This is a genomic window from Streptomyces sp. CB02056, from assembly GCF_001905545.1.
In the GTDB taxonomy this organism is placed as follows: Bacteria; Actinomycetota; Actinomycetes; order Streptomycetales; family Streptomycetaceae; genus Kitasatospora.
Genome location: NZ_LIPD01000007.1, coordinates 1 through 56,445 on the forward strand (window position 1 = coordinate 1; position 56,445 = coordinate 56,445).

A 56,445-nucleotide genomic window follows, 5' to 3' on the forward strand; every position below is an offset into this window, starting at 1 on the left:
CAACATCACACAGGCCCTAGCAGGACCAGCGGTGGGAGCGGAGGTGGACGCCGGTGCCGCCGTTCTGCGAGAAGTTGCCCCTCGCGCCCGCCGCCGTGCACACCACCCGCTGGCCCGTGTAGTTCGCGCCGGGGTAGAACGCCACCGGCCTGCCGGAGCCGCCGTGGTTGTACACCGAGTGGACCTTGGTGGTGGCGGACCAGCTGCAGCGGTCACCGGACTGCCAGTCCGGGTCGTCGTAGGGCCAGGCGCAGACGCTGCCCGTCCCGTCGGGGCCGCTGTAGACGCAGACCCGCCCCTCCACGCACGACCACGGGTCGAGGGCGGCGTGGGCGGGCTGCGGGACGGCGAGCAGAGCGGCCGCGGCTGCGGCGAGGGAGGCGATGAGGCCGAGGTGCCTACGGGTGCGTTCCATGACGGTCTGTCCTTCCGGTGGGGGTTGTACGGTGTGCGCCAGGCCGGGCGGGGCCCGGACTCCGGGCGGGCTCGGGCTCCGGGCGAGGCTCAGGCCCCGGGCGGGCTTACGTAGCCGGAGACGTGCTGGTGGTTGGTGATCACCGTCGACGGGTCGAGGTGGGTACGGAGGGCGACCTTGTCGCCGAGGTTGCCGTCGACGGTGTCGAGGGTTCCGTTCGCGTGGACGGCGGCGACCACGCCGACGTGGCCGGGAGTGCCGCCGTCCGGCTCCCCGTAGATCACCAGGTCGCCCGGCTTCGGGGTGTACGTGCCCCGCTGGTGGAACAGCCCCTTCTGCTTGCCCCACTTGCCGATGCCACGCGCGGCCAGGTCGTCGACCGTCCCGTCGATCCCGGCCCGGTGCCACGTCCACTCGGCGAACGCCGCGCACCACGGGGTCTTCGCGCAGGAGCCGGAGCCCCGGTGGTAGGCGAAGTACCTGTCGCAGGAGCCGGTCTTCTCCGGCGAGGTGCCCGCGGGGGTGATCTCCCCGCGGGCCACCGAGACGATCCGGTCCCGGACGGTGGCGGCCGCCGAGGCCGGCGCCGTGGCGGCGCCGAGCGGCAGCAGGGTGAGGGCGGTCAGCGTAACGGCGGCGGCGGTGCGCCGGGACAGCTTCATGAGAGCTCCTCCATTGGGGTGAACGGACCCTGACCGCCGCCCGGTCGGTTCGCCTACAGTCGGCGGGCATGCCGGGGCATGCCAGGGCCGAGAGGTGGTGGCGCGGCGGGAGTCGGCGAGTCGGTGCGGTGTCGCGGGATCCATCCTGCGGACCGGCGCCGGACGTCACCAGGTCCTCCGGCCGGGGCGGCGTCCCAGCGCTCTCCCGCTTCCCGTCCCACTGCTCCGACCTGCGGAAACGACGGACGCTGGGACAGCGATGGGACAACACCGCATGCATGACCAACCGCCGGACGAGACCCCGGGGCACCCGGCAGGGGGAACGGACCGCCCCCGGACCCTGCTCGTCCGCGCGCTGAACGACGGACTCACGGAGTGCGGCCTGTCTCTGGACCGGGTGGTGGCCCGACTGCGGGCCCGGCTCGACGCCTCCACCGTCCGGGGGCTGAGCACCTCGTCGATCAGCCGCTACCTCGACCCCGACCGCACCGAACTGCCCGACCCCGCCGTCCTCGCCGAACTCGCCCGGATCTTCCGCACCGACCCGGCGGAACTGGACCGCTGGCAGCACTGGCACCGGCAGGCGAAGCAGGCGGCGGACCACGAGCTGCGCGACCGCCGCGCGGCGTGCCGCGCCGCCACCACGCCCACGCCCACGCCCACGCCCACGCCCACGCCCACGCCCACGCCCACGGCCGTACCGGTTCCGGCGCGCCCCGAGCCCACCGGCGAACCGTCAGTCACCGGGCGGGCGGCGCGTTGGCGCCGGCCGCACCGGTGGGGTGCGGCACTCGGGGTCCTGGCCCTCGCGGCCGTGCTCGGCGCGGCGGTCTGGGCGAGGGGGTCCGACGACGCGACCGCCGACACCGCATCGGTGGTCGCACCGTCCGGCAGCGCGGCGGGACGGGAGCCGACGGCGACCCCCGCCGACCTGGCCGAGGGATTCGCCCACGAGGTGGAGGTCGGCGCGCTCGGCGGGGACAGCCGCTGCTCGGCCCCGAAGCCCGGGCCGTCCGGCACCCGGCTTCGCGCCTGTGCGATGGTGCAGCCCCGTCAGGTCCTGTTCGCGGTCCGGATCGACAATCCGACCGACACACCGGTCGAGGTGACCACGAAGGTGGCCGGCTCCTGGTCGGGCATCCAGCACTCCTGCGACCCCGGACGCTCCGTCGTGCACACCACCATCGCACCGGGCGCCACCTTCACCAGCGACCCCGAGGAGTGCGTGACCCCCCGCCGCGGCACACCGCTCGCCTACCAGGCGGAGGTCTTCGCCGCCGCCGGAGACGGCCGGCAGTGGACCGGCCACCTGTTCTCACCGCGCGCCAACGTCTACCCGGACCGCGAAACCCTCTGGCGCTGCGTCGGCGACGTCCCGTGCTGAGCCCCTCGCCCGTGCCACCGTTCGAGGAGTTCGCCGACGTGGTGGTCACGTCTGCGAACGCGCTGGTAGCCCTCCCTTCTATCCGGACGGCTGCGAGCAGGCCGACATGGCCGTCGCCCAACCGGCAGCGGCTCCGACGGACGTGGGCGCCGAAACCCGTGCTGGGTAGTGTTCGAATGCAAAGGATCAAGCGATTCCGCCGGGCCGTACCACGGCCGGCGGACAAGAGGAGGCGACGTGATCGCGGGTACCGGCCGGAGGATCGTCCTGATCCGTCATGCGCAAGCCGGGCGGGAGTCGACGGTCGACAAGGAACGGCGTCTCGACGGGCAGGGGCGGGAAGAGGCCTCCCGGGCCGGACGATGGCTCGCGGGTTCCGGCGTCACGCCCGATCTCGCGCGGGTGTCCGGCGCCCGCCGGACCAGGGAGACCTGGGACCGTGTGGGCGCCACGCTGCCGCGGTTCCCCGAGACGGTGATGGCGTCCGGCCGACGCCGGAGCAGGACACCATCGCTCGCCACGACGGGTTCCCGCGTCACGGCCGTGACGCTCTCCGGCCCGGCGGGCACGCCGAGCCGCTCGCCGACGGCGGCCAGGATCACCTGTCGCAGCGGCGAGGGCGCACCGCATCAGCTCCCGCCTTCCCGGTTCGGGGAGACAGGTGCTGGGCGGGGCGGCCGGGGCCGTCGAGGTTCCGTGTGATGGTCAGCGGACGGTGACCTGGATGCTCTTGGAGATGTCGCACCGGTCCCCCTTGTACTTCGGTACGCCGGCATCGCAACTCCCCTCCCCGAACAACCACGTCAGTGTGGTGGTTCCGGGCGACAATGCGCTGAAGGTCAGGTCGAACTCGGAGCCGCAGCCCGCCATCGGCGGGTCCGTGGGGCAGGGGCTGATGACGAAGTCCTTGCCGGGCCGCAGCACGCTGCCGTCGCCCGCCGAGTAGAGGTACCACTTCTTCTGCAGGGCGCCCCCGGTCGTTCTGACGCCGAGCCGCTGTCCGACCGTCAGGGTCACCGTGCTGGTCGGATACGGAGAGGTGGCGTTCGACGCCTTCTCGGGGAGGGGCACCTCCACCTCCGGTCGGGGGGTGGAGGCGACCGTGGTGCCGGCCGGGCCGGAGTCGGACCACCAGCCGGCGAGGTGGGAGACGAGCAGCAGGGCGCCGACCAGGAGCGCCGCCACGCTGGTGATGACGGTTCGGCGCATCAGCTGCCCTCTTCCCGGACCCGGCGCCGCATGGTGATCAGGAGCGCGACCTCGGCCAGCCAGCGGGCGAACAGGACCTCGCGCCCGAGGTCGGCCCCGCCGGCCGCGGCCGCACGCAGCCAGCCGCGGACCAGCTCGCCCGGTTCCCGGCCGATCACCGGCTCGGGCAGGTCGAGCGCACCGGCGAAGCCGCCGGCGCGGACGTACTGGGCCAGGACGCCCAGCGGGTGCGGGCCCATGTGCAGGGCCTCGGCCTGGTAGGAGGCGGCGATCGCCGCCTCGCCGAAGAACACCCGGCGCGGGACTCCGTCGATCAGCAGGCCGCGGGTGATGGCGGCCTCGACGTCGTAGCCGGTCATCAGTTCGGTGTCCGGGAGGATGTCGGTCATTTCGGCAGCTCCGCTCCGTAGGGCCGGTTGATGTTCGTCGTGCCGGTGAGGCCGCCGTCGTTCAGGTGGTTGTGGATGAACTGGTCCTCGGTCACCCACACCGACTGGCCCCAGGGGTTGTAGACCTGCAGCCGGTCGCCGTCCCGGGCCACGATCACCATCTGGTGGTAGTTGCCGTTCTCGCCCTTCGCGGCGCTGGCCTCGTCGAAGGCGCAGAACGGCACCGGCGTGCCCTCGTCCAGGGCCTTCTCGATCCGGGTGACGGCCGCGCGCCGGTCATCGTCTGTGTCCAGGTTGACGTACTCGTAGGTCGAGCCCGTGCCCTTCCCGAGGTTCTGGTTGGCGAGGAAGGTGTTGCCCTTCGGGCCGATCCCGCCGTTGTTCTGCGGGTAGATCTTCTGGCCGCCGTCGGCCAGCTGGCCCTGCTGGTACTGGCCGATGAAGAGCTGCTGGAGGCGCTGCTTGAAGTACTCGGGCGAGTCGGCCCCCGGGACGTCGGTCATGTTGCCGGTGGTGAGCTGGAGCATCGTCACCGGGTCGAGCTTGAGGCTCGCGACCACCGTGGAGGCGGCGACGCAGTCGTTGACGTCGCGCTGGCTGTAGACGTCGTAGCCGTCGAGGATCTCGGCGCCCTTGTAGGTCAGCCCGGTCGCGTGGGTGGTGGACTCCCCCTGCAGGGCGTCCGAACCGAGCGCCGGAACCAGGTGCTCGGACAGCCAGCGCGGGTCGTCGCCGTGGGGGTGGATCAGCGCGTCGAACTGCTGGACGTCGGCCACCGAGTGGCCGGCCGCCAGGGCCTTCCAGAGGTAGGCGGCCTCCTCCGGTGACTTCGCGCCGGACAGCAGCTTCTGGAACGCGAGCTGGTCGGCGCCGTTCATCACGGACATGAACTGCTCGGCGCGGTCGAGCTGGCCGGCCGTCAGGATGTAGTCGCCGTCCGCCTCACCTCCGGGGCCCTTCTCGTTCGCCAGCACCAGCGCCGCGAGAGGATCGATCGGCCCCTGTCCGGCGCGCTCGGTCCGGGCCTTGGCGGCGAGCTGGTTGAGCATGCTCGCGGCGCGAGTGCCGCTGCTCTCCGCCCGCTGGGCGGCCAAGATCCTCGTTCCCACCGCGGTGTTGGCCGGTTCGATGGCGGCGACGGCCTTGCTCATGTCGAAGGCGTCGTGGGCGAGTGACTTCTGCACGTTCTCCAGGGCGGTCACGCCCTGCGCGTCGGTGCTCTGGGCGCCTTCCAGGTTGTCCGCCCAGGCGTTCAGCGCGGTGGCGGCCTGCTCCAAGGACTTCTGGGAGACGGTCAGTTCGTTCGCCAGCGCCCGGATCGACTGGGCGGCGTTCTCGGCGACCGAGCCGGTCCAGGCGTTCGGCAGCCGGTTGTCGGCGGCGTCCCCGAGGTCGGTGGACGCCTTGGCATAGGCCTTGGCGGTTTCCGCGTACGCCTTGGCCCGCTCGCGTATCACGCCCGGGTTCCCGGCCGGCCCGGCCACGGCCAGGGCCTTGCCGATCGCGCCGAGAATCGCGGCGCCGATGAAGAAGCCGGAACCGGGGTGCGTGATGGACTGCTGTGCCTTCTGCAGGTCCGCGACCTTGCTCATCGGGTCTGCGCCGGGGTCAGCGATGCGGCGGCCGTCGTTTCCGCGGCGCGGTAGTTGGCGCTGGTGGCCGACATCTTCTGGACCAGTTGCCCCACGGCGCGCTGGGTGACGTGCAGTTCCTGGCTCCAGTTGGTGTCGAAGCCCGCCCACGCCCGGTCCACACCGAACTCACCGAAGTCGGCGGACTGGTAGGGCTTCTGAGCGGTGTAGGCCTGGTTGGCCGAGGCCAGGTCGGTTGCGACGTTGTTGAGTCCCGTGGTCACGTGGTCCAGCGCGTCGGGTTGGACGGTGTACCCCACCGAGTCGGACATCGGCTGCTCTCCCCCAAGAAGCTCCATGGCCCGCCGTAATCGAACGAGCACGGTCGACGAGCATAGACGCTGCGGGAGAAGCGTCGGACCCCGGAGGAGGTGGACATCTTCGGGATCTGGGACGAACAGGTCCTCGCAGGCGAAGTCATGACCTCGGCGTTGCAGTTCACGGACGCGCGACTCGAGCGCGACGTCGCCCTGAGTCGCAAGCTCGGCGCGGATGTGCACCTGCTCGCAGCAGTCGACACGGTGCCGGACGCGACCCGGGCAACAGCGGAACGTCTCTGCAAGCAGGCTGGTCCGGAGCTGCACGTCTACGACCGCAGCCGGCGCCGGCCGGCTCCTCTCCCCAAGTTGGCACCGGCAACTGCCGCCGACGGTCCGCGGTGGGCCCTCTCCGCCGCCCAAGAGCTGCGGGCCTTCATCACCACCGGCAAGCCGATAACCTCGGGCCAGGCTGCGAAGGTGCTGAAGACGGCTTCGGGGGGCACCAGCCCGGTCGGTGGTCAGATCGCAGCGCTCGCCGAGGCGGTCAACCACCATGGGGCCGCACTGACTCAGCCGCTCGAACACCTGCGACGCGAGGCCCGGTGCTGCTGGACCCACTCAACACGCAGCAGTAGAACCCGGGCAGTGCGCGGGGCCGAAGGACTGCCCGGCCCCGCGTCGTGCGCAGCGCCATCAGGATGGTGCATCCGATGGAGTGCCGCTCATTACGCCAGGTAGGTCCCGCCGATCAGGCCGTCGCCGCCGCTGCCGTTCGCCGCCGCAACCGTCCTCCTTCCGGCAGCCGCCACCGCGGCCGTCACCGACGATCCGGTGCCGGCACCCGTCTCCGCACCGAACCCGGACTTCACCGTCCACTGCTTCACCGGCATCGGCATCGTCCAGCAGACCGAGAGCTGGCTGTTCCGGCCCGCCCCCAGCACCGCGGGCCGCACCGTCCGGGAAGCCGGACCCCGCCGGACCCCCTTCCCGTGCCTTATTGCACAATAATTGCAGTTGCATATCGAGGAGCAATAAGGAGTGGGTGCGATGCCGACCTCGCCAGTGGTGCTGGGGATCGAGTCCTCGTGCGACGAGACCGGTGCCGGTCTCGTCCGGGACGGGGTCCTGCTCGGGCAGGCGGTCGCGTCGAGCATGGACGAGCACGCCCGGTACGGCGGGGTCGTGCCGGAGATCGCCGCCCGCGCCCACGTCCACGCGATGGCGCCCGTGGTCCGCGAGGCCCTCGACCGGGCCGGGCTCACCCTCGCCGACGTCGGCGCCGTCGCGGTCACCGCCGGGCCGGGCCTCTCCGGTCCGCTCCAGGTCGGGGTCGCGGCGGCCAAGAGCTACGCCTTCTCGCTCGGCGTGCCCCTCTACGGCGTCCACCACCTCGCCGGGCACGTCGCGGCGGCCGCCCTGGAGGGCGAGCCGCTGCCGAACCCGTGCGTCGTCCTGATCGTCTCCGGCGGGCACACCTCCCTGCTGCTGGTGCGCGACCTCGCCCGCGACCCGATCGTCCACCTCGGCGACACCCTGGACGACGCCGCCGGCGAGTGCTTCGACAAGGTCGCCCGGATCCTCGGCCTGCCCTACCCCGGCGGGCCCGCCATCGACCGCGCCGCCCGCGAGGGCGACCCGAACGCGGTGCGCCTGCCCCGCCCGCTCAGCGGGCCCAACGATCCCCCGTACGCCTTCTCCTTCTCCGGCCTCAAGACCGCCGCCGCCCGCTGGGTCGAGGCCCAACGGGCCGCCGGCGGCGAGCCGCACGTCCCGGACGCGGCCGCGGCTCTCCAGGAGGCCATCGCGGACACCCTCACCCGCAAGGCCGTCCGGGCCTGCACCGACCACGGGATCGGCACCCTCGTCGTGGTCGGCGGCGTCGCCGCCAACTCCCGCATCCGCGCGCTGACCGAACAGCGCTGCGCCGCCGCCGGGATCACCCTGCGGGTGCCGCCACTGCGGCTGTGCACCGACAACGGCGCGATGATCGCGGCCATCGGCGACCTCCTGGTCCGCTCGGGCGCGGCCCCGTCCCCGATGAACCTCTCGATCGACCCCTCCGCACCCCTGGAGTACGCGGCACTCTCCCCCCTCGCGGCGGTCCGGGCCGCGTGACGACCCGCGACGCTTCAGGGGTCCGGGCCGCGTGAGGACCCGCAGGGCCCGGCGGCCCCGCCGCACACCCCTCGGCGCCTCCTGGCCACCCGGTTCCCGGCCCGTCCGGCGACGGCGACGTGGGGAGCGCCACCGTCCGCACCCCGAGCCGCCCGGGCGAGACGCGAGCAGCGGAGGCCCGCACCGCCGACGGGAGCGTCGCCGTGGGGAGCGCCCTCAACCGGCCTACGGCACGGTGCTGCTCGCCCACCTGAAGACCGCAGCGGTATTCCAGCCCGTCGGCCCCGACGACGGCCGAGCCCTCCGCGAGGGCCCCGCACACGGACGTCTTCGGGTGCGGGAATCCGCCCACGATGTCCTGGGTGTCCCGGGCCTGCGGCGGAAGCATGCTCCTGGCCGTCTCCTCCAGCGCGGAGTCCGGGGCGACCAGCCGGCGGTTCCCGCTCAGCAGCGCCGTGGCCTCCTCGGCCTGCGGTCCGTCGAACTTCATGACGCTGCCGGTACTGGTGTTGAAGAGGGCGTAGCCCTCGGTCAACGGCACTCGCAGGGTGTACCGGGAGGTGGCGAGAGGGGCGGTCATGCCGTCTACTCGGTTTCCAGGATGGCCACGCAGGTCGAGCGGCTGCCGCACAGCCGCGCTGGGCTGAGGGTTCTCCCGCTGGAGGTCTCCTCCGCGATGTCGCTGAGCTGCGAGTCGACGATCGTGGCCGTGACGGTCTCGTACGTCTGCCCCGGGGGCACGTGGACCTGTGGGTCGGTGTCCTCCGAGGCGATGAGGCGGACCTTGGCGCGTGGTGCACGGTCCTTCGGCATGCTGCTCCCCTTCCCGGGCGCGGGCCGGTCACCGTCGCCGGCCGTCTGTGGACGGAGGCGGTTCCCGCTCCGGTGCCGGCCTACCCGCCCGCGCCCGCTGCCGGAGTGATGACGGCGCGGGAGCGATCGCCCGGCTGCCGGTTCATCGCGGAGCGCCGGTGCCCGGCAGTTCGCGCCGGGTGCGCAGCGGCGAGAAGAAGATCGGTATCCAGACCGTGGCGAGTCCGGCGGCCCCGGCCCACAACGCGGTTCGGACGGAGGCGAGTTCGCCCAGCAGGCCGGCCAGGGCCGCGCCGATCGCGAGTGAGCCCGTCAACAGGACGCGCATGGTGGCGTTCATCCGGCCGAGCAGGTGGTCGGGGGTGACGCTCTGCCGGAAGCTGACCTGGATCACGTTGTCGACACCGATCTTGTACGTGGTGATCAGCCAGGCTCCGGTGGCGAGCCAGAGGGCCGGTCCTCGGGCGGCCAGGGCCAGCAGGGCGCCGAACGGTGCGACGGCCAGGCCCACCGACCACAGCAGCCGCCCGGCGCCGAACCGGCGGGCCGACCAGCGGGCCGACATCGAACCGATGAGCACGCCGAGACCGCCGACGGCGAAGAACAGGCCGATGACACTGCCGGAGAGGCCGAGCTCCCGGGCGAACAACACCGGCACCATGGTCTGGCACAGCTGGACGGACAGGTTCGTCAGTGCTCCGGCGAGCGCGACGGCCCGCAGGATCGGGTCACCGAGCACGAAGCGCAGTCCCTCGCGTATCTCGCGGCCGAGCCCCGTGTCGGGCCGGTGCTGCGGACGCGGCTCCGGCCGGCGGATGCGCAGCAGGAGGAGCGCCGACCACAGGTAGCCGACCGCGTCGACCACGATCGCCGCCGGGGCGGAGAGCAGGGCCGTGAGGAATCCGCCCGCGCTGCGCCCGCCGATCTGGGCGAGGGCGTCCACCGTCACCAGGTGGGCGTTGGCCTGGGTGAGCCGGTGGCGCCCGACCAGGTCGGGCAGTTGGGTCAGCGTGGCCACGTCGAAGAAGACCGTGGCCACGCCCGTCAACAGCACCACCAGGTAGAGCTGTTGGATCGTCAGGCAGTCGAGCGCCCAGGCGGCCGGCACCGACCCGAGGAGGGCGGCCCGGGCCAGGTCGGCGGCGATCATCACCGGCCGCTTGCGGATCCGGTCCACCCAGGCCCCGGTCGGCAGGCCGATCAGCAGGAAGGCGAGGGTGCTCAGCGTCGCCAGCAGGCCGACCTGTCCGGGCGAGCTGTGCAGGGCCAGGACGGCGGTCAGCGGTATCGCGAGGGCACTCACCGCGGTGCCGAGCTTGCTCACCGCGGCGGCGCCGACGAGCAGGCGAAAGCCCGGGTCCCGCAGGACCGAAGGAAACGGATCGGGGGTGGGCGCGGCCGTGTCCGGCCGCTGGGGAAGATCGGTGCTGGTCATGAGCCGAGGTTCCCGCCGCACCGGCCGGCGGGCGAGGAATTTAGGCTGTACTGAATCCCGGGCCACCGGCCGCTGGGTCCTCCGCCGTCGAGGGGGCATCGTGCTGGATCTGGCGTTCTCCGTCCGCGACTTGGCCCGCACCAGGTTCACCCTGTCGCCGCTGTGGGAAGTGGTGGCCAGCGTCAGAGTGCTGAAGCATCCGGCCGAGCACCCGCTGCACCGCCCGTGGAGCGGCGAGGCCGGACGCCGGCTGGCCGCCTCGGGGCTGGACTGGCGTCTGCTCGCCGATCTGGTCCCGGATCCGCCCGGGTCGATCCCGATCTTCCTCGCGCCGCCGCCGGCGGGCCCGGCCGCCGATCTGGAAAGCGAGTTGGCCGTCCTGCGTGCCACGCCCGCCGAGCAGGTCCGGTCGGGCCTCGGCGCTCCGCGCGCGCCGCGTTCCGAGCGCGTCGACCGGCTGCGCGGCGATCCGCGCCGCGGCCTCGCCGAACTCGCCGACCTCATCGCGTCGTACTGGGAGATCGCGCTTGCGCCGTACTGGCCCCGCATGCGCTCGCTGCTGGAGGGGGACGTGCTGCACCGTGCCAGGCTGTTCGCCGAGCACGGGGCGGACCGACTGCTGGGCGACCTGGGATCCGTCGTGACCTGGGACGACGACACCCTGCGCGTCGGGCACCACTACGTCCACGGCAGCCGGCGGCTCGGCGGGCGCGGCCTCCTCCTCGTGCCGTCGGTGTTCGTCTGGCCCCGCGTCTTCTCCGTCGTCAGCCCGAACTGGCAGCCCACCCTGCGCTATCCGCCGCGCGGGGTGGCCGCGCTCTGGGAACGGCAGGTCACCGTCCCGCAGGCCCTGGCAGCGGTCGTCGGCCGCTCCAGGGCCCGGCTGCTGGCCGACCTCGACACGCCCGCCTCGACGACCGAGCTGGCCCGCCGCACCGGGATCACGCCCGGCGGGGTCTCCCAGCACCTGACCGCCCTGCGCGCCGCCGGCCTGGTCGACGCCCACCGCAGCGGCCGGTACGTCCTGTACGTGCGCACCGAGGCGGCGGAGGTCCTGCTCGCCGCGGCGGACGGACGGCGTGACGGTGCGCAAGCGCCGCCTTCGCCCCGGAGTTCCCCTCGTTGAGGACCGGCAGGAGCGTCCGGTGCGCGGGACGACCCACCAGGGTCTCGGCCGTCACGGGTCGGACGCCGTTGCCCGCCCAGGACCTTGTCGAGAGCCCACAACCCATCAGCCGGAGACCGCCGCCATGGCGCCATGGCGGAAGGATGGGGCCGCTGCGCGGCGGCCCCACCGCCACTCCCGTCACACTCCGCAGGCTCGTCCGACGCTCGACGAACCGCTACCGCCGGGACGGCCGCCCCACCACCCGACGCCTCAAGTCGGCAGCAGTGGGTGGGTGGTGGCGAGGAGGAGCAGGCCGAGGGAGGCCATGGAGAAGGGGACGATGCGCCGGGGGCTGATCAGGAGGAAGGCACCGTGGACGAGGACGGCGAGGGTCAGTGCGGCGGGGGCCGGGAGGAGGCCGAGGGCGGCGAGGCCGAGGGTGACTTCGGTGGTGGCGGTCGCGAGGGCGGCGGCGCGACAGAGGCGGCGCAGGGACGGCCGGGTGAGCATGGCGCTGAGTGCGCCGAGGCTGGGCCAGGCGGGGAAGTCGCGGTTTCCGGCGGCGGCTTGGACGGCGTTGTAGGCGAGGTTGTCGATCAGGACGCCGCCGGTGAGCACGTTCAGGGCGAGGCGGCGTCGGACGGCGAGTTCGGCGGGCGCGGTCCAGCCGCGGCCCGGGCAGTAGGCGCGGCCCCCGGGGTAGCGGCGGGCGATGGTGCGGCAGTCGGCGAGGGTGAGGGAGGCCTGCCGGGTGACGGCGAGGAGCAGGAACAGTTCAGCGGCCGTCCGGGTGGTGGTCACGGTGCCTCGCGCAGGGCTTCGGCCAGGGCGCGCAGTTGCTGTCCGGTGGGCAGCCGGGCCAGGCGCAGTTTGCGGGTGGCGGGGTCGTAGCGGAGTTGCCAGCCGCCGTCGGATCCGATGATCAGTCCGCCTGCTGCCCCGAGGCCGCGTGACCGGCCTGGTCCGAGCGCGAACCGAGAACGGCCGTCGGCCGGACGGGTGGTGGGCAGGGGGTGGACGAAGCACGGGAGCAGGGCAGTAGGGTGCGGCGCTGACGGGTTGACGGAGTGTCGGCAGTGACACGGAGAGGCGTGAGGAACTCGGCGTGACGTACGGAGATCAGGGCTCGTTCCCACGGAGCCCCTACCCGCGGGATCCCCGCCAGTGGCCGCGACCGGCCGGAGTCCCGCTGTGGCAGCGGTTCCGGGGCGAGGAGTGGCCCACCCTGCGGGAGTTGCTGGCGCCCGCGCGGCGGGTGGCCAGGTGGTGGGCCCTGGTGCCGCTGCTGTTCTGCCTGTGGCCGTTCCTGGTCTTCCTGACGCTCTATCCGATGGCCAGGTCGGCGCGGCGGCTGGCACGACGGGTGTTCATCGTGCCCGGGCCCCGGGGGATCACCGACGAGGTGGTGCTGCGGGTGCAGCGGATACGGGGGTGGCTGGCGCTCGGGGCGGCGCTCGTGGTGCTGCTCGTGTACGGGACGGCGGACGACTGGGACCAGCTCGACGACCAGTTCGAGACCCGGCTGACGGTCACCCCGTTGCTGGTGCTGGTGACCGCGCCCGTGGTGGTCGGGGTGCTGTTCCGGCTCGCCGGGCCGGCCGCGCGCCCGGCCATGCGGGCCCAGGTGCGGCCGGCGGTCCTGATGGCTTCGCAGTACCTGGGCGCGTGCGCGGCGGTGCCGGTGCTGCTGTGGCTCGCCGGTCAGGCGCAGGGGTCGGTCCAGGGGCTGTTCCTCGGGCCGCTGTTCAACCTGCTGGTCCTGGCGTTGCCGATCTGGGTGCTGATGTTCGTGGCCTTCGCCTCGCCGACGGTGGTTCGCACGGCCTTCACCATGGACCGGGTGCACCCGGTGTTCCCGCCCGTCCTGACCGGCGTCCTGGTCTGGGAACTCGCCCTGATCGGGCTGGTGTTCGGCGGCCTGCCGCCCGGCCCGCCGGCCGTCCGGCTGGCCGCCGTGGTCGGCGGGCCCGCGACGGTGACCGCGGTGGCGTGGTGGGAGGTGCACCGGCTCCGGACCCGCTTCGGGGTCTCCCTGCGCGGGCGGGCGACGGCCGGGAGCGGGCGGTAGCCCGGCCGGCGGCGGTCTCGGGACCCGCGGCGGTAGCGGGCCGGGCACGCCCCGGAGATCGGGCGGACAATCGGAGGCATGGGCGGAGCGGACCGGTTCGACACCCTCGGTGACATGTACGAGGAGATGTTCCTCCTGCCCTGGCGCCGACACCTGGAGTCGTTCAGCGTGTTCGCCGCACTGGGCACGGTCACCGGCCGCAGCGTCCTGGACATCGGGTGCGGTACGGGCCTGTACAGCCGGGAGCTCAAGCGACGCGGCGCGGCGCGGGTGGTCGGGTACGACGTCTCCGGCGGCATGCTCGACGTCGCGCGGCGGGCCGAACGCGCCGAGCCGCTGGGCATCGAGTACACCGAGCGCCGCGACCTCGTCGAGGACGGCGCCTTCGACGCGTGCCTGGCCGTGTACGTCCTGCCGTACGCGGAGGACTACGGAGCACTGCTCTCCCTGTGCGCCTTGGCATCACGGACCCTGCGCCCGGGCGGCCGGTTCGTCACCCTGCCGGTGAACCCGGACTTCCACGGCGAGCGCACCTACTACGAGCGCTACGGCCTGCGCCTGGTGGAGACCGAGTCGCGCCACGACGCCTCGCGGGTGACGCTGGAACTGTGCTTCGGCCGCTACGACGAACGGATCACCGCACGGTACTGGAGCCGGGCCACCCTGGAACGGGCCCTGCGCGAGACGGGCTTCGCCTCGATCTCCTGGCCCGCCTTCCGGGTCTCAGGGGAAGGAACCGCCCGCCACGGCGAGGACTTCTGGCGGCCGTACCTCGCCTGCCCCCACGCGGCGATCATCAGCTGCACCAGGACCTGATCCCGGAGAACCCGACCCCCGGAGCCCGATCCCAGAGACACCACCATGGCGACCACACCACGGGACCACCGCCGCCCCGGCCCGATCGAGGCAGGATTCCCCCCGTCCCCCGCGGCGGTCGACCCCGCGCGGTGGGACCGGCTGATCGGCCCGGACAACTTCTACAACAGCAGCGCCTGGGTGCGCGCGCTCGAACTCGCCCACGGCGACACCGGCGCGCTCACCGCCGCCTCCGGCGGCCGGCTGCTGGGCGCCCTGTCCGTCTGGCCCGGCGAGAACGACGAACCCGGGCTGTTCCACCTGCCCACGCTGTTCCCGGACCTGGCGGCCGCCCGGTCCGCGCGATGGCTGTGGCTGGGAGCCCGGCGCTCGACCTACAACGAACTGGTCCGCACCCGCGGCGAGGACCGCGACCGCGCCCTGGAAGTCCTGCTGGAAGGGGCGCTGCGGCTGGCCCGCGACCGCGGCCTCGACGGCGTGGTCCTGCCCTACCTGGCCGCCGGCGACGCCCGGGAGCTCACCCGGATCCACCCCCGGGCCGTCGCCCTGCTGCACGACGCGGACGCCAACGTCGCCGTCCCGGCCGGCGGCTACGCCGAGCAGTCGGCGCGGATGAGCCAGCCCGACCGTACCCACCGCCGGGCCGAACGCCGCGCCTGCGAGCGCGGCGGCACGACCGTGGAATGGCGGCCCCTGGCCCACGGGGACGTCGCCCGGCAGGCCGCGGCCCTGGTGACGCAGACCCGTGCCCGGCACGGTGGAACCAGCGACCCCGCCTGGATGCTCCGCTCCTTCGCCGCCCAGGCCACGACGGGCGTGCTGGACCGGGCCGTCGGCTGCTTCGCCGTCCGCGACGGCCGCCCCGTCGCCGTGAACGTCTGCTACACCCACCACGACCGGCTCTACGGCCGCTACTTCGGCTTCGACTACCGCGCCGCCCAGCCCCGGAGCGAGTACTTCGTGCTCTGCTACCAGGCCCCCGTCGACTACGCGGCCGCCGGCGGCTTCCACCGCTACCGCCTGGCCGTCTCCGCCTGGCAGATCAAGATCCGGCAGGGCGCCGTGCTCTCCCCGCTCGCCGCCGTCGTCCTGCCCCTGCACGGGCGGTTCTGCGACCGGCGGACGGCGGCCCGGCACAACGCCCACACCGCCCGGCTCTGGACCGGCCGGTGCGCCGCCCGCCCCTGGGCCCTGGCACCCGAGTGGAACGACTGGGCCCAGGACGGCCCCGACGCTCCCGCCTCCGGCTGACCGCCGCCGACATCGGAAGGAGACCCGCCGTGCTGCACCTGGTCTACCTGATCCAGCCCACGCCGGACGCGGAGACGGACCCGCACGCCTTCTGGGAGTGGGTCCGCGCCCGCGAGTCCTGGTACTACGACGGACTCGACACCGTCCTGCGCACCCGGTGGGCGGTACGCACCGTCGGCGCCCACGTCCACACCATCGAACACACCGTCAGCTTCGCCGACGAAGCCGGCTGGGGCCGCTACCGCCGCCAGGTCGCCGACCGCGGCCGCGACCCGGACTGGGAACACCGCCGCACCGAACAGACCCGCTGGTGGACCCTGCTGGACGCCACCCTGCTCAGCGACCCCCCGGTCCCCCTCGGCTTCGACCGCACCCCCGCACCGGGACGCACCCCGTGACCGGCACCGACGAACTCCTGCGCCGCAGCGGGCACCTGCTCACCCACGCCCGGTTCATGACCCTGGCCACCACCGACGGCACCGAACCGTGGGCCTCCACCGTCAACTTCGTGCCGCTGCGCGCTCCCGGCGCCCCCTTGCGACTGCTCTACTACTCGCTGCGCACCGCCCTGCACTCCCGCAACATCGGCTGCCACCCCCGCGTCGCGGGCTCGCTCTACCTGACCGGCCTGCCCGGACTCGGCCTGGACGGGGCCCAGTTCACCGGCACCTGCCGCGCAACCGACGACCAGGGCGTGGCGGAACACCACCGGCTCTACTACGAGTTGAACTTCCCCGACCCCGCCGTGCGGAGCGAATGGCTCCTGCCCGCATCCGACTTCCGGGGTTCGGGCCCCCGCCGCTTCTACACTGTCGAGGTCGACCGCTGGTGGCTGTTGGACATCGACCGCTGGCTCGTCGACAAGCACGACCAGCGCGTCGAGGTCCCCCTCCACGCCCTCACCGGGCCGGGCTGAGCCACCTGGCGCACCGCCGCCCTCCCGCCGTCACCCGCGACGGTGGCTTCCCCGCGTTGCGGGGGCGTCCCCCGGAGCGCCCCTTCTACCGTTCGCCGCATGCCGCCACACGCCGCCCGCGCGGCCAGGGAATCGAGGACCACATGACGTCGGCCGTGAAGAGCAAGAAGTTCAACACCCTGTTCGACTGGTTCGACCTGAACGGGGACGGACAGCTGTCCCAGGAGGACCTGCGCGGCACCGCCGACGTGTTCGCCCGGACCGCGACCAGGGACGACCAGGCCACCATCCGGGCGCTGCACGACGCCTTCGCGCGCTGGTGGGACCTCCTGCTGGAGCACGGGGACACCGACGGCGACGGACAGGTCTCGCGCCAGGAGTTCCTCGCCGTCATGAAGGCCGACGTGACCACGCCCGCGCACTTCGAGGGCACGGTGCTGGCGATCGCGGACGCCCTGCTGAACGCCTACGACACCAACGGCGACGGCGTCCTCAGCAAGGAGGAGTACGTCCACATGTACGAGCAGCTGGGCGTGCCCCGCGTGCACTCCGAGCAGGCGTTCCCACGGCTGGACCGGGACGGGAACGGGGTGATCAGCCTCGACGAGTTCCGCGAGGCGATCATCGAGTTCTACCTCAGCGACGACCCCGCCGCGCCGGGCAACTTCCTCCTCGGACCGATCGGCTGACGGCTGGATCGGCTGGATCGGTTTCACCGGATCCGGTCCCGCGCCGCTACCCGTGGCACAGGGTCTCCGGGCCCAGGACGCGGCGCCGCCGCAGGGGGTAGCCGCCAGCCGAAGCCCGACCCTCCGTAGCGGGGCGGGGAGCCTGCCGCACAGCAGGATCCCCGCCCCGTTCTCACGCAAGGAAGGGGAAAGTCGACGTTAAGGCACGGGAGATGACGATCAGTCGGACGCTGCGATCCGGGGGAAGGCGGTCCTCCGGGCCTGACGGGCACCCGACTCCGGGACACCGCGCGGCGCCCGCGGTAGTCGGTCGTGCAGAACGTGGGTGGCCGACCGCCGTGAGAACCGAGCTTCCTCCGGCTGCGGACCCGGTCCGCGGGGACCGGTGAGGATTCGGGTCCCCGTGCCGTCGCGCTGCCATCGGCGGAAGAGCCCGTAGACCGTCCCCCACTCGCCGTACCGGGCGGGCACGTCCCGCCACGGCGCACCCGTACCGCCCCCACCGTATGCCGTCGATCAGCTGCCGCTTGACCAGACCGGAGGCCGTCCTGGCTTCTTGCTTGCCGGCAACATCGCCGCCAGCCTCGCCCACTGCGCGTTCGTCAGATCTCCCCGCCCCATCCGAAGATCATCTCAGGCCGTGATCTACTTCCGATCGTCCTGCTGATCGATGAGGAGCCAAGGCTATGACCGACCACTGCTGCGAGGCGATGACGGGCCAGGTGAACTGGCACTGCGACCAGCACGACGACCCCTTCGCCTGCCCGGACGCGCTGATTCGCTTCAGCACCAAGTTCCAGGACTACGGGTTGATCATCCACGACGGTGGTGCATCGATCATCAGGATCGACTTTTGCCCGTGGTGTGGACAGCGCCTCCCCGAGTCCCAGCGGGATCGCTGGTTCGACGAACTGGAGCGTCGCGGGATCGATCCATGGGAAGACCAGCTCCCGGCCGAGTTCCAGGACGCGAGCTGGCTCGCTTCGCTTCGTCAGGAGTGAAGCGGCTGTTGGTCCACTTCTGAGACACGCCCTGGTCGGAGGAGCCAGGCCTTGCGGGTGCGGGCGGGCGCCACCACCGGCCCGCGCAGCATCGTGCCGCCGGGCTCGACGCTGGGCGCCGGCACCACGGTCGGGCCCGCCGCGCCGGTGAATGCGCGGCGGGAGGATCCCGGACGGGACGCGCCCACTGGGCGACCCGATCGCCGCCTGACCGACGGCCGCGGCCGCGTCGGAGGCGGAGTACGTCAGGGTGCGGCAGTCGTCACGGACGGCACACCACACCGGGTGTCGGCCGCCGTACGCGTTCCTCTTGTACGGCGGCCGACGGCGTCCCGGAGCGGTCGCGGGTGGCTGGACCTCGGGTGGGGGCGTCGGGTGGGGGCGTCGGGCGGGGCTGTCAGGGTGCCGGGGTCTCCGTGCCCTCGACGTCGGCGAGCAGTTTGCGCAGGAGCCCGTCCAGGGTGGCCCGTTCCTCGCCCGAGAGGGCGGAGAGCAGCGCGGTCTCGTTGGCCGCGTGGTCGGTGAAGGCGGCGTCCACGAGGGCGCGTCCGGCCGCGGTGAGGGCGATGCGGACGCTGCGCCGGTCCGCCGGGTCGGTGCGGCGTTCCACCAGGCCCGCCGATTCCAGCCGGTCGATCCGGCTGGTCATGCCGGCCCGCGACATCAGCAGCAGCGCGGCAAGTTCGGAGGGCATCAGTTCGTACGGCGCGCCGGAGCGGCGCAGGGTGGCGAGAACGTCGAACTCGCCGCGCTGGAGGCCGTGTTGCTTGAACACCTCTTCGACGACCCGGCCGGCGAGCAGCGCGAAACGACCGAGGCGGCCGACGGTGCCGACCGCCGCCAGGTCGAGGTCCGGGCGCTCCCGGCTCCACTGGTCGAGCATGACGTCCACGTGATCCATGGGGGAATGTTATTCGATGGGAGATAGTTAGACGTAGTACTATCAGCTGAGGAACTATCGGAGTGCTCACCGTGGGGAGAGACCAATGACGTTGATCGGACCGGAAGCCGTGGTCGTGCGGGGCGACGAAGCCGAGACCGTCTCGATGCTCGGCGGCACGGGGCGGCTGCTGGCGGACTCCAGCGCCACCGGCGGCGCCCTGAGCACCCTGCGCGTCACGCTGGGGCGCGGCAAGGACGGCGCCACCCCGCACTACCACGGGGGCTCCTCGGAGCTGTTCTTCGTCGTCGACGGCTCGGCCCAGGTGCTGGTCGGGAACGACGTCGTCACCGCCCGCAGCGGCGACCTCGTGGTGGTACCGCCCCACCTGCCGCACGCCTTCGCGGCCGCGCCGGACTCCGGGGCGGACCTGCTGATCGTGATCACCCCCGGCGTGGAGCGCTTCGACTACTTCCGCCTGCTGGAGCGGATCCGCGCGGGCGAGGCGACGGTCGAGGAACTGCTCGCCAAGCAGGACCTCTTCGACAACCACTTCCTGGAGTCGCCGAGTTGGCGCGACGTCCGGGAGGAAGCCGCCCGGTCCGAGCCGTAGACCGCCCGGCAACGAGCCCGGCCCGACACCAGGAGAGGAAACCCGTGACCGACACCCGCACCATCACCAACCCGCCCGGCCTGCACGACCCCACGCCGTTCGGCTACAGCCACGCCGCCTCCGCACCCGGCGAACCGGTGTTCATCGGCGGCCAGTACGCCTCCGACGCCCACGGCCAGGTCGTACCCGGCGACTTCACCGCCCAGGTGGAACTCGCCCTCGCCAACCTGCGCACCGCACTCGCCGGAGTCGGCCTCGGCTTCGAGCACGTGGTCCGACTCGGCTCGTACATCGTCGACCACGACCCGCAGAAGCTCGCCGTCCTCGGCAAAGCCCTCGCCGGCGCCTGGGGCGACCGCCTGCCCGCACAGACACTCAGCGGAGTCGCCTCGCTCGCCCTGCCCGGGATGCTCTTCGAGATCGACGCGATCGCCGTCCGACCGACGACGGAGGCAACGGGCTGACCCACCCACCCGCAGGGGTCCCACCCGCCAGTGGGACCCCTCGCCGTACCGCCCGCCGTACCATCGCGTTCGAGCCGACACGGACCGCCCACACGGCCCGGGCCGCCGCCGGTGGAACCGTCCTGCGCGCAGGTCGCGGAGCCGGCGACGGACCGAGGTGGCCCGGATGGGACTGCCGGTCGCCCGCCCCTGTCGCACAATGCCGAAAGCTTGTCGGGAAAAGACGATACGGCCGCCCCGCGAACCACGACAGTGGACCCATGACCACACACCGCACCGACGTCCTCGTCATCGGCGCCGGAGTCGCCGGCATCGGCGTCGCCTGCCGCCTGCGCCGGGAGCTCCCCGGCCGTGACTTCGCGATCCTGGAACGCCGCCCCGGCATCGGCGGCACCTGGGACCTGTTCCGCTACCCGGGCGTCCGCTCGGACTCCGACATGTTCTCCTTCGGCTACCGGTTCCGCCCCTGGAACGGGACCAGGGTGCTCGCCGACGGCGAGTCGATCCGCGACTACGTGACCGCCACCGCCCGCGAGTACGGCGTCGACAAGGCGATCCACCACGGACTGCGGGTGCTGGCCGCCGACTGGTCGAGCGAGCACCAGCGGTGGACGGTGACCGCGCTGCGGGAGGCGACCGGCGAGCGGGAGACCTGGGTCTGCTCCTTCCTCGTCACCTGCACCGGCTACTACGACTACGACCGGGGCCACCTGCCCGAGTTCCCCGGCGCCGAGCGGTTCGAGGGCGTGCGGATCCACCCGCAGCACTGGCCGCGGGACTTCGACCACACCGGGAAGCGGGTCGTCGTGATCGGCAGCGGCGCGACCGCCGTCACGCTCGTCCCGGCGCTGGCCGACCGGGCGGCCCATGTGACGATGCTCCAGCGCTCGCCCTCGTACGTCTTCTCGGTGCCCTCGGTCGACCGGATCACCGCCTGGCAGCAGCGGTTCCTGCCCGGTCCGCTGGTCGCCAGGATGACCCGCCGACGCAACATCGGCCTGCAGCGCGCCCTCTTCCGGACCGCCCGGCGCTTCCCCCGCGCGACGCGCAGGATGCTGCTGGCCGGGGTGCGCCGGGCGGTCGGCCCGCGCATCGACATGACCCACTTCAGCCCGGCCTACGACCCGTGGGACGAGCGGCTGTGCGCCGTCCCCGACGGCGACCTCTTCCGGGTGCTCCGGGAGGGCCGCGCCGACGTCGTGACCGACACCGTCGAGACCTTCACCCCCACCGGCATCAGGCTCGCCTCCGGCCGGGAACTCGCCGCGGACGTCGTCGTCACCGCCACCGGCCTGAACCTCCAGGCCTTCGGCGGCGCCACGATCAGCGTCGACGGCGAACCGCGCGACCTGCACGACGTCTGCACCTACAAGAGCGTCATGCTCGAGGGCATCCCCAACCTGACCTGGGTCTTCGGCTACACCAACGCCTCGTGGACCCTGAAGGTCGACCTCGCCGCCGCCTACCTGGTGCGCCTGCTCAGGCACCTGGACGCCACCGGCCGCACCGTCGCCGTGCCCGTCGACCACGCGGCCAACGCGACCGCCGAGGGCGTGGTCGACGAGCTGACCTCGGGCTACATCCGGCGGGCGAAGGACGTCATGCCGCGCCAGGGGCGCGAGTTCCCCTGGCGGATGGTGATGGACTACCACCACGACCGGAAGGTCCTGCTGTCCGACCCGATCGAGGACGGCGTCCTCGCCTTCGGCGGGCCCGGGAGTGCGCGTCTTACCGGTCCGTGACGCCGCCCCGTGTCGACCGGCCGCGGGCCCGGTCGGACGCTAGCGTCGGCGGCATGAGAATCCTGGTCACCGGCGGTGCCGGCTTCATCGGCGCGTCCGTGGTGCGCGCCCTGGTCGCGGCCGGGCATCACGTGCGCGTCCTGGACGCCCTGCTGCCCGCGGTCCATCCGACCGGGAACCCGCCCGCGCTGCCCGCGGGTGTCGACTTCCGGCGCGGGGACGTCCGGGACGCGGCGACCGTCGAGGAGGCGCTCGCCGGGGTGGACGCGGTCTGCCACCAGGCGGCGATGGTCGGCCTGGGACTGGACCTCCAGGACGCACCGCACTACGTCGGCTGCAACGACCTCGGCACGGCGGTGGTCCTGGCCGCGATGGCGCGGACCGGCGTCCGACGGCTGGTCCTGGCCGGATCCATGGTGGTCTACGGGGAAGGGCGCTACCACTGCGCGGAGCACGGCGAGGTGGCACCGGGGCCGCGGCGGCCCGCCGACCTGGACGCCGGACGGTTCGAGCCGCCGTGCCCGGTCTGCGGCGCTCCCCTGCGGCCGGGCCTGGTCGCGGAGAGCGCACCCGCCGACCCGCGCAGCGTCTACGCGGTGACCAAGCTCGCGCAGGAACACCTCTCCGCCGCCTGGGCACGCGCCTGCGGCGGAACAGTGCTGACGCTGCGTTACCACAACGTGTACGGCCCCGGGATGCCGCGCGACACCCCGTACGCGGGGGTGGCGTCGCTGTTCCGCTCCGCCCTCGCCCGCGGCGAGGCGCCCCGGGTCTTCGAGGACGGCCGCCAGCGCCGGGACTTCGTCCACGTCGAGGACGTCGCCGCCGCCAACCTCGCGGCGCTGGCGGCCGTGGGCGACCGGCCGCCGGGCAGCGTCCGGGCGTACAACGTGGGCAGCGGCGAGGTGCGCACCATCGGTGAGATGGCGGCCGCGCTGGCCGCGGCCCACGGCGGTCCGGCGCCGACGGTGACCGGCGAGTACCGGCTCGGCGACGTACGGCACGTCACCGCCGACTCGAACCGGCTGCGCGCCGAACTGGACTGGCTGCCGCGCGTCCCGTTCGACCGGGGCATGGCGGAGTTCGCCGCCGCACCGCTGCGGGTCTGAGGTCAGCTCCGGGCGGACGGCAGGGCGATCTCGAAGCAGCAGCCGCCCGCCACGTTGTGGACGCGGGCCCGCCCGGCGTGGGCCTCGACGATGCCGCGGACGATGGCGAGGCCCAGGCCGGCACCGCTGCCGCCGGCCTCGGGCCGGTCGGACCACCCGCCGGGATCGGCCGGCCTGGGCGTGCGGGCCGCGGTGCCACGCCAGCCGGTCTCGAAGACCCGGGTCAGGTCCTGGGCGGGGATGCCCCCGCAGCCGTCGGTGACCGAGAGCAGCACCTCGTCCGCCTCCCGCCGCGCGGAGACCGTGACCACGCCGTCCTGAGGGGTCGAGCGGATCGCGTTGACCAGCAGGTTGCCCAGGACCCGGGTGATCTCGCGGCTGTCGACCTCGACCGGTTCGGGCTCCACCTGCCGGCCTTCGAGCCGGACGCCGCGCTGCCGGGCCAGCGCGTGGGCACCGGCCAGCGCGTCGTCGACCAGGTCGTAGACGGAGACCCGGGAGAGCGAGAGGGCGAGCGTTCCGGCCTGGATGCGGGAGAGTTCGAAGAGGTCGTCCACCATCCCGGTGAGCCGCTCGACCTCGGTGCGGATCCGCCGGAGGTAGCGGTCCGGCTCCTCGGCGACGCCGTCCTCCAGAGCCTCGGCCATGGCGCGCAGCCCGGCCAGCGGGGTGCGCAGGTCGTGGGAGATCCAGGCGACCAGCTCCCGCCGGGACTGTTCGAGGGCCTGTTCACGGCCCCGGGATTCGGCGAGCCGGGCGCTGGTGGCGGACAGTTCCTCGCTCAGCTGGGCCAGTTCGCGGCCCAGCGGGTGGACGGGCGCGGTGAAGCCGGTGTCGCTGCCGACGGTCCGGGCGGCCGCCGTCAGGGCCCGGCTGCCGGCGACCACCTGTCGGCCCAGCAGAGCGGCGGTGCCCAGGGACACGACGGCGGCCATGGCGAGCACCGTTATCACGACGCCGAGGTCGTGGGCGGAGAGGAACATGGCCTGCGCGACGGCGAAGGTGCCGGAGACGACCGCGAGCACGGTGACGACGGCGACGCAGAACAGCGAGAGCGCCATCGAGCGCCTGCGCAGCAGCCGGACGGCCGGCCAGCCGAGCAGGCCCGCTCCGCCGGCACCGAGCGCGGCGAACAGGGCGATCAGCAGCAGGTCCTTCACTCGCGGTCCTCCCCGGCACCGGGCACCGGGTCGTAGCGGTAGCCGACGCCCCACACCGTGCTGATCATCCGCGGGGCGGCGGGATCGTCCTCGATCTTCTCGCGCAGGCGCCGCACGTGGACGGTGACGGTGGAGAGGTCACCGAAGTCCCAGCCCCAGACGCGGGCCATCAGCTCCTGGCGGGAGAACACCGTCCCGGGGAACCGCAGGAGGAAGGCCAGCAGGTCGAACTCCCGTGCCGTCAGGGACAGTTCCCTCCCGGAACGGTGAGCGCGACGGGCCGGCCCGTCGAGGGTGATGTCCCCGGAGCGGACGGGCCCGGCCGGGGCGCCCGTCGCGGGTGCCGCCACGCGCGAGCGCCGCAGCACCGACTGGACCCGCAGGACGAGTTCGCGTGGACTGAACGGCTTGGTGACGTAGTCGTCGGCGCCCAGCTCCAGGCCGAGGACGCGGTCGGCCTCGTCACTCCTGGCGGTGAGCAGCACGACCGGCAGCTCCCCGCCGGCGGCCTGGCCGCGCAGCCGCCGCAGCACCTCCAGGCCGTCGATGCCCGGGAGCATCAGGTCCAGGACCACGAGGTCCGGCTGGTGGGCCCGGGCGAGGGCGAGCCCCCGCGGACCGTCGGCGGCGTGGTCGACGCGGTGGCCGGCCCGGGTGAGGTAGCCGGCGACGACCTCGGCCACGGTCGGGTCGTCGTCGATCACCAGGATGCGGCCGGCGGCCGACGGCCCGGCGATGGCGGAGGGCACGTTGGCGGAGGGCTCGTTCACCCCGCCGAGAATAGGCGCCGGACGCCGGTGCCGACGCCGCCGCCGTCCCCCCGTTCGACCTCCGTAAGATCCTGGGCCCCGTCCGCACACCCGTCCGCACACCGGTCCGCACCGGTGCGGCCCCCGACGGCTCACCGGTGGGCCGTCGGCGCGACGTTCGGCTTCCGTAAGGCTGCGGCACCACCGTCCCGGGCCGACACGCCCTTAGCGTGGCCGACGTGACCTCCGCTACCCCTCGTTCGTCCGGTGTCGATGTCGTCCTGCCCTGCCTCGACGAGGCCGAGGCGCTGCCCTGGGTGCTCGGGCGCATCCCGCCCGGCTGGCGGGCCATCGTCGTGGACAACGGCTCGCGGGACGGCTCGGCCGAACTCGCCCGATCGCTCGGAGCGACCGTGGTCGAGGAGTCCCGGCGCGGGTTCGGCGCCGCCTGCCACGCCGGGCTCCTCGCCGCCACCGCCGAGCTGGTCTGCTTCCTGGACTGTGACGGCTCGCTCGACCCCGCCCAACTGCCCCGGGTCACCGCTCCGGTGGCCGACGGCACGGCGGACCTCGTCCTCGGCCGCCGCCGGCCGGTGAGCACGGGCGCCTGGCCCGTGCACGCACGGCTCGCCAACACCGTGCTGGCCCGCCGGCTGCGGGCCCGCACCGGCGCCCCGCTGCACGACCTGGGCCCGATGCGGGCCGCCCGACGGGAACGCCTGCTGGCGCTCGGCCTGGGCGACCGCCGCTCCGGATACCCGCTGGAGATGGTGCTCGCCGCCTCGGCCGCCGGCATGCGGATCACCGAGACCTCCGTCGACTACCTGCCGCGCGCGGGCCGTTCGAAGGTCACCGGCACGGTGCGCGGCACCCGGCAGGCGATCCGGGACATGCGGGCCGTGCTCGCCGCCCCGCCGCCCACCCTGCTGGTCATCGCCAAGTCGCCCGTACCCGGCCGGGTGAAGACCCGGCTCACCCCGGCCTGCACGCCCCAGCAGGCGGCGGCGCTGGCCGAGGCCGCGCTCTCCGACACCCTGCACACCCTGGCCACCGTGCCGGCCGGACGGCGCCTGCTGGTCCTGGACGGCGAACCGGGCCGCTGGCTGCCGCCCGGGTGGCAGGTGCTTCCGCAGAGCGGCGGCGGACTGGACGCCCGGCTGGCGGCGGCCTTCGGCCACGCGGCCCGGCTGGCCCCGCACGCGCCCGCGCTGCTGGTCGGCATGGACACCCCGCAGCTCAGCGCGGCCACCCTGGCCGAGCCGCTCTCCCCGGCGGGCCGGGCCGGGGCCGACGCCTGGTACGGGCCCGCGACCGACGGCGGCTTCTGGGCCCTCGGCCTGGCCCGGCCGACCGAGGACCTCGCCCGCCGGCTCCTCCTCGGGGTACCGATGTCGACCCCGGACACGGGGCAGGTGCTCCTCGACCGGCTCGGGGCGGCCGGCCTGACGGTGCGCTCCCTGCCCGAAGCCACCGACGTGGACACCGTCGAGGACGCCCTGCTGGTCGCCTCCCAGGCGCCGCGGAGCCGGTTCGCCGCCCGCCTGCGCTCGTTCCGCACCGTCCCCGAGGTGGCGGGTTGACCGGCACCTCGACGGCATGGATCGACGACCCGTTCGCCGACGCCGTCCGCACCGGACGCGGTCCGCTGTGGCTGCGCGGCGACGACGGACGCCGGATCCCGCTCGACATCGAACGCTGGTGCGCACCGGCCGCCGGCGGCGACCACAGCCTCTTGATGCGCTGCTTCCACCTGTCCGCGCCCGTCGTGGACCTCGGCTGCGGACCCGGCCGACTGGTCGCCGCGCTCCTCGCCGTGGGCGTCCCGGCCCTCGGCGTCGACGTCACCCCGGCGGCCGTCGCCCGTACCCTGGGCCTCGGCGGCGCGGCCCTCTGCCGGTCGGTGTTCGACCGGCTGCCCGCCGAGGGCCGCTGGGGTGCGGCCCTGCTCGCGGACGGCAACCTCGGCATCGGCGGGAACCCGGAGGCCCTGCTGCGGCGTGCGGCCGAACTCATCGCGCCGGACGGGCTGTTGCTGGTGGAGGTCGAGCCGCGCGAGGTCGACGAACGCGTCACCGTCCGGGTCGAGGGCCCGGACGGCCGGCTCGGCCCGCCCTTCGCCTGGGCACGCCTCGGCGCCAGGGCCGCCGCACGACGGGCCTACGGCGCCGGGCTCGTCGAAGCGGAACGCTGGACCTCCCACGGCCGACGCTTCCTCACCCTGCGCCGCCGCACCGCGCCCGCCCGCTGAGAGTGCCCGCCATCACCACCCGTCGGCCGACCTCTCTCGCCCTACGCCCTTCGACCGGTTCACCCGCACTCACGATCCGACCCGCGCCGCTCCGTCAGACCCCGTCAGACCCCGTCAGACTCCGTCAGTTCCCGGCCCCCGCCACGGCGGCGACCCGCCCCGTACGGAGCTGGCGCAGCAGCGGGACCAGGAGGACGACGCACAGGGCCGTGCCGTAGGCGAACTGCTGCGCCGCCGGGCCCTGCACCAGGTAGAGCGCCTGCCCGGCGGCCGGGACGGCCAGCCACTCCCAGCGGCCGTCGAGCGCCACCAGCGCGACCACCAGCAGCCCGTACCAGGGGTAGGAGGGCGCGACCAGCAGCAGCGCCGTGCCCGTCACCAGGAGCGCGCCGGCCCACGGCTCACTCCGGTCGCCCCGGCGGAGGACCCGGACCGCCACGGCCGCCAGGACGAGCGCCGCCGCCCACGGTGCGAGGCGGTCGGACAGCACCAGCCTGAGCAGCCCGAACCGGTCGATGTGGCCCTGCTCGTAGCCCTCCTCCTTCAGGTAGCCCGGCAGGTAGCCCAGGACCGAGGTGCCCGAGGCCACGACGTACGGGAGGTAGGACAGGGCGAAGGCGCCGAGCGCGGATCCGACCAGCAGGACGTCCTTCCGGGAAGGGCGCCGGGCCGACAGGCCCGCCAGCGCGCCGGGGAGGACGAGGGCCGGCAGCAGCTTGGTCGCGACCGCGCCGCCCAGGAGGAGCCCCCCTCGCACGGCTCTCCCGCGCGCCGCGCAGCCGAGTCCGGCGACCGTCAGCAGGGCTCCGAGCGTGTCCACGTGCGCGTCGTTGACCGCCCACACGGCCACGCCGGGGAACCACCCCCACAACGCGGCTCGCCACCGCTCCCGCCCCACCCTCAGCAGCAGGGCGGTCGTCGCCACCGCCAGCACCGCACCGCCGGCCTGCACCCCGCGGACCCCGCCGCCGAACGGGTGCAGGACGACGAACCAGACCTGTGCCACCGGCGGATAGATGGTGTGCACGGCCGGCCGGTTGATCCGGGTGCAGTCCCCGGCCGTGGTGCGCCGCTCGTCCCAGCCCGTGCAGCCGTCACCGACCGGGAAGAGCCCCGGGTCACGCAACCGGGCCAGCGCCGGATCGTCCGGGGTGTGGGCGTAGGGCGAGATCCCGGCCGCCTGGACCCGGCCGTCCCAGACGTAGCGGTAGGCGTCGTCACTGGTGCGGGGTGGGGCCAGCAGCCCGACGGCGGCGACGGCCACGGCGCCGGCCAGGACCAGCGGCGCGACCAGCCGACCGGGCACCCTGCGCAGCAGCACCACCGCGACCGCGAAGAGGGCCGTGTCGAGGAGGTACCAGACGGCGAGCGGCACGAAGCCGCCGTCGGTGACGGTCAGTGCCAGAGCGCTGACCAGGGCCGCGAGCGCGAGCGCGCAGGACGGAACGGTACGGTCGATCATCCTGCCCAACCTCCCGGTGATGAAGTCTCGCGGCCCCGGCGTTCCCTCGCCGGGGTGGGGCGTCAGACGCCGGGGACCCCCGGAAGACCGGTCGTGAGACCGTCCAGGGCGTGCGGGCAGGGGCACTCGCGCACCAGCGGCAGCCGTTCCACCGCCTTGAACAGCACGGTGCGCAGCCGGTCGACGTTGCGGGCGAACTCCTTCAGCACCTCGCCGTGGGTGACGCCCGCGCCGCTCTCCACCCCGGCGTCGAGATCCGTGACCAGGGCCAGCGAGGCGTAGCAGAGCCCGAGTTCACGGGCGAGGACGGCCTCCGGATGTCCCGTCATGCCGACCACCGACCAGCCGTTGGCGGTGAACCAGCGGGACTCGGCGCGGGTGGAGAAGCGCGGGCCCTCGATCACCACCAGGGTGCCGCCGTCGACCGGCTCCCAGGCCGCCTCCCGGGCGGCCTCCAGCGCCGCCTTCCGCCCCGCCGGGCAGTACGGGTCGGCCATGGACACGTGCACCACCTCCGGCACCGTGCCGTCCGGCAGCGGCAGGCCGTCGTAGAAGGTCTGCGGGCGCCCCGAGGTCCGGTCCACGAACTGGTCGGGCACCAGCAGCGTGCCCGGCCCGTACTCCGGGCGCAGCCCGCCCACCGCGCACGGCGCGACCACCTGCCGCACACCCAGCGTGTGCAGCGCCCACAGGTTGGCGCGGTAGTTGATCCGGTGCGGGGGAAGCCGGTGGCCGCGCCCGTGCCGGGGCAGGAACGCGACCCGGCGGCCGACCGCCTCTCCCACGAACACCGCGTCGCTCGGTTCGCCGTACGGGGTGTCCACCCGTACCTCGGTCACGTCGTCCAGCAGCTCGTAGAGCCCGGAGCCACCGATGACGCCCACCTCGGCGCTCGGCGGGACGTCCTGGTCGACCGTCATCCCGGTCCACCTCTCTTCTCGGGAACAGCCTCCCGGCCAACTCTAGGAACGGACCGGGCCGGAACCGGGGCACCATGCCTTACGGATCACGAACGTCCCCGCGCCGCCGGCCCGCGGCGGGGCTTGTGCGACCGTCCCCGCCAGGCGGTCGCGGCGAGCAGGCAGAGCGCCGAGACGGCGAAGAACGCCGCGGTCAGCAGCAGCCAGCGCCCGAGGAAGACGTCCGGGTCCAGGCCGGTGGCAGAGCGGTACCCGGGGACGCGACGCAGGACGAGCGGGTACCAGACGACCAGCAGCAGCAGCGAGAGGAACGCGGGGACGCGGACGTAGTTGACCGCCGGCATCCGGTGCGTACCGCCCGCGGGAGCCTGGCGGACACCCGTCAGGGCCTGGGCGGCCCGGTCGGTGAGCGTGTAGAGCGGCAGCAGGACCAGGTCGTGGAGCAGCGCGGCCCCGACGAACCAGATCACGACGCCGAGCGGATCGCCCTTGAGGAGGCGGATCCCGGCGTACAGGGCCAGGGCGAAGGAACACAGGAGGAGGAGCAGGTGCAGGGGGGATGCGCCGTAGCGCTCGCGGAGGCCGCTGCGGCGCTTCATCCGGTGGCTCCGAAGGTGAGGCGGGTGACCCATTTGGTGTTGTGGACACCGGGGTTGGCGGGAACGATGATCCGGGCCGGGTAGCCGTGGTCGGGCGAGAGGTCGGCTCCGTTGACGCGCAGGGCCAGCAGGGAGCGGACGTCGCGGACCTGGTTGTCGCGCAGGACGGTGGAGGAGAAGGACCCGCCGCGTTCGACGGATTCCACGAAGACGTCCGGTGGGCTGTCGGTCAGGCCGACGAGCGCGGCCAGCTCGGTCAGCCGGACGCCGGTCCAGTCCTGGTCGGGCGTGGACCATCCCTCGACGCAGGCGATGGGCAGGGCCGCGGTGGTCTGCGGCAGGCTCCTCAGCTGGTCCAGGGTGAGGACGGTTTCGCGGCCGGGGCCGCGGACGGTCAGCCGCCAGTCGGGGCCGATGTCGGCGGGGCGGATGCCGACGGCGGCGGCGGTCTTGTTGATCTGGAAGCCGTTCGGGCCGTCGCCGGGCTCCTGGCCGTGCGGGGCGAGCAGCGCGGTCCTGCGCCACCATCCGCCGATGCTCTGACCGACCGTCACCGCGAACAGCGCGAGGGAGCCCGCACCGACCAGCGCGAGGGCTCCGCGCCGGGAGAGGGTCGCGGGGGCGGGGCGCGGGGAGACCAGACCGGTGTCGTCGGGCGGCTCGGGCAGCGTGTCGGCGGCGCCCGTGCGCAGTTCGGTGCGCAGGCGCCGGCTGCGCAGCGCCCGGACCATGACCGGGACGCGGAACACCACGTGGACGACGAAGGCGCCGATGAAGACCCAGGCACCGTAGTAGTGCAGGGTGTAGAAGGAGCCGGGGAAGATGTAGTGCAGCTGGATGTTGAGGATGCCGGTGGCGAACTCGAACAGCGCGCCGCCGACCAGGAGCAGCAGCGACAGGCGCTCGACCGCCTGGGCCGGCGAGCGGAGCGGGGGCCAGGCGAAGAGCTTGGGGATGACCGACCAGAGCTTGGCCAGCAGCACCGGGACCAGCACGATGCCGAGGGTCACGTGGATCCCCTGGTTCAGCCGGTAGAGCCAGCTGGGGCTGGTCGGCCAGGAGAAGAGGTAGAAGCCGAGCCAGCCCTTGTCCGGGGTCTGGTCGTTGACCGCGGCGAGGTCGGGGTTGTAGGCGGCGTAGGACAGCAGCCCGGTCACGAACACCACCGTGATCCCGGGCAGCAGCACCAGGCCGAACACCGAGGTGAGCCAGGGGCCGCGCAAGGGGCTGCGCCAGAACTCCGGGCGGGCGGGCCCGGGCGGCGGGCCGGCGGCGAGCCCGGCACGCAGGCGGGATCCCCTGGGCTTGGGGGCTGTACGCGTCGGCGCGTGAGGGGCCGGTCGCCGTCCCTCCGCGGTGTGGTCGCGCGGCGGCGCCGGGGGCTGCTCGGGCTGCCAGGGCTGCGGGAGCGGTGGCGGAGGTCCGGCGACCGGCTTGCCCGCGGAGGGCTGCGGTGCCGGAACCGGCCCGGGCTCCCGCTCGGGGCCGGGTTGCGGGCGGTGGGGTCCGTCGGCGTCGTCGTGGGCGTTCAGGGTGGCGCTCCTTCGCGGGTGCGTGCGGAGGCGGTTTGGCCGCGCTGACACGACCGTATGCCGCAGATCACCCATGAAGCAGCAATCAACTTATTACGGAATTTCAGGTCGCCGTCGGTCATCGAGGAAGCATCCGGCGGCTCGCCTCATGGACATGACTGCACGTCAGATCATCTTCTGCCGCGGCACCCTGGCTCGGCCGTCCGAACCCCCGCGCCGGCACGGCGCAGCAACCGGTCGCGCAGCGCCGCGGTCACGGGCGGACGGCGGCCGGGTCCAGGAGAGTCAGCACGCGGACGGCGAGGTTGTCGATACTGCCGGCGTTGACGACCTCGATGGTGGGGATGTCGACGCCCAGTTCGCCCTGGAGGGCGACGACCAGTTCGGTGGCCATGAGGGAGTCCAGGCCGAGCGTGTCGAGCCCCTGGGTCCGGTCGATGCGGTCGGACGCGCGGTGGGTGATGCGGGCGACGAGGGTCGCGAGCAGGTCGGTGAGGTCGGCCGTGCCGGGAGCGGGTTCGCTGCCGGACCCGAGGGGGCGCCGAACGGCGTTCCGGACGGCGTCGGGTTCCTCGGCGGGCAGGACGGCGGTGAAGCGGGGTGCTCGTACCGTGGGCAGCAGCGTGGCGAGGCGGGCGAAGTCGAAGTGGCCGACCAGGACGACGGGTTCCCCGCCTTCCCCGTCACCCCCGCCGTCCCCGCCTTCCCCGTGGCCGCCGTGCGGGCGCGTCATGAGGTCCTCCATCGCGGCGAGGATCCGGTCGGTGCGCATGGGCGCGAGGCCCATGCGTTCCAGGACCCGGCTGACTTCCTCGTCCGCTGCCAGGCCGACCTCGCCGATCAGGCCCCAGCCGATGGACAGGCCCGGCAGACCGGCGGCTCGGCGGTCGCGGACGACGCCCTCCATGGCGAGGTTGCCTGCGGCGTAGGCGGCCTGCGCACGGTGGCCGACGGTGGCGGAGACGGAGGAGTGGACCACGAAGAAGTCCAGCGGGAGGCCGCGGCTGAGCCGGTCCAGGAGCAGGGCGCCGCGGAGTTTCGCCGCGAGGACCGATTCGACCGTCGCGTCGTCGAGTTCGGTGAGCAGCGCGTCGCGCACGTCGACGGCGGAGTGGACGATGCCGCGCAGCGGATGCCCGGTGGCCGTGATGCGGCGGACGACGTCGCCGAGGGCGTCGGGGTCGGCGACGTCGGCGGCGTACGCCGTGGCGGTGGCGCCCTGGCGGGCCAGCGCGGCGAGCAGCTCGTCGGCGCCCGGGGTGGCGGCGCCGCGGCGGGAGACCAGGGCCAGGTGGCGGGCTCCGCGGTCGGCGAGGAACCGGGCGACCTCGGCGCCGAGACCGGTGAGTCCGCCGGTGATCAGGTAGCTGGCGGCGGGGTCGCAGGCCAGGCGCCGGGGAGGTGTGGTGAGGCGCGGTGCGGGGTCGAGGGCGATGACCACCTTGCCGACGTGGTGGGAGCGCCGCAGCAGGGTGAACGCGTCCGCGACGTCCTCGGCGGGGTGGAGATGGTGCGGCAGCGGGCGGTAGACCCCCTGGTGGACGCGCCGGGCGAGGTCGCCGAAGTGGCGGGCGGAGAGTTCCGGCTGCCGGACGAACATCTGGAGGGCGTCGACGGCGTGGAACGACAGGTTGTTGCGGAAGGCCCGCAGCGCCAGTCGGCCTCCGGTGTGGATGTCGCGCTTGCCGAGTTCGACGCAGCGGCCGCCGGGCCGCAGCACGTCGAGGTTGCGGGCGAGGGCCTCACCCGCGAGGGAGTTGAGGACGACGTCGACGCCCTTCCCCTCGGTCAGCTCCATCACCTGGTCGGCGAAGGCGAGCGTGCGGGAGTCCAGGACGTGTTCGGCGCCCAGCAGTTCCAGCAGCGTGCGCTTGGCAGGGCTGCCCGCGGTGGCGATGACCCGCGCCCCGACCTGCCGCGCGTACTGCAGGGCCGCGAGGCCCACACCGCCGGCGGCGCCGTGCACCAGCAGCGTTTCGCCCGCGGTGAGGCGGGCCAGATGCTCCAGGGAGTGCTGGACGGTGAAGAAGGCGACGGGCAGCGTCGCGGCCTCGGCGAACATCATGCCGTCGGGCATCCGCCCGGTGGCCGCCTCGGGTACGAGGAGGTGCGAGGCCAGCGCCCCGGGCGCGCAGGCGAAGACCCGCTCCCCCACCCGGAGCGTGGTTCCCTCCCCGGCCGCCGCGACGACGCCCGCGGCCTCCAGACCGAGGCGGTACTCGCCCGGGACGGCGGGCTCGGCACCCGACGGCAGGGAACCGGTGGCCAGCAGCACGTCACGGAAGTTGAGCCCGGCCGCCCGGACCTCGATCACCACCTCGCCGGGGCCCGGCGGCGGTGGCTCGGGGGCGGGGACCCAGTCGAGGGCGTGGCCGAGCCCCGGCCGGCGCAGGCGCAGACGGTAGGGGCGCCGACCCGCCGGGCCGGTCGGCGCGGGCAGGTCCCGCAGGCGCGGGACGAACCGGCCAGCGGGCCGCAGGACGATCTCGTCCTCCGCTCCGGGCCTCAGCAACTCGTCGGCCAGCCGCCGCGCGTCGAGCCGGGACGACGGCCCTGGCTCGAGGACCAGCCTCCGGACCGCCGGCCTGGGCTTCTCGTTGGCAAGGGTGCGCGACACCGCCCACGGCACGCAGTCCGCCGGGAACAGCCGGGCACCTGGCGTCGGCAGCGCACCGGACGGGGGGCTGACCAGCCACAGCACGGGGTCGGCGGCGGGCGGGAGCACGGCGCAGGCCTCGGCCACGGCGCGCAGGACGGCGGTGCGGGTCACGGCGGCCGCCAGCACCTGCCGACCGGCGTCCTCCTCGCTGTCCGAGGTGTCACCGCTCGACGTGTCGCTTCCCGAGGTGTCACCGCTCGACGTGTCGCTGCCCGAGAGCAGGAGCACCAGGACGGGCCGCACGGGGTCGGCGCGGAGGCCGTCGAGCCAGTCGGCGGAGTCGGCGGTGGCCCGGACGACGGTGACGGGGCCGGTCTCGGCCGCGCGCAGTGCGGCGACGAGGGGCTCGGTGAGCGGGTCCTCGGGGTGCTCGGCCGCGATGACCCACGACGTCGCGGGACCCCGGCAAGCGGGTTGCTCCATGGCACCGGGTTGCTCCATGGCACCGGCTCCGGCCGTCGAGGTCGCGACGGTCGGGGGCACGGCGGTGACGGTGCGCGGCTCGCGTGGCTGCCCGCCCGGTACGGCGCCGCGCCGGGCGACGAGCACGGAGTAGTCGGCCTCCGATGCGCCGGCCCTCGCCGCCTCGACACCGAGCCGGGCCGAGTCAGCGAAGCCGTGGGCGGTGAACAGGTCCTGCCACTGGGCGGCGGTCAGCAGCGGCGAATCGGGGCGCAGGTCGGGTTCGTCGGCGTTCCAGAAGCTCTTCAGGGGGCCGAAGCAGGGCAGGAGGCGGTCGAGGGCGTGGGTTTCGACGGCCACCAGGTGCCCGCCCTCGTCGAGCAGGCGGGCCACCCGCCCCGTGGTCTCGCGCAGCCGGGCGGTGGCGTGCAGGACGTTGCCGGCCACCACGAGGTCGTACGAACCGGGCTGGAATCCCTGGGATTCGGGGTCGCGGTCCAGGTCGAGCGGCCGGTAGGCGAGGGTGTCGTGGCCTGCGAAGCGGGCGCGGGCGCGCGGGAGGAAGGCGTCGGACAGGTCGGTGAAGGTGTAGTGGGCGCGCTCCGGTGGCAGCGCGTCGAGGAGCGCGGCCGTCAGGCCTCCGGTGCCCGCGCCCACTTCCAGGACGCGCAGCGGGCGGGCGGCGGGCCAGTGCCGGACGAGCCGGCGGACGAGAGCGGCGGCCAGGGCGTTGCAGCGTCGGGTGACGGTGGTACCGGAGTAGTAACTCTCCACCCAGTGACGGGTGTTCTCGTCGAACAGCACCGACACGGCGTCCCGCCGGCCGAGCAGCACGTCGGGCAGCACGGTGCCGCAGTGGGAGTGCAGCACCGCTTCCGTGGCGCACTGCGGGTGTGCGCGCACCAGCTCGGCGAGGGCGCCGTGCGGATCGGGGCGCACCGCCGCCGTCCACGCTCCGTCCGCGTCGCGCCGTAGCACGCCCACGCGTTCGGCCTGGCGGAGTGAGGCGTGCAGCAGCCGGCGGTAGACCGGGAGTACCCCGGCGGCGATCAGGCTCCCGGGGGTGTACGAGGTGGCGCCGGGGGCCACGGTGCGGGCGGCGCGGAGGGTGAAGTGCGCGCTGAGCCGGTCGGCCAGCAGGGCGGCCCCGGCGTACCGGCGGGCGTCCCAGGCGGGGCCGTCCAGCGAGTGCCGGGCCGCGCGGACCAGGTCGCGGAGGGCGGGCATGCCGGCCGGGGACGGGAGGGGTCCGCTGTGGCCGGGCGAGGCGCGCAGGACGGTGGCGAGGTGTGCCGGCGCGGTGCGGGCGGCGTCGAAGCTGCGCAGCCGGCAGCCGTCCGCTTCGGCGGTGACCCGGCCCTGGTCGTCCAGCAGCCGTACGTCCCAACACACTTCGCGGGGCCCGGCGTCGCGGCGGAGTACCCGTACCCAGCCCTTGGCGGGTGCCTCCTCCCACACCCGCAGGGCCGCGACGGCCGAGGGGAGGAACAGGGCGTCGGGCGCCTCACCCCCTTGGGCGAGCAAGGGCGCGCCGGCCTGGAGGGCACTGTCGAGCAGCACGGGGTGCAGGACGTACCCCCCGCCGCCGCCCGAAGCCCCGCCGTTGTCCGGAGCCCCTCCGCCCGGAGCCCCGCCGCTGTCCGGAGCCGCGGCGGAGTCCGGAGCCTCGGCGGGTTCCGGGGCTTCCTGCAGCTCGTAGCGGGCCAGGACCTCGCCGTCCCCGACGTACAGGGCGATGAGGGCGCGGAAGGCGGGGCCGTAGACGATGCCCGCGTCGGCGGCCCGGGCCCGGGCGTCGTCCGCGCGGAGCCTCGTGGGCAGTCGGTCTCGCAGCGCGCGGAGGTCCTCCGCCGCAGGCCGCTCCCGCAGGAGGCGGCGGACCACCGCGCGGGCGTGGGTGCGCCAGGGACCGGTGCCGTCGCGGCTCGCGATGCGCACCGTGCCGTCCGCCGTGTCCAGGGAGGTCTGCAGGCGGATGTCCATGGCGGGGTTGTCGAACGGCAGGGTGAGCGCGCGTTCGACGGCGAGGTCCTCCAGTTGCACCGGGCCCTGGTGGTGGACCCGGCCGGCGCCCAGGGCGGCTTCGGCGAAGGCCGCGGCCGGGACGACGACGGCTCCGGTGACGACGTGGTCGGCGAGCCACCGGTGCCGGGTGGGGTCGATCCGCAGCTGCCACAACGGCTCGGCGTGGGCGGTGCGTTCGCCGAGCAGGGGGTGCTGGTGCCTTCCGTCGCCGCAGCCCCGTCCGAACCAGTCCGGAGCGCCGTGCCAGTGGCGCTCGCGCTGCCAGGGGCGGGTGGGCAGGCTGCGCACCCGGCCCGGCACGGGGAAGAAGACGCCGGTGTCCGTGCGGGCGCCGGCGGCCAGCAGCGTGGCGACCGTCCGCTCGATGTCCTCGGCGCCGTCCCGGTCCCGTGAGAGGGAGGGCAGGACCAGGGCGGGGGCCGTGCCGTCGGCGCCGAGGGTGCGGCGCAGGTAGTGGCCGAGGACGGGATGCGGGCCGATCTCGACGAAGGCGTCGCAGCCGCCCGCCGCCAACGCCCTGACCGCGGGCGGCAGTTGCACGGGCCGGCGGACGTTCTCCCACCAGTACCGCGCCGTCAGGTCCTCGCCCTGCCGGAGGGTGCCGGTCACCGTGGAGGCGAACGCCACCGTCGCTGGGCCCGGGCGCAGCCCGTCCAGGGCGGCGCACAGGTCCGCTTCGACCGGGTCCATCCGGGCGGTGTGGAAGGCGTGGTCGAGATCGAGCCGTTGGAAGTGGACGCCGCGCTCGGCCAGCCGACGGGCCAGCCGGACAAGGGCGGCCTCGTCTCCGGCGACCGTCACGTCCTGCGGGCTGTTGACGGCGGCCAGCTCCAGCGCGTCGCCGAAGGCCGCCAGTTCCTCCCGCGCCTGGTCAGGGGGCAGGCCCACGGCCGCCATGCGCCCGCTGCCGGCCGTGCGGGCCTGCACGCGGCTGCGGTGGGCGATCACCTGCGCGGCGGCGGCCAGGTCGAGGGCACCGCACGCGTGGGCGGCGGCGACCTCACCGACGCTGTGCCCGGCCACGGCGGCCGGGCGCACCCCGTACGCCGCCAGCGCGGCCGTGAGCCCCACCTGCACGGTGAACAGCAGCGGCTGCGCCACTTCCGTCCGTGCCAGCCGGGCGGCGTCGGTGCCGTGCGTCAGTTCCTCGCGCACGGACCAGCCGAGGAGCGGGGACAGCACCGCGTCGACCTCGCCGACGGCGTGCCGGAAGGCCGCCGTCCCGGAGGGGCTGCCGCTCGCGCCTCCTGCTGCCGGGGAGGTCAGCAACCGGCGTCCCATGCCGGCCCACTGGGCGCCGTTGCCGCTGTAGACGAAGCCGATCGCACCGCTCGCCAGGACCGGCACCGGCGGGGCGTCGGCCACGGCGCGCAGCCGGGCGGCGGCGGTCCGGGCGTCGGAGGCGATCACAGCGGCGCGGAATGCTTGTCTGCCGCGCCGGTTGAGCGTGGTGTGGGCGACGTCGTGGAACGCGTGGCCGTCCGCGGCCAAGGCGTCGAGGTGGTCGGCGAGTTCGGTGGCGGCCGCGGCGAGGGCGGCGGGGCCGCGCGCGCTGACCAGGACGGGGTGGGATCCGGCGGGCGGAGCGCCGCGAGGGGCCGCCTCGGGCGCGGGGGCGAGGACGGCGTGGGCGTTGGAGCCGCCGAACCCGAAGGAGTTCACGCCGACCAGTCCGCCCGGGCCCGGGGGCAGCGGCAGGGCGGCGGGCACGGGCAGCAGGCCCAGCCGGGCGAAGTCGACGGCCGACGTGACGGGCAGGCCGTGCAGGGACGGCGGGATGACGCGGTGCCGCAGGACGAGCACCGCCTTGAGCAGCCCCGCCAGCCCCGAAGCGGACTCCAGGTGCCCCAGGTTGGTCTTGACCGACCCGATCGGCAGCGGCCTGCCCGGCGCGCACCTGCCAGCCAGCGCCGCCGCGACGGCTTCCAGCTCCAACGGGTCGCCCACCGGGGTGCCGGTGCCGTGCGCCTCCAGGTACACCAGCTCGCGGGCGTCCGGGCCGGGCCCGCCGTACACCTGGCGCAGCAGGGCGGCCTGTGCCTGGACGCTGGGCTGGGCCAGGCCCGCGGTGCGGCCGTCGCTGTTGACGCCGGTGGCCGCGATCACGGCGTGGACGCGGTCGCCCTCGGCGATCGCCCGATCGAGCGGTTTGAGGACGAGCACCACCCCGCCCTCGGCCCGGACGAACCCGTCGGCGGCCGCGGAGAAGGCCCGGCAGCGGCCGGTGGGCGAGAGCATCGCGGCCTTGGAGAATCCGACGAACTCGTGTGGACCGATGAGGACGTTGACCCCGGCCGAGAGGGCCAGCTCCCCGCCGGACGCGAGGAACCCGCAGGCCTGGTGGAGGGCGGTCAGGCTGGACGAACAGGCGGTGTCCACGGCCAGGCTGGGACCGCGCAGGTCGAGGGCGTGCGAGAGCCTGCCCGCGGTGTTGCCGCTCGCCAGGCCGGTCATGGTGTGCCGGTCGACCGTCTCCAGCCGGCTGAGCTGGAGGTTGCCGTAGGCGTGGTTGGACACCCCGACGAAGACCCCGGCGCCGGAGCCGGCCAGCGCCGCCGGGTCGAGGCCGGCGTCGTCCAGGCCCTCGACGGCCAGCTCCAGCAGCAGCCGCTGCTGGGGATCCATCCGGGCCGCCTCGCGCGGGGAGATCGAGAAGTACTCCGCGTCGAAGCCCGCGATGTCGTCGAGCACCCCGGCCGCCGCCGTGTAACTCCGGCCCGGGCGACGCGGATCGGGATCCGTGAACTCCCGCTCGTCGAAGCGCTCGGCAGGCATCCGGGTGACCACGTCCCGGCCCTCGATCAGGGCCGACCACAGCGAACCGAGGTCGTTCAGGCCGCCCGGGAGGCGGCAGGAGACGCCGATGACCGCCACGTCCCGCACCTGGACGCCACCGCCCCCGCAGACGTTCTCCGTACTCCGCACAACCGCCTCCTTCCCGCCCTGACCAGGCCTTTCCGCCCGTTCCTGCCCAGCCCGGGCGCGGGGACACGTCGGCCTCCCGCAGTTACCACGATCGGGTGGTTCCGGCTATCGGTGTGCCCCGTCCGGGGAAGGCTGCCTCACCGGAACGGGTGCGCACGGGGAGGGAGGGTGGCGTGAGGGGCACGATGCTCGGCGACGGCCCGCTGTGGGAGCTGTCGGCCGGAGGGGGATGGACCGAAGCGGAGGTCGCCGTCCTGCTGCTTCCCGGGGTGGGCGGCGGCTTCACCGACTTCTCCCTGTGGCCGCGTCATCTCACCTCGAAAGTACGGGCGTTGACCGCCCGCTACCCCGGCCGGAAGGCCGACCCGGGCGCCGCCCAGGCCCCCGGCCTCGCCGGCCTCGCCGCCGAACTGGCCGACGCCGTGGCCCGCTACACGACGGAACCCCTGGTGATCCTCGGGCACAGCATGGGAGCCGTCATCGGCTACGAGGTCGCGTGGTGCCTCCAGCAGCGCGGCCGGCCCGCCCTCGCCCTGCACGTGTGCGCCGCGTTCTCGCCGCCGGAGTACGCCGCCTTCGACGTGGCCGGCCGGTCCCTGACCGACCACGCCCTGACCGAGCTCACCGCCACCCTCGCCATTCCACTGCCCGCCGAGGATCGCGAGGCGGACCGACGCGAAGCGCTACGGGCCGTCCGCGCCGACCTCACCCTGATCGACACCTACGCGTACGGCCCGCACCCCAGGCCGCTGGAGTACCCCGTCACCGTGTGGACGGCCCGCGACGACGCCATCGTCCCGGCCGCCTCCATCCCGCGCTGGCAGCCGATGACCCGTCACCCCCTCACCCACCACGTCCTCCCCGTCCCCCACCACTTCCTCGCCTCCCCACAGGCCGTCGAACCGATCACCCACGCCCTGCGCGAGGGTCTGCGACGCCTTCACTAGCCGGACGGTCGCGCGAGGTCACCCCCCCGGTCGTGCGAGACGTCCAGGGCCCGGGCGGCCGAGCCCTGCCGGTACCACCCGGGCGAAACACCTCCCCTCCGCCCGGTCGGCTTCGGGACCCTGTCAGCCGGTCATTTGAGTTCGACGAAGATGATGTGGGTGTCCGTCGTCCCGATGTTCTCGCCGACGTGGGTCCGGGCCGGTAGCCAGTTCGCCTCAGGTGCCCGTTTCCGTTCGACCTCGACCACGGTGTCGCCCTCGGTCATGCGGCGTCGGAAGGTGCTCAGGACGACCATGACGCTGTCGGGGTGGTAGTGGAGCCCGGTCTTGACCCCCGGGGTGTCGCGGTACTCGAGCACCCGGACGCGCGCGTTCTCGAAGACGATGCGGTAGAGGTCAGGGTCGGTGACGGTGGGGTCCTGGTCCTCGGCATCTCCTTGGCCCGTCATACGGCGGCAGCCGCCTCGCCGGCCGGTGCCGGATCGGCGCCGCGCTGTCCGGGCAGGCTGTCGGGACCCCAGGGCCCCGTGGAAGCGGGAGCTTGGGCGGTGCTCTGCGTCATGCTGGGCCTTTCGACTTGAGGGCCGTAAGCGGCCGGCGACGGCGGCGAACGGGGCGATGACGACCGGCGGCGGACCGCCACGCGCGACGACAACCCCGGGCCTCCGACACTGCCGCGATCAAGAACGAGGCGCAGCCTGACACCGCCAACCGGCCCCAACCCGCGATTGCGCCGAACGTGGACGTACTGGTCCTACAACCCCTGGTCAGCCGGATGAAACCGTTGCTCAGACGGGGCCGCACGAACCCGCACGGGTGACTGCGCTCAGCGCCTCCACCGGCTCCTACGCGACCCTGACCACGTACTTGCCCCGGACGCCGCCCGCCTCCAGCGCCCGGTGCGCCGCTGCCGTCTCCTCCAGGGGGAAGACCGTGTCCACCGCGGGGCGCAGCCTGCCCTCTGCCACGTGGCGGGCGAGGTCGTCGAAGTCCGCCCGCTTGGGGTCGCCGCTGAAGAAGCGGACCCGGCGGTGTCCGTGGACCGTGCTGGCCGCGACGTAGCCGAACGTCGCAGCGGGCCGTTTCGGGTCGAAGGCGAGGGCGACCATGCGCCCGCCGGGGGTCAGCAGGCGCCGGAAGGCCCGCAGGTCGGTCCCCACGGCGTCCAGGACCACGTCGAAGCGGCCCAACTCGGCCGAGCGCACGGTCCGATGGTCGACGGCCCGGTGCGCGCCGAGCCCGCGGACGAAGTCGAGGCTCGCCGCGCGGGCGAGGGCCGTGACCTCGGCGCCGTACGCCCGTCCGAGCTGGACGGCGGCGTTGCCGACACCGCCCGCCGCGCCCCGGACGAGGAGTCGTTCGCCGGGGCGCAGCCCGGCCTTGTCCCGCAGGGCGGTGATGACGGCGGTGGCCACAGGCAGCGCGGCGGCGTGCACCGGGTCGAGGCCGTCGGGGAGCCGGCCGACCCGCTCGGCGGGCACGGTGACGTACTCGGCGGCGCTGCCGAACCCGGAGGTGCGGCCCAGGACTCCCCAGACGCGGTCGCCGGCCGCCAACCGGGTGACTCCGGCTCCCGGTGCGGCGACCTCGCCGGTGAAGTCCAGGCCGACGCGCTTGGGGAGCTTTCGGCCGCTCAGGAGGCGGAGACGGCCGGAGCGGACGGCCAGTTCGCCGCCGTTGACGCTGAACGCGCGCACCTTCACAAGGACCTCGCCGCGGGCCGGCTCGGGACGTGGCACGCGGCCCGTGTAGAGCACGTCGGGGCCGCCGTAGCGGTCGTAGAGCACTGCCTTCATCATGCGGTCGTTCATCGTTCCGCCTTTGCCGCCGGGGGCCGTAGGGATCTGGCAGCGACCGTAGGCTCTCAAGTGGACGCAATCGTCCGTTTCGACCGGAAGCGAGAGACAGTGATGGCGGAATCCTCTCGGATCACAGCCCGGGACGGGGTGCGGGCGGACGCCCGGCGCAACCGGGAGCGCGTCCTCGTCGCCGCCCGTGCGGTCTTCGCGGAGCACGGGATCGACGCCCCGATGGCGACCGTGGCCCGTCGGGCCGGGGTCGGCGTGGCGACGCTGTACCGGCACTTCCCGACCCGGGACGCCCTGGTGCGGGGCGCGTTCGCGCGGCAGATGGAGACCTGCTCGCGGGCGCTCACCGAGGCGCTGGCCGCCCCCGACCCGTGGCAGGGCTTCCAGCAGCTGGTCGAGACGGTCTGCGCCCTGCAACGGGAGGAACGCGGCTTCCCGGCCGCGTTCGTCACGGCCTTCCCGGACAGCACGCCGGAGCACGCGCCGTCCCGGCGACGAGCCGAGCGGGACCTCACGACCCTGGTGCGCAGGGCCCAGGCCTCGGGCGCGCTGCGGGCCGATTTCCACCCCTCCGACCTCACCGTGGTCCTGCTGGCACACTGCGCCCTGGTGACCGCCCTGCCGGACGACGGTGCGGCGTCCCGCCGCCTGGTGGCCTACCTGCTCCAGTCGTTCCGCGCCGACGCGGCCAACGGACCGCTGCCTCCGCCGGCCGCGCTGACACTGCGCAACCTCCCGATGGCGACGGACAGTTCACAGCGGCAGCGGCGCCCCAGGGCCTGACACGAGACGGCACCTACCGCAGGGCACGCCAGTCCGACGACTCCGCCGACGTCCCGTCCGTCCGTCCGGTTGCGGGGCGCTCGGGGCCGGTGCCCTCACGCTGGTGTCGGGAACGACGAGCCTCAGTCCCCTCCTGCGGGGAGCGACGAGCAGCCCCGGCCCTACGGGGTCCGCCGCTCCACGCCGTCGAGCAGCAGACCGAGCCCCAGCTCGAACCCGCGGTCGTCGAGGCCCGTCGCGCCGCCGCCGCGGGCGAAGGAGCTGTCCAGGGCGTCCGCGAGCGCCGGGTACTCCGGCCGGTACTCGGCCGGTGCCCGGGTGAAGCCGGCCGCGAAGGTCTCCACCGCGGAGCCGAGTACCAGGTAGTCCACCGCCGCGGCGACCTCCGCCGCGTCCGCGGGGCCGAGGCCGGCCCGGCCGAGGAGGGCGAGCAGCCCGTTGTAGCCGCGCAGCGCGCTGGCCGCTTCGACGCGGCGGCGGGCGAGCAGGGCGATGGCGTTCGGGTGCCTGAGGAAGACCGCGCGGTAGCCGCGCGCGTACGCCGCGAGGCCGGCCCGCCAGTCGGGATCGCCCAGCGGTGTGTGGTCGATCTCGTCGTTGACCAGCCCGGAGACCGCGTCGACCAGCTCGTCCTTGCTCTGGATGTGGTTGTAGAGCGAGGCCGCCTTGACCCCGAGCCGCTCCGCCAGCGCCCGCATGGTCAGGCCGTCGGGGCCGTCCTCGTCCACCACCTGGAGCGCGGCGAGCGCGATCCGCTCGCGGGTCAGCACTGCCCTGCTCGGTCGGCCCACAGAAAAATCCCCTCTTCCGCTCCCCGTGTCCGGAGGCTATCGTGCCAGATCAACAGCGGTTGCTAACAAAGTTAGTTTTATCTGGAAGGCGCAGCCCGTGGCCGAGACCACCCCGACCGATGCCGACCGGCTGGCCACGCTCGGCTACCAGCAGGAGCTGCGGCGCAGCCTGACCGTGCTCGGAAACATCTCCATGGGCTTCGCCGTCGTCTCCCCGGTCGTGGGGCTGTACGCCGCCGTGCAGGTCGGCATGAGCGTCGCGGGCGGGGCCTGGGTCTGGGCGCTGCCGCTGTGCCTGCTCGGGCAGTGCCTGGTCGTCGCCGTCTACTCCGAGCTCGCCTCGCAGTGGCCGCTGGCCGGCGGCGCCTACCAGTGGAGCAGACGCCTGGCCAGACCGGCCGTCGCCTGGCTGAGCGGCTGGATGTGGCAGTTCGCCGTGATGTTCGGCAACACCACCGTCGCCTACCTCGCCTCGCCCTGGCTCTTCGCGCTCTTCGGCGCCGTCCCGACGCCCGCCGAACAGGTCCTCGTCTCGGCCGGCTTCATCCTCTGCTGCACCCTGGTCAACGCCTACGGCATCAACTTCCTGCGCTGGTTCGTCGGCCTGGGCATCGCCGCCGAAGCCGTCGCCTCCGTCCTGGTCGGCCTCACCCTGCTGCTGGTCTTCCGGCAGCACGGCCTCTCCCTGCTCACCGACTTCCTGAACGCGCCGAAGGGGCTGGGCATCAGCGACACCGGTGCCCTGCTCGCCGCCCTGGCCGTCGCCGGCTGGGCCTTCATGGGCTTCGACGCCTGCGTGTCGACCGCCGAGGAGACCAAGGACGCCGCCCGACAGGTCCCCAGGGCGATGTGGTGGTCGCTGCTCAGCGTCGGACTCGTCGTCATCCTCAACGCGGTCTCCGTCGAACTCGCCCACCCCGACCCCGCCGACGTCGTCGCGGTCAAGGACCTCGACCCGGTCACCACCGCCGTCACCCACGCCTTCGGCGGCTGGGCCGAGAAGCCCTTCGTCCTCGTCGTCCTGATCAGCTTCACGGCCTGCCTGATGGCCTCCCAGGGCGGCGCCGCCCGCGGCCTCTACTCCCTCGCCCGCGACGACGTCTTCCCCTTCTCCCGCCACGTCCGCAAGGTCAACCGGCACCAGGCACCGATCGGCGGCCTCGTCGCCGCCACGGCGGTCAGCTGCGCCGCGCTGGTGCTCGGCCTGAACACCTCGGCCATCGGCAGCCTGATCACCTTCGGCAGCGCCGCCATCTTCGTGCCGTTCTTCATCCTCGCCCTCGTCGCCCTCGTCGCCCGCCTGCGCGGCACCTGGAAGCCCGCCGGAGCGGTCGGCTACGGATGCCTCGGCACCCCGCTCAACGTCCTCGCGGTGCTGTGGACCGGCTTCGAACTGGTCAACATCTGCTGGCCGCGCACCATCCTCGCCCCGGCCGGAGCGCCCTGGTACCAGATCTGGGCGGCGCCGCTCGGCGTCGGCACCGTCACCCTCGCCGGCCTCGCCTACCTGCTGGCGCGCCGCCCCGACCGCCGCATGACCGACACCGACCAGGAGCACCCGCACACCGCCGAACTCGCCCCCGCCGTCCTGTAGCCGGCGTCGGCCCGGGCGGCACCGCTCGGCCGACGCGTGCGAAGCTGCATCCCACCCCCCGGGCGGGGTCACGTCCCACCAGCGGCCCAGCGCCGCACCTTCGAGGCCCGACACCTCGGACCGTTCAACCGAAAACCCTGGAGGCACCCGCATGACACGCGCATTCGACGTCGTCGAGACCGGTATCGCCGACCTGCGCGCGGCGTTGGAGAAGGGCGAGACCACCGCGGTCGGCCTGCTCGACGCCTATCTCGCCCGGATCGACGCCTACGACCGGCCCGGCACCGCCACCGCGCTCAACGCGATGGTCGTGACGAACCCCCGCGCCCGCGCCGAGGCCGAGGCCTCCGACGCCCGCCGCGCCCGCGGCGAGACCCTCGGCCCCCTCGACGGCATCCCCTACACCGCCAAGGACAGCTACCTCGCCGAGGGCCTCACCGCCGCCGCCGGCTCACCGGCCTTCGAGCACCTCGTGGCCCAGCGCGACGCCTTCGCCATCGAGCGCCTGCGCGCCGGCGGGGCCGTGCTCATCGGCCTGACCAACATGCCGCCGATGGCCAACGGCGGCATGCAGCGCGGCGTGTACGGCCGCGCGGAGAGCCCGTACAGCGCCGACTGGCTGACCAGCGCCTACGGCTCCGGCTCCTCCAACGGCTCCGGCACCGCCACGGCCGCCTCGTTCGGCGCCTTCGGCCTCGGTGAGGAGACCTGGTCCTCGGGCCGGGCCCCCGCCTCCAACAACGCGCTGTGCGCCTACACGCCCAGCCGCGGCGTGATCTCGGTACGCGGCAACTGGCCGCTCGTCCCGACCATGGACGTCGTCGTCCCCCACACCCGCACCATGGCCGACCTGCTCGAACTGCTCGACGTCATCGTCGCCGACGACCCGGACACCCGCGGCGACCTGTGGCGCGCCCAGCCCTGGATCCCGCTGCCCGCGCCGTCCCAGGTCCGTCCGGCCTCCTACCCCGCGCTGGCCCCCGCGGACGCGGCAGCGGCGCGCGCGACGCTCGCCGGGCGGCGCGTCGGCGTCCCCCGGATGTACATCAACGCCGACCCCGACGCCGGCACCAACCCCGACGGCGGCATCGGCGGCCAGACCGGGCAGCCGATCGACACCCGCGCCTCGGTGATCGCCCTGTGGCAGGCCGCCCGCCGCGACCTGGAGGCCGCCGGCGCCGAGGTCGTCGAGGTCGACTTCCCCGTGGTGACCAACTACGAGTCGGACCGCCCCGGCGCGCCGTCGCTCCTCACCCGAGGCCTGGTCAGCCGCGACTTCCTCACCCACGAGATCCTCGACCTCTCCGCCTGGGCCTGGGACGACTTCCTGCGCGCCAACGGGGACCCCTCGCTGGCGACCCTCGCCGACGTCGACGGCGCGCTCATCTGGCCCAAGCACCCCGGCGAACTGCCGGACCGCTACGCCGGCTTCGACGACGGGATCGCCGACTACCCGCGGCTGGTGCGCGACAACCCCTACGCGTCGATCACCGAGATGCCGCACCTCGAGGAAGGCCTGCGCGGCCTGGAGGAGACCCGCCGGATCGACCTGGAGACGTGGATGGACGAACTCGGCCTGCACGCCGTGGTCTTCCCCACCGTCGCCGACGTCGGCCCCGCGGACATGGACGTGAACGAGGCCTCCGCCGACCTCGGCTGGCGCAACGGCGTCTGGGTCGCCAACGGCAACCTCGCCCCCCGCCACCTCGGCATCCCGACGGTCACCGTGCCCATGGGCACCATGGCGGACACCGGCATGCCCGTCGGGCTGACCTTCGCGGGCCGCTCCTACGACGACAACAGCCTGCTCCGACTCGCCGCCGCCTTCGAGTCGACCGGGCACCGCCGCACGGAGCCGCCGCGCACCCCGCGCCTTCCGGTCGTCTGACAACCTGACGAACCGTCAAGACAGCGAGGAATTAGCGGGTTTACACCTTCCCGACCATGATTCCACAGACCGGAGAGGCCGCTTCCACCAGAAGGTGGAGGCGGCCTCTCCGGCCCTTCCGCCCCATCGGCGGGTCAGCTCGAAGCCTTGAGCCAACCGGCCGAGGCACTCGACCGGGCGCACCGCACGGGTCATCCCCTGCGCCCGGCGCCACCTGGAAGGGCCGTTCACGGCGCCGGGGTGAGCACAGGTTCATGTCCTCGCAGCGGCGCCGGGGGCAACCCCGATCGGAACACCGCCGCGCGGGGCAGCGGGCACTACCAGGCGATGAGGATGTAGCCGTCGCCGCCGCCGGCCGCGTCGGACGGGTTCCGGGCTCCGGCCCCGCCGGCGCCGGGGACGTCGTCCTCACCGGGCGGGTTCTCGCCACCGTGGCCGCCCGAGCCGCCGGCGCCGCCGTCGGTGCCGTCGCTGCCGGTACCGCCCCGCCCGGCACCGGGCGGCAGGGTGGCGCCGGGCGGCAGGGCAACCGTCGGGATACCGCCCGCACCGCCGGCGGTGCCACCCTGACCGCCGCGGGATCCATTGCCGCCGCCGCCCGGGCGGCCGCCGGGGGGAAGCGCGTTGGCGCCGTGTCCGCCGGGGGCGGCGTCGCCGCTGGCCGCGCCGACCCGGCCGGAGCCCCCGGAACCGCCCGGGGCCACGCTCACCGAGACCGTGTTCCTGCCACAGGTCTTCGGGGACGCCCTGAACGCGGCGCCGCTCCCACCCCGGCCGCCCGGACCACCCGCAGCTCCGGTCCCGCCGCCTCCGCCCGCGCCACCGAGCGAGCCGGTGGACGCCTCCCCGCCCCGGCCGCCCCGCCCCGCGCCGGCCGGCTCACCGGGGAACCCGCTGTGGCCGCCGCCGAAGAGGAGTTCGACGGAGCGGTCGCTCGCGCGGACGTAGGTGTAGCTTCCGTCCGGGCTGAAGAGGCTGGCCCCACTGCCCGGGGTGCCCGCGGCACCGGGCTTGGCGGGCCGCGCGGTGGCACCCTCCCGGCCCCCGGCACCGCCGGTACCGCCCTGGGAGTTGTTCCTCCTCGGCGGGCCGCCCTTGCCGACCGTGGCGGAGAGGACCGTTCCGGGAGTGACCGACACGGCGCAGGTCACGAACACCCCCGCGCCACCACCTCCTCCTCCCCCGCCCCCTCCGCCACCTGCTCCGCCACCCCCACCGCCGCCCGTGGCGTGGCCCAGGATGGTCCAGTTCCCGCCCCCACCACCGCCGCCCCCACCGCCGCCTCCGCCCCCGGCGGCTCCGCCCCCGCCGGAGCCGAGCGCGTAGAGGGTCACGGTGCTGACGCCCTCCGGCACGGTGAACGAGTACTTGCCGGCCTGGGAGTACGCCTGTTGGCCGTGGGGCTGATCGACCACCGCCCGGAGCCCGGCTCTGCCGACCTCGGCCTGAGCGGGGGCAGCGGTCACACCCAGGACGCAGCACAGTGCGGCGGGCACGCACAGCAGGGCCCGCCGGCGAGCGCGCCCGGAAGCGGGCCCACCACCCGAGGCCGACACCGGCGATGACACAAGGAACCCGCCGGGGCGGGAACCGAGGGGACCATGGAGTCTCATGGCTGCATCGTGTGCCAACTCCCATGGCACCGCTGTGCTTTCGATGCGAACTACCTCGTTCGGGTGGGTCGTTCCAATGGGTCGGCCAACGGGCGGAGCTCCCCACCCGCCAGCCGTGACACGGTGACGGTCGTGCTGCCTTTACCGCTGGAATGCAGGACCGGTCGACCCCAAAGGCCCCGCCGGCGTGGCGGCGGGAGCGGAGGCATGGCATATAGGACGCATGCGGACTTTTTGTAGTCGCGCGACTTCCCTGAGTCAGGGGATCGGTGTCGCCGCGGCCGCCAAGGCCGAACTGCACCGCAGTCCTGAACCGGGCAACAGCACCACTCCGCCTCTGGAACCACCGCGCCAGAGCCGGCCTCCCACCGCAGGTCTTCCACCCGCGGAACACCTCGGGAGGGCGTGACCGGCGGTCACCGTACCCCGATCATCCCGACAACCGGTCGGCCGGAAGGGCAAGTTGGCCCTCCGAGTCTCGCCGAGGCCGGACGCGGCCGGATCGCACAACCGAACTCAGCAGAAGGAGCAAGATCCGATGATGAGAAGCCTCATGGCCACGAGCACGGCCGGCGGTCTGCTGGCCGCACTGTGCGCGGCGGGCGCAGGTACCGCGCACGCGACGTCACTGGTCGACAACCTCACCTGCGAGGCGAAGGACGCCGCGCTGACATTCGCGAAGGGGGTGACCGACACCCCCGCCGCCAACAGCTACACGCTCACCGGCAACCTCATCAACTGCGAAAGCATGTCCGGGGCCTATCCGAACGTCGACCACGGCACCGTCGTCGCGGTGGGCTCCGGAACGCTCTCCTGTGGCGCCACTGATTCCTTCAACGGCAACGCGACCTTCACCTGGTACGACGCCTCCAACAGGAGCGTCGGCACCACCACAGTCTCCTTCCAGGGCGGCGGGAAGGGCACCTCGGCCTCCGGCGACATCTCCAACCACGAGACCGGTATCACCAACGCGACCAGCACCGTCGCACCCCTCAACAACTACGACAGCAGCTTCGCGCCGACCGGTTTCACCGGCTCGTGCACCGACCCCGGCGGGGTGACAGCCCTCACCGGGGACAACTTCTTCGACTTCAGTCTCATCCAGGTCTGAGCCCCGCCCGACGGGGCCGCCGCCGCACGCACGGGCCTGGCCCCCGCCGCAAAGGTGGCGTTCCGGATCAGGCAGTGCGCCCCCCACGTAGCCGCGAGGACGTCTCCCTCAGCCTCGCCTGACTCCGCCCCGCAGCGGCCTCCCGGACGGTCTGCGGGGCGGAGTCAGGCAGCACATGTGCTACCAGGTGATCAGGATGTAGCCGGGGCCACCCGCGCCACCCTGCCGACCGGTGCCGCCGCCGCTGCCGGAACCGCCCGGCTGCGAGCCGGGGTTGGGGCTCGGGGCGCCGCCGTTCCCTCCCTGGCCTCCCGTGCCGCCGGCGCTGCCGTTGCCGCCGCTTCCTCCGACACCGGTGCCGGCGGGCGGGGCGACGGAGGCCGCCGGGGCCGCGGCGCCGGTGGAACCGGTTCCGCCGGCACCGCCCGAACCGCCGCGCTCGCCCGAACCGGGGCTGCCCTCCACACCCTGGCCGCCGGTGATGCCGTCGTCGCCCGCAGCACCGGACTGGCCGGCGGTCCCGGGATTACCGGGCAGTTGCGTCAGCGTCCCCGAACAGCGCGTGATGGGGGAGGCGGACGCCGACCCGCCGCCCGCACCCCCTCGTCCGGTGGTGCCGGACACACCTCCGGCACCACCCGCGCCCCCCGACGCGCCGATCTTGCCGTTCTCCCCGCCCTGTCCCGCACCGCCGCCGGAGCCGGAGCCCCCGGCGCTCCCGTTGCCGCCGGGCTTCGCGAAGACCCGCGTGCTGAGCCCCGCGATGCCGGTGATCGGTCCGGTGGTGTCGGCGCTTCCTCCGCCGCCGCCCGCGCCGGCGGTGCCGGCCCGGCCGCTGGTCGCGATGGTGCCGGCCGCGCCTCCAAGGCCGCCCGCACCTCCACCGCCGCCCCCGGACGGCCTGCCGGGCCCGGCCACGTAGACCTCGAACCTGTCTCCCGCCGTGACGGCGGTCGTGCACTCCGTGTAACCGCCGCTGCCGCCACTGCCACCCGCGCCCCCGCCACTGCCGCCCGCACCGCCGCCCCCGCCCCCACCGCCGACCGGGTTCGCGGTCAGGGGCGGGTAGCTTCCGCCACCACCACCGCCACCGCCTCCCCCACCCCCGCCACCGCCCGCCCCGGTGCCGCCACGGCCCCAGACGCGCACGGTCATCCGGGTCACCCCAGCCGGGACCACGAAGAGGTAGACGCCCGGTGTGAAAGCCTTCTGACCGCTCTGCAGCACCGTTCGGGAGACGTCCCGCGAGGCGTCGGCCGCCCCCGCGGGGAACGGCGCGGTGAACGCATTCGCCGTGGCCGCCAGGACCACGAAGGCCGCGCGCGCGGCGGGGAGCCGCCGCGGCCCTCCCCGGCCCAGGGAAGTGAACGGTGTCCTCACAGGTCTTCTCCCTTTCCGTCGGGGCGGCTCCAGCCGGGCGGCCGAACACGACCAGCGCCGCCCGCGCCCCGTCCCACCCGCCACCGGGCCGACCAGCCCCGACGATCACGCCGACCAGCCCTGCCACGCGAGAACGAACACCCGGCCTCGGGAGGGGAACTACCCGCTCCACACCGTCACGACGGGCCCCGCGCAACCGCACGCCCCACCCACGCCTCCAGCGCCGGACAGCACTCCGGCGGACTCGCCCTCGGCTACGGAACCACCGGCCCACCACCGCGACGCCCCGCCCGGTGACCGCGACGCCGACATCGTCGGCCTCATCACCGTCTGGACAGCGGCGCTCCACCGGTTCGGCACCGGCCTCGCAGACGGGGCCGGGCCACGTCGCTCACGCACTCACTCGACCGCCCCCAGGTCCCGCGACGGCTCCGGACGAGGCCCTCTCGGTGCCGTCCGCCGCCGTAGGCGCGGTGTCCACCAGTTGAGTTCGCCGAGCAGGCGCATGGTGGCGGGGACCAGCAGCATGCGCACCACGGTGGCGTCGACGGCCACGGCCACCACGACACCGATGGCGATCTCCTTCACGGTCAGGACGGGGCTGGTCGCGAAGGCGGCGGCGACCAGCACGATCAGAGCGGCGGCGGCCGAGATCAGCCCGCCGGTGCGCCCGAGACCGGTCACCACGGCGCTCGCGTTGTCCATGCCGCCCCGGTGGAGCTCGCGGATCTGCGCGATCAGGAAGAGCTCGTAGTCGACGGAGAGCGCGAAGACGAACATCAGCATGATGGCGGACTCCAACGCTCCGACGTACCCGGCGGGTTGAAGGCCCAGCAGCCGGGCGCCGTGCCCGTCCTGGACGGTCCAGGTGACGGCCGCGAAGGCGATGCCGAGGGACATCGTCGTGGTGACGACGGCCTTGAGCGGGACCAGCAGCGACCGGAAGGCCAGGAAGAGCAGGCCGAACGTGACCACCAGCAGGTACCCGACCAGCGCCGGGAGCCTGGCCTTCAGGGTGTCCAGGACGTCGACGTTGACGGCGGCCGGTCCGCCGACCAGGACGCGGTCGCCGTCAGGCGGGTCGAGCGCCCGCACCGCGCGCACCAGTTCCTCGGCGACGGGGGCGTCCGGGGCGGCGGGGGCGGTGACGCTCATCAGCGCGCTGTGCGCGGTGGTGGCGCGAAGTCGGACGTCCTGGGCGTTCGGCAGCTCGGTGAGCCGCTGCTGCCAGCGGGCCAGTGCGTCCCTGCCCGGTTCGCCGCCGATGTCGTCCCGCAGAAGGGCAACGACCTGGAGCTGGTCGAGCCCGGCCGCCGGGAAGTCCTCGTGCAGCAGTTCCTGCGCTCTGCGGCTGGCCGCCCCGGCGGGCAGGGTCCGCAGGTCGCTCGCCGCGAGGTGCAGCCCGACGACCGGGACGCTCAGCACGGCGATCACCGCGACGGCGGCGGTGAGCCAGGCCCAGGGGTGGGTGACGGCGCTCCGGCCCAGCCGGTACCAGAATCCCGTCTCCTCGCCCTCGGCCCAGGCGCGGCCGAGACCGGCCCGCCCGAAGCCCGGCAGCCGGACGCACCCGGCCTCGACACGCGGGCCGAGCACGGCCAGCACGGCGGGCAGCATGGTGAGGCTGGCGGCGCCGGCCAGCGCGACGGTGACGGCGGCGCCGATGCCGAGGGAGCGGGTGATGGGGAACGGAAGCAGGGTCAGGCCCAGGACGGCGAGCGAGATGGCCGTCGCGGAGTAGAGCACGGTGTGCCCGGCGGTGGCCATGGTGGCGGCGACGGCCCGGTGCGGGTCGCCCCGGTGGCGCAGCTCGCGCCGGAAGCGGACGACGACGAACAGGGCGTAGTCGACCGACAGCCCGAGGGCGATCATGACGACGACGTTGCGGGTGATGTAGCTGACCGGCACCAGCGGGGAGAGGAGGCGCAGCACCGCGAAGGACATCGCGAGGCTCGTGCCGGCCACGGCCAGCGGCAGCAGGGCTGCGGTGAGGCTGCCGAAGAACAGCAGCAGCAGGAGGAACAGCAGGGGGAAGACGTAGAGTTCGGCGCGGGTGAGGTCGTCGTCGACGGTGCGGTCCAGGTCGACCTGGAGCGGCACCTCCCCGGCGTAGGCGACGGTGAACCCGTCGACGTGCAGCAGCTGGCGCAGCCGCTCGTAGGAGGCGTCCTTGGCCTGGTCGCCGGTGCCGGCCAGCCCGACGACCACGCAGGCCGCGTGCCCGTCGGCGGAGAGGAGTTCCCGCTTGCCGGTGTTCCAGTAGTGCTGGGCGCCTGCCATCACGGTCCTGGGGACGTCGCCGAGCGCGGTGCGCACGGCTTCGCCGAACTCCAGGTCGTGCACGGTGAGGGTCTCGCTGCGGAAGATCACGACCATGCTGGTGCCGCCCGCGTTGTAGTGGTGTTCGACGGCTTCGAGCGCCCGGCCGGATTCGGCCCCGGGGTTGGTGAAGCCGCCGTGGGACAGCCGCGCGGGCAGCCCCGCCCCGACGGCCGCGGCGACGGCCAGCAGCAGGGCGGTGGTCCACAGCACCGCCCAGCGGTGGCGGGCGACGAGTGCGCCGAGCCGGGCCCCGGCGCCGTCCGGCGGCGCCTGGGCGCCCCGGGCCGTGCTCGCCCGGAGGTCAGCTTCGGCGCAGGGCGAGGACGACATTGTGGCCTCCGAAGCCGAAGGAGTTGCTGAGCGCCGCGTCGATGCGTTGTCGGCGAGCGGTCCCGGTGACGCAGTCGATGTCGAACTCGGCGAGGTCGGGGGTGAGGTTGGCGATCGGCGGTACCAGCCCGTGCTCGATGGTCAGCACGGTGAGCGCCGCCTCGATCGCGCCGGCCGCGCCGAGGCTGTGGCCGAGCACGCCCTTGGGGGCGGTGACGCTGGGCCGGTGCGGCAGGGCGCGGGAGATCAGGCCGGCTTCGGCGGCGTCGTTGAGCGGGGTGGAGGTGCCGTGGGCGTTGACGTGGTCGACGTCGCCGGCGCCCAGGTCCGCGGTGCGCAGCGCGGTGCGCAGCGCCTGCTCGGCGCCGGCTGCGCCCTGGGGCGGCGCGGTCGGGTGGTGGGCGTCGTTGCTGGCGCCGTGTCCGGCGAGCACGGCGCGCGCCCGGGCGCCGCGCGCCTTCGCGTCCGCGGCGCGCTCCAGGACGAGGACGGCGGCGCCCTCGGCCAGGACGAAGCCGTCCCGGTCGGCGGCGAACGGCCGGGAGGCGCCCGGTACGTCGTGTCCGCGTGCCGACAGGGTGCCCATCCGGTGGAATCCGGTCGCCACCAGCGGGCTGAGGGCGGCTTCGGTGCCACCGGCCAGGACGATGTCACAGGACCCGGCGACCAGCAGGTCGTGGGAGACGGCCAGCGCCGTGGCGCCGGAGGCGCAGGCGGTGGCGCAGGCGAGGGTCGGGCCGCGCGCGCCGAACTCCTGGGCCACCTCGCCGACGGCCATGTTGCCGATGACCATCGGGACCAGTGTCGGCGAGACGTGGGCCGGCCCGCGCTGTTGGAATCGGCGCAGCTGGTCCTCCCAGTGCGGCGCGCCGCCGAAGCCCACCCCGAGGACGACGGCGACCCGGGCACCGTCCCACCCGCCGGTGTCCAGCCGCGCGTTCCGGACGGCCTCCCGGGCCGCGAGCAGCGCGAGCTTTCCGAACCGTCCGATCCGCCATGCCTTCTTGCGCCCGACCGCCGTGTCCAGGTCCGTGGCGGGGATGCGGCAGGAGAACGCCACCGGGGCGGCGTCGAGGTCAGGGTCCGGTGACGCGGTGGGGGTTCCGGCGCAGACCCGCCGCCAGGTCTCCTCGGTGCCGACCCCGGCCGGGGTGACGAGCCCCAGGCCGGTGACGGCGATCTCGGGGCGGTTCACGCGACGGGTTCGGTCGCGTCGCCGAGGCGGGCCTGGACGATCCGGGCGATGTCGGTGAGCGTGCTCTGCCGGTCGGCGTCCTCCTGGCTGATCAGGATGCCGAACTCGTCCTGGAGGACGAAGGCGAACTCGGCCAGCGCGAGCGAGTCGACCTCCATCTCCTCGAACGTGGCGTCGGGGCTGATGGCGTCCGCGGATACGCCGAACCGTTCGACGAGCAGGGTCTGGGCGGTGTCGCAGACGGCGTCCACGGAGAGCGTCGTGTCCATGGTGGTTCCTTTCCGGAGTGCGAGGGGGCGGGCTCAGCTGCCGGTGGTGCGGTGGTGGCGGGTCAGTTCGGCGATGCCCTGGTCGAAGGTGGTGGGCGGTTCGAAGCCGAGGTCGCGCCGGGCCGCCGTGAGGTCGAACCAGTGCGGCCGGGTGAGCTGGTGGAGCAGGAACCGGCTCAGGCCGTGGCCGGTGTGGCGGCGGACCGTCGCCGTCGTGGCGTCGGCCAGGACGGCGGCGGCCAGCGCCACGGGGTAGGGCACCGGGTGCCAGCTCGTGTGGCGTCCGGCCGCGGCGAGCAGCCCGGTCACCACCTCGCGCAGCGGCCGCGGTTCGCCCTGGGCGACGAAGTAGGCCCGCCCGGCCGCCGGGTGGCCCGGTCGCAGCCGGTCCAGCGCGAGCAGGTGGGCGTGGGCGGCGGTGGCGAGGTGGCAGGTGTCGACGAGGTTGCCGCCGCGGCCCGGCATCAGCAGCCGTCCGGTTTCGGTCGCCCGCAGGAGGGCGGGCAGGAAGTGGGGGTCACCGGGCCCCCAGATCAGGTGGGGCCGCAGCACGGTGGTGGCCAGGTCCGGGCCGTTGGCGGCGAGGACGGCCGCCTCGGCCTCGGCCTTGGTGCGGGGGTAGGCGGCCAGATGGCGCCGGGGCCGGGGCAGCGACTCGTCCCCTGCCGTGATGCCGTCAGGGGTGAAGACCGCGCTCGCGGTGGAGGTATAGACCAGCTGAGGGACGCCGAGGGCGCGACAGGCGCTCAGGACGTTCCGGGTG

50 protein-coding genes and 3 pseudogenes (1 of these 53 only partly in view) are annotated in these 56,445 nt (G+C 74.2%); 25 read left to right on the plus strand and 28 right to left on the minus strand.

Going from position 1 to position 56,445, the window contains the following annotated elements; all coding sequences use genetic code 11:
• Positions 1-16: 16 nt before the first annotated feature.
• The gene (locus AMK13_RS19100; protein WP_074003331.1) at positions 17-415 is read right to left on the minus strand and encodes a peptidase inhibitor family I36 protein; all 399 of its coding nucleotides are present in this window, start codon (positions 413-415) and stop codon (positions 17-19) included.
• Positions 416-504: 89 nt separating this feature from the next.
• Positions 505-1,077 (minus strand): CHAP domain-containing protein, encoded by a 573-nt coding sequence (locus tag AMK13_RS19105; protein WP_074003332.1) that lies wholly within the window; start codon positions 1,075-1,077, stop codon positions 505-507.
• A 274-nt stretch (positions 1,078-1,351) separates the two neighbouring features.
• On the opposite strand from AMK13_RS19105, the gene AMK13_RS44115 reads away from it, so the two are divergent.
• Positions 1,352-2,461: a helix-turn-helix domain-containing protein gene (locus AMK13_RS44115; protein WP_074003333.1), complete on the plus strand. Its 1,110-nt coding sequence runs from the start codon at positions 1,352-1,354 to the stop codon at positions 2,459-2,461.
• A gap of 705 nt (positions 2,462-3,166) precedes the next feature.
• On the opposite strand, the gene AMK13_RS19115 is transcribed toward AMK13_RS44115, so the two are convergent.
• Genes AMK13_RS19115 through AMK13_RS19130 form a run of 4 tightly spaced genes read right to left on the minus strand, consistent with a single transcriptional unit; the run spans position 3,167 to position 5,962 of the window.
• Complete coding sequence (locus tag AMK13_RS19115) at positions 3,167-3,670, minus strand: hypothetical protein (RefSeq protein ID WP_074003334.1); 504 nt, start codon at positions 3,668-3,670, stop codon at positions 3,167-3,169.
• Positions 3,670-4,059: a hypothetical protein gene (locus AMK13_RS19120; protein WP_074003335.1), complete on the minus strand. Its 390-nt coding sequence runs from the start codon at positions 4,057-4,059 to the stop codon at positions 3,670-3,672. Before AMK13_RS19120 ends, AMK13_RS19115 begins: the two co-directional genes overlap by 1 nt.
• Positions 4,056-5,651, minus strand: a complete 1,596-nt coding sequence (locus tag AMK13_RS19125) for a hypothetical protein (RefSeq protein ID WP_074003336.1) — start codon at positions 5,649-5,651, stop codon at positions 4,056-4,058. The genes AMK13_RS19120 and AMK13_RS19125 overlap by 4 nt, the downstream gene beginning before the upstream one ends.
• A complete protein-coding gene (locus tag AMK13_RS19130; protein WP_074003337.1) occupies positions 5,648-5,962 on the minus strand; it encodes a type VII secretion target in 315 nt (104 codons plus the stop codon). Before AMK13_RS19130 ends, AMK13_RS19125 begins: the two co-directional genes overlap by 4 nt.
• A gap of 99 nt (positions 5,963-6,061) precedes the next feature.
• Here AMK13_RS19130 and AMK13_RS42920 point away from each other — a divergent pair, with 99 nt between their 5' ends.
• Entirely contained in the window at positions 6,062-6,688 is a 627-nt protein-coding gene (locus AMK13_RS42920) for a hypothetical protein (protein WP_143204572.1), read from the plus strand.
• Here the strand turns inward: AMK13_RS42920 and AMK13_RS19135 are convergent.
• Positions 6,676-6,891: a hypothetical protein gene (locus tag AMK13_RS19135; protein ID WP_143204573.1), complete on the minus strand. Its 216-nt coding sequence runs from the start codon at positions 6,889-6,891 to the stop codon at positions 6,676-6,678. The two genes, AMK13_RS42920 and AMK13_RS19135, sit on opposite strands and share 13 nt — an antisense overlap.
• A 106-nt stretch (positions 6,892-6,997) precedes the next feature.
• On the opposite strand from AMK13_RS19135, the gene tsaD reads away from it, so the two are divergent.
• Together tsaD and AMK13_RS43555 are read left to right on the plus strand one after the other, a co-directional pair.
• On the plus strand, positions 6,998-8,065 hold the full coding sequence (gene tsaD / locus AMK13_RS19140; RefSeq protein ID WP_074003339.1) for a tRNA (adenosine(37)-N6)-threonylcarbamoyltransferase complex transferase subunit TsaD: 1,068 nt from the start codon (positions 6,998-7,000) through the stop codon (positions 8,063-8,065).
• Positions 8,066-8,418: 353 nt separating this feature from the next.
• Positions 8,419-8,589, plus strand: a complete 171-nt coding sequence (locus AMK13_RS43555; protein WP_158077724.1) for a hypothetical protein — start codon at positions 8,419-8,421, stop codon at positions 8,587-8,589.
• 61 nt (positions 8,590-8,650) lie between these two features.
• Here the strand turns inward: AMK13_RS43555 and AMK13_RS19145 are convergent, their stop codons facing one another.
• Together AMK13_RS19145 and AMK13_RS19150 are read right to left on the minus strand one after the other, a co-directional pair.
• Complete coding sequence (locus AMK13_RS19145) at positions 8,651-8,878, minus strand: hypothetical protein (protein WP_074003340.1); 228 nt, start codon at positions 8,876-8,878, stop codon at positions 8,651-8,653.
• Positions 8,879-9,020: 142 nt separating this feature from the next.
• On the minus strand, positions 9,021-10,313 hold the full coding sequence (locus AMK13_RS19150) for an MFS transporter (protein WP_079272291.1): 1,293 nt from the start codon (positions 10,311-10,313) through the stop codon (positions 9,021-9,023).
• Between the two features lie 100 nt (positions 10,314-10,413).
• On the opposite strand from AMK13_RS19150, the gene AMK13_RS19155 reads away from it, so the two are divergent.
• Positions 10,414-11,439: an ArsR/SmtB family transcription factor gene (locus AMK13_RS19155; protein ID WP_074003341.1), complete on the plus strand. Its 1,026-nt coding sequence runs from the start codon at positions 10,414-10,416 to the stop codon at positions 11,437-11,439.
• A gap of 167 nt (positions 11,440-11,606) precedes the next feature.
• Positions 11,607-11,696: pseudogene (locus AMK13_RS41965) on the plus strand (IS5/IS1182 family transposase); the annotation flags it as partial.
• Here AMK13_RS41965 and AMK13_RS19160 read toward each other — a convergent pair.
• Complete coding sequence (locus AMK13_RS19160; RefSeq protein ID WP_074003342.1) at positions 11,692-12,222, minus strand: hypothetical protein; 531 nt, start codon at positions 12,220-12,222, stop codon at positions 11,692-11,694. The pseudogene AMK13_RS41965 and the gene AMK13_RS19160 overlap by 5 nt on opposite strands.
• A 304-nt stretch (positions 12,223-12,526) precedes the next feature.
• Between AMK13_RS19160 and AMK13_RS19165 the strand changes: the two genes are divergently transcribed.
• The 6 genes from AMK13_RS19165 to AMK13_RS19190 all read left to right on the plus strand — a co-directional run bounded on the left by AMK13_RS19165 (position 12,527) and on the right by AMK13_RS19190 (position 17,161).
• Entirely contained in the window at positions 12,527-13,489 is a 963-nt protein-coding gene (locus AMK13_RS19165; protein WP_241852950.1) for a hypothetical protein, read from the plus strand.
• Between the two features lie 78 nt (positions 13,490-13,567).
• Positions 13,568-14,305 (plus strand): class I SAM-dependent methyltransferase, encoded by a 738-nt coding sequence (locus AMK13_RS19170; protein WP_074003343.1) that lies wholly within the window; start codon positions 13,568-13,570, stop codon positions 14,303-14,305.
• Between the two features lie 45 nt (positions 14,306-14,350).
• Positions 14,351-15,556 carry a GNAT family N-acetyltransferase gene (locus tag AMK13_RS19175; RefSeq protein ID WP_074003344.1) on the plus strand — a complete coding sequence of 402 codons (1,206 nt, stop codon included), beginning with the start codon at positions 14,351-14,353 and terminating at the stop codon, positions 15,554-15,556.
• A 29-nt stretch (positions 15,557-15,585) separates the two neighbouring features.
• On the plus strand, positions 15,586-15,954 hold the full coding sequence (locus AMK13_RS19180) for a hypothetical protein (RefSeq protein WP_074003345.1): 369 nt from the start codon (positions 15,586-15,588) through the stop codon (positions 15,952-15,954).
• Positions 15,951-16,472 carry a pyridoxamine 5'-phosphate oxidase family protein gene (locus AMK13_RS19185; RefSeq protein ID WP_198959389.1) on the plus strand — a complete coding sequence of 174 codons (522 nt, stop codon included), beginning with the start codon at positions 15,951-15,953 and terminating at the stop codon, positions 16,470-16,472. Before AMK13_RS19180 ends, AMK13_RS19185 begins: the two co-directional genes overlap by 4 nt.
• A 143-nt stretch (positions 16,473-16,615) precedes the next feature.
• Entirely contained in the window at positions 16,616-17,161 is a 546-nt protein-coding gene (locus tag AMK13_RS19190) for an EF-hand domain-containing protein (protein ID WP_074003346.1), read from the plus strand.
• A gap of 219 nt (positions 17,162-17,380) precedes the next feature.
• Here the strand turns inward: AMK13_RS19190 and AMK13_RS46430 are convergent.
• Positions 17,381-17,641 (minus strand): annotated as a pseudogene (locus tag AMK13_RS46430) (hypothetical protein); the annotation flags it as partial.
• Positions 17,642-17,847: 206 nt separating this feature from the next.
• Here AMK13_RS46430 and AMK13_RS19200 point away from each other — a divergent pair.
• Positions 17,848-18,162: a DUF6980 family protein gene (locus AMK13_RS19200; RefSeq protein ID WP_074003347.1), complete on the plus strand. Its 315-nt coding sequence runs from the start codon at positions 17,848-17,850 to the stop codon at positions 18,160-18,162.
• A 397-nt stretch (positions 18,163-18,559) separates the two neighbouring features.
• On the opposite strand, the gene AMK13_RS19205 is transcribed toward AMK13_RS19200, so the two are convergent.
• Positions 18,560-19,063, minus strand: a complete 504-nt coding sequence (locus AMK13_RS19205; protein WP_074003348.1) for a MarR family winged helix-turn-helix transcriptional regulator — start codon at positions 19,061-19,063, stop codon at positions 18,560-18,562.
• 85 nt (positions 19,064-19,148) lie between these two features.
• On the opposite strand from AMK13_RS19205, the gene AMK13_RS19210 reads away from it, so the two are divergent.
• The 4 genes from AMK13_RS19210 (at position 19,149) to AMK13_RS19225 (ending at position 22,970) form a co-directional block, all read left to right on the plus strand.
• On the plus strand, positions 19,149-19,655 hold the full coding sequence (locus AMK13_RS19210) for a cupin domain-containing protein (RefSeq protein WP_074003349.1): 507 nt from the start codon (positions 19,149-19,151) through the stop codon (positions 19,653-19,655).
• A 44-nt stretch (positions 19,656-19,699) separates the two neighbouring features.
• Positions 19,700-20,119 carry a RidA family protein gene (locus AMK13_RS19215; protein ID WP_074003350.1) on the plus strand — a complete coding sequence of 140 codons (420 nt, stop codon included), beginning with the start codon at positions 19,700-19,702 and terminating at the stop codon, positions 20,117-20,119.
• Positions 20,120-20,379: 260 nt separating this feature from the next.
• On the plus strand, positions 20,380-21,861 hold the full coding sequence (locus AMK13_RS19220) for a flavin-containing monooxygenase (RefSeq protein ID WP_074003351.1): 1,482 nt from the start codon (positions 20,380-20,382) through the stop codon (positions 21,859-21,861).
• 53 nt (positions 21,862-21,914) lie between these two features.
• Positions 21,915-22,970, plus strand: coding sequence for an NAD-dependent epimerase/dehydratase family protein (locus tag AMK13_RS19225; protein WP_074003352.1), 1,056 nt, complete (start codon positions 21,915-21,917; stop codon positions 22,968-22,970).
• A 2-nt stretch (positions 22,971-22,972) separates the two neighbouring features.
• Here AMK13_RS19225 and AMK13_RS19230 read toward each other — a convergent pair whose 3' ends face one another.
• Positions 22,973-24,130, minus strand: a complete 1,158-nt coding sequence (locus AMK13_RS19230) for a sensor histidine kinase (RefSeq protein WP_074003353.1) — start codon at positions 24,128-24,130, stop codon at positions 22,973-22,975.
• Complete coding sequence (locus AMK13_RS19235) at positions 24,127-24,900, minus strand: response regulator transcription factor (protein WP_074003354.1); 774 nt, start codon at positions 24,898-24,900, stop codon at positions 24,127-24,129. Before AMK13_RS19235 ends, AMK13_RS19230 begins: the two co-directional genes overlap by 4 nt.
• Positions 24,901-25,109: 209 nt before the next feature.
• Here AMK13_RS19235 and AMK13_RS44975 point away from each other — a divergent pair.
• From AMK13_RS44975 to AMK13_RS19250, 3 genes and pseudogenes are all read left to right on the plus strand, one after another.
• A pseudogene (locus tag AMK13_RS44975) lies at positions 25,110-25,832 on the plus strand (glycosyltransferase family 2 protein); the annotation flags it as partial.
• 168 nt (positions 25,833-26,000) lie between these two features.
• On the plus strand, positions 26,001-26,459 hold the full coding sequence (locus tag AMK13_RS44980) for a DUF2064 domain-containing protein (RefSeq protein WP_380717692.1): 459 nt from the start codon (positions 26,001-26,003) through the stop codon (positions 26,457-26,459).
• Positions 26,456-27,127, plus strand: a complete 672-nt coding sequence (locus AMK13_RS19250) for a methyltransferase domain-containing protein (protein ID WP_074003355.1) — start codon at positions 26,456-26,458, stop codon at positions 27,125-27,127. Before AMK13_RS44980 ends, AMK13_RS19250 begins: the two co-directional genes overlap by 4 nt.
• 124 nt (positions 27,128-27,251) lie before the next feature.
• Here AMK13_RS19250 and AMK13_RS19255 read toward each other — a convergent pair whose 3' ends face one another.
• The 5 genes from AMK13_RS19255 to AMK13_RS19275 all read right to left on the minus strand — a co-directional run bounded on the left by AMK13_RS19255 (position 27,252) and on the right by AMK13_RS19275 (position 39,651).
• Positions 27,252-28,589, minus strand: a complete 1,338-nt coding sequence (locus AMK13_RS19255; RefSeq protein ID WP_074003356.1) for a glycosyltransferase family 87 protein — start codon at positions 28,587-28,589, stop codon at positions 27,252-27,254.
• Positions 28,590-28,651: 62 nt separating this feature from the next.
• Positions 28,652-29,509: an S-methyl-5'-thioadenosine phosphorylase gene (locus AMK13_RS19260; protein WP_074003357.1), complete on the minus strand. Its 858-nt coding sequence runs from the start codon at positions 29,507-29,509 to the stop codon at positions 28,652-28,654.
• A gap of 86 nt (positions 29,510-29,595) precedes the next feature.
• On the minus strand, positions 29,596-30,108 hold the full coding sequence (locus AMK13_RS19265; protein WP_074003358.1) for a hypothetical protein: 513 nt from the start codon (positions 30,106-30,108) through the stop codon (positions 29,596-29,598).
• A complete protein-coding gene (locus tag AMK13_RS19270; RefSeq protein WP_074003782.1) occupies positions 30,105-31,397 on the minus strand; it encodes a molybdopterin-dependent oxidoreductase in 1,293 nt (430 codons plus the stop codon). Before AMK13_RS19270 ends, AMK13_RS19265 begins: the two co-directional genes overlap by 4 nt.
• Before the next feature lie 496 nt (positions 31,398-31,893).
• Positions 31,894-39,651 (minus strand): type I polyketide synthase, encoded by a 7,758-nt coding sequence (locus tag AMK13_RS19275; protein ID WP_241852951.1) that lies wholly within the window; start codon positions 39,649-39,651, stop codon positions 31,894-31,896.
• 173 nt (positions 39,652-39,824) lie between these two features.
• On the opposite strand from AMK13_RS19275, the gene AMK13_RS19280 reads away from it, so the two are divergent.
• Complete coding sequence (locus AMK13_RS19280; RefSeq protein WP_143204574.1) at positions 39,825-40,598, plus strand: thioesterase II family protein; 774 nt, start codon at positions 39,825-39,827, stop codon at positions 40,596-40,598.
• A gap of 131 nt (positions 40,599-40,729) precedes the next feature.
• Here the strand turns inward: AMK13_RS19280 and AMK13_RS19285 are convergent, their stop codons facing one another.
• Together AMK13_RS19285 and AMK13_RS19290 are read right to left on the minus strand one after the other, a co-directional pair.
• Positions 40,730-41,047, minus strand: a complete 318-nt coding sequence (locus tag AMK13_RS19285) for a cytoplasmic protein (RefSeq protein WP_074003360.1) — start codon at positions 41,045-41,047, stop codon at positions 40,730-40,732.
• 396 nt (positions 41,048-41,443) lie between these two features.
• The gene (locus AMK13_RS19290; RefSeq protein WP_074003361.1) at positions 41,444-42,409 is read right to left on the minus strand and encodes an NAD(P)-dependent alcohol dehydrogenase; all 966 of its coding nucleotides are present in this window, start codon (positions 42,407-42,409) and stop codon (positions 41,444-41,446) included.
• A 99-nt stretch (positions 42,410-42,508) separates the two neighbouring features.
• Here AMK13_RS19290 and AMK13_RS19295 point away from each other — a divergent pair, with 99 nt between their 5' ends.
• Complete coding sequence (locus AMK13_RS19295) at positions 42,509-43,189, plus strand: TetR/AcrR family transcriptional regulator (RefSeq protein ID WP_074003362.1); 681 nt, start codon at positions 42,509-42,511, stop codon at positions 43,187-43,189.
• A 161-nt stretch (positions 43,190-43,350) separates the two neighbouring features.
• On the opposite strand, the gene AMK13_RS19300 is transcribed toward AMK13_RS19295, so the two are convergent.
• Positions 43,351-43,980 carry a TetR/AcrR family transcriptional regulator gene (locus AMK13_RS19300; protein ID WP_074003363.1) on the minus strand — a complete coding sequence of 210 codons (630 nt, stop codon included), beginning with the start codon at positions 43,978-43,980 and terminating at the stop codon, positions 43,351-43,353.
• Between the two features lie 97 nt (positions 43,981-44,077).
• Here AMK13_RS19300 and AMK13_RS19305 point away from each other — a divergent pair, with 97 nt between their 5' ends.
• On the plus strand, positions 44,078-45,574 hold the full coding sequence (locus tag AMK13_RS19305; protein ID WP_074003364.1) for an APC family permease: 1,497 nt from the start codon (positions 44,078-44,080) through the stop codon (positions 45,572-45,574).
• Between the two features lie 151 nt (positions 45,575-45,725).
• A complete protein-coding gene (locus AMK13_RS19310) occupies positions 45,726-47,462 on the plus strand; it encodes an amidase (RefSeq protein ID WP_074003365.1) in 1,737 nt (578 codons plus the stop codon).
• Between the two features lie 317 nt (positions 47,463-47,779).
• Here AMK13_RS19310 and AMK13_RS19315 read toward each other — a convergent pair whose 3' ends face one another.
• Positions 47,780-48,877, minus strand: a complete 1,098-nt coding sequence (locus AMK13_RS19315) for a hypothetical protein (protein WP_198959419.1) — start codon at positions 48,875-48,877, stop codon at positions 47,780-47,782.
• Positions 48,878-49,628: 751 nt separating this feature from the next.
• Here AMK13_RS19315 and AMK13_RS19325 point away from each other — a divergent pair.
• Entirely contained in the window at positions 49,629-50,186 is a 558-nt protein-coding gene (locus AMK13_RS19325) for a hypothetical protein (RefSeq protein ID WP_074003368.1), read from the plus strand.
• A gap of 180 nt (positions 50,187-50,366) precedes the next feature.
• On the opposite strand, the gene AMK13_RS45975 is transcribed toward AMK13_RS19325, so the two are convergent.
• From AMK13_RS45975 to AMK13_RS19350, 5 genes are all read right to left on the minus strand, one after another.
• The gene (locus AMK13_RS45975) at positions 50,367-51,341 is read right to left on the minus strand and encodes a hypothetical protein (RefSeq protein ID WP_274538692.1); all 975 of its coding nucleotides are present in this window, start codon (positions 51,339-51,341) and stop codon (positions 50,367-50,369) included.
• A 624-nt stretch (positions 51,342-51,965) separates the two neighbouring features.
• Positions 51,966-54,218, minus strand: coding sequence for an MMPL family transporter (locus tag AMK13_RS19335; RefSeq protein WP_074003370.1), 2,253 nt, complete (start codon positions 54,216-54,218; stop codon positions 51,966-51,968).
• On the minus strand, positions 54,190-55,413 hold the full coding sequence (locus AMK13_RS19340) for a beta-ketoacyl-[acyl-carrier-protein] synthase family protein (RefSeq protein WP_074003371.1): 1,224 nt from the start codon (positions 55,411-55,413) through the stop codon (positions 54,190-54,192). The genes AMK13_RS19335 and AMK13_RS19340 overlap by 29 nt, the downstream gene beginning before the upstream one ends.
• A complete protein-coding gene (locus AMK13_RS19345) occupies positions 55,410-55,682 on the minus strand; it encodes an acyl carrier protein (RefSeq protein ID WP_074003372.1) in 273 nt (90 codons plus the stop codon). The genes AMK13_RS19340 and AMK13_RS19345 overlap by 4 nt, the downstream gene beginning before the upstream one ends.
• Before the next feature lie 33 nt (positions 55,683-55,715).
• Positions 55,716-56,445 carry the 3' portion of an NAD-dependent epimerase/dehydratase family protein gene (locus tag AMK13_RS19350; protein WP_074003373.1) on the minus strand. The gene runs 266 nt beyond the window's last position, so the window shows 730 of its 996 coding nt (coding positions 267-996); the start codon falls outside the window, past its right edge; its stop codon occupies positions 55,716-55,718.

What these genes read in the sequence shown, in the direction of transcription:
- AMK13_RS19100 (WP_074003331.1), bottom strand. Translation starts at nt 415, where the DNA reads ATGGAACGCACCCGTAGGCACCTCGGCCTCATCGCCTCCCTCGCCGCA.
- AMK13_RS19105 (WP_074003332.1), bottom strand. Translation starts at nt 1,077, where the DNA reads ATGAAGCTGTCCCGGCGCACCGCCGCCGCCGTTACGCTGACCGCCCTC.
- AMK13_RS44115 (WP_074003333.1), top strand. Translation starts at nt 1,352, where the DNA reads ATGCATGACCAACCGCCGGACGAGACCCCGGGGCACCCGGCAGGGGGA.
- AMK13_RS19115 (WP_074003334.1), bottom strand. Translation starts at nt 3,670, where the DNA reads ATGCGCCGAACCGTCATCACCAGCGTGGCGGCGCTCCTGGTCGGCGCC.
- AMK13_RS19120 (WP_074003335.1), bottom strand. Translation starts at nt 4,059, where the DNA reads ATGACCGACATCCTCCCGGACACCGAACTGATGACCGGCTACGACGTC.
- AMK13_RS19125 (WP_074003336.1), bottom strand. Translation starts at nt 5,651, where the DNA reads ATGAGCAAGGTCGCGGACCTGCAGAAGGCACAGCAGTCCATCACGCAC.
- AMK13_RS19130 (WP_074003337.1), bottom strand. Translation starts at nt 5,962, where the DNA reads ATGTCCGACTCGGTGGGGTACACCGTCCAACCCGACGCGCTGGACCAC.
- tsaD (WP_074003339.1), top strand. Translation starts at nt 6,998, where the DNA reads ATGCCGACCTCGCCAGTGGTGCTGGGGATCGAGTCCTCGTGCGACGAG.
- AMK13_RS43555 (WP_158077724.1), top strand. Translation starts at nt 8,419, where the DNA reads ATGTCCTGGGTGTCCCGGGCCTGCGGCGGAAGCATGCTCCTGGCCGTC.
- AMK13_RS19145 (WP_074003340.1), bottom strand. Translation starts at nt 8,878, where the DNA reads ATGCCGAAGGACCGTGCACCACGCGCCAAGGTCCGCCTCATCGCCTCG.
- AMK13_RS19150 (WP_079272291.1), bottom strand. Translation starts at nt 10,313, where the DNA reads ATGACCAGCACCGATCTTCCCCAGCGGCCGGACACGGCCGCGCCCACC.
- AMK13_RS19170 (WP_074003343.1), top strand. Translation starts at nt 13,568, where the DNA reads ATGGGCGGAGCGGACCGGTTCGACACCCTCGGTGACATGTACGAGGAG.
- AMK13_RS19175 (WP_074003344.1), top strand. Translation starts at nt 14,351, where the DNA reads ATGGCGACCACACCACGGGACCACCGCCGCCCCGGCCCGATCGAGGCA.
- AMK13_RS19190 (WP_074003346.1), top strand. Translation starts at nt 16,616, where the DNA reads ATGACGTCGGCCGTGAAGAGCAAGAAGTTCAACACCCTGTTCGACTGG.
- AMK13_RS19200 (WP_074003347.1), top strand. Translation starts at nt 17,848, where the DNA reads ATGACCGACCACTGCTGCGAGGCGATGACGGGCCAGGTGAACTGGCAC.
- AMK13_RS19205 (WP_074003348.1), bottom strand. Translation starts at nt 19,063, where the DNA reads ATGGATCACGTGGACGTCATGCTCGACCAGTGGAGCCGGGAGCGCCCG.
- AMK13_RS19210 (WP_074003349.1), top strand. Translation starts at nt 19,149, where the DNA reads ATGACGTTGATCGGACCGGAAGCCGTGGTCGTGCGGGGCGACGAAGCC.
- AMK13_RS19220 (WP_074003351.1), top strand. Translation starts at nt 20,380, where the DNA reads ATGACCACACACCGCACCGACGTCCTCGTCATCGGCGCCGGAGTCGCC.
- AMK13_RS19225 (WP_074003352.1), top strand. Translation starts at nt 21,915, where the DNA reads ATGAGAATCCTGGTCACCGGCGGTGCCGGCTTCATCGGCGCGTCCGTG.
- AMK13_RS19255 (WP_074003356.1), bottom strand. Translation starts at nt 28,589, where the DNA reads ATGATCGACCGTACCGTTCCGTCCTGCGCGCTCGCGCTCGCGGCCCTG.
- AMK13_RS19260 (WP_074003357.1), bottom strand. Translation starts at nt 29,509, where the DNA reads ATGACGGTCGACCAGGACGTCCCGCCGAGCGCCGAGGTGGGCGTCATC.
- AMK13_RS19265 (WP_074003358.1), bottom strand. Translation starts at nt 30,108, where the DNA reads ATGAAGCGCCGCAGCGGCCTCCGCGAGCGCTACGGCGCATCCCCCCTG.
- AMK13_RS19285 (WP_074003360.1), bottom strand. Translation starts at nt 41,047, where the DNA reads ATGACGGGCCAAGGAGATGCCGAGGACCAGGACCCCACCGTCACCGAC.
- AMK13_RS19290 (WP_074003361.1), bottom strand. Translation starts at nt 42,409, where the DNA reads ATGAACGACCGCATGATGAAGGCAGTGCTCTACGACCGCTACGGCGGC.
- AMK13_RS19295 (WP_074003362.1), top strand. Translation starts at nt 42,509, where the DNA reads ATGGCGGAATCCTCTCGGATCACAGCCCGGGACGGGGTGCGGGCGGAC.
- AMK13_RS19310 (WP_074003365.1), top strand. Translation starts at nt 45,726, where the DNA reads ATGACACGCGCATTCGACGTCGTCGAGACCGGTATCGCCGACCTGCGC.
- AMK13_RS19325 (WP_074003368.1), top strand. Translation starts at nt 49,629, where the DNA reads ATGGCCACGAGCACGGCCGGCGGTCTGCTGGCCGCACTGTGCGCGGCG.
- AMK13_RS45975 (WP_274538692.1), bottom strand. Translation starts at nt 51,341, where the DNA reads ATGACCGTGCGCGTCTGGGGCCGTGGCGGCACCGGGGCGGGCGGTGGC.
- AMK13_RS19335 (WP_074003370.1), bottom strand. Translation starts at nt 54,218, where the DNA reads ATGTCGTCCTCGCCCTGCGCCGAAGCTGACCTCCGGGCGAGCACGGCC.
- AMK13_RS19345 (WP_074003372.1), bottom strand. Translation starts at nt 55,682, where the DNA reads ATGGACACGACGCTCTCCGTGGACGCCGTCTGCGACACCGCCCAGACC.